We start from the raw sequence: 57,671 nt of genomic DNA on the forward strand, positions 1-57,671 counted from the left end.
TGGATAATTTTCAATACCCGTTAAATTCCAAATATCATTAATACCATCGTTATTGGGCGTAAACGAGTTTGCTACCGTTAATTCTGATAAGCCTACTGTAATTTTAGCTTCCATTTTAACACTTTCGCAATCACCAATACGCTGAGTAACAAAGTAACTTTTACTGCTTCTGGCATCAACTTTAAAAATGCCATTAACCGAAACATCGACAGGAAATAAGGCCTCCTTATTTTCATAAAGGGCATAGCTGGTGGCTGATGTTAATCCATTTATCCGAAGTATTGCTTCTCCGGGGGAGCAAAGTTTGACCGGCGTAACTGCCGGCACTTCTATTTGACTGGTCAGGTTATCAACCACAAATTCCGAAATCAATGGCTGGCAATTTATAGCATCAGTAACTTCCAGTTTATAATTACCTTTGGATAAATCATTTATATCTAAACTATTGCCAACCTGTACACCTGCACTATTGGTCCATTTATAGTTGAAAGGTGCAAGGCCACCACTAATTTGCATTCCGGTAATGCCTCCCTGTCTTTGATTACAATGATCATGTGCGATATGGACATTGCTATTTACAAAAGCAAGTTCAGCCTGCCTGTTAACCCTGTAACTAATCAGGTATTTTTCGCAACCATTATCGTCTATTCCGTAAACTTTATAATTGCCTGCATCTAAGTTTTCCAGTACTGCCGTATTTCCACCAACCGTTCTGCCTGATTCGTCTTCCCATCTATAGCTTATTGGCGGGTGAGCAGCATTCGTCATTGTAACCATGATTTTGCCATTGTTTAATCCGCAGGAAGCATCGGTAATCGTTTTTGTCAGACCACCCCTAACGTCAATTAAATTTGGCTGTGCAACCAAGGTAAGATCATAAGTTTTGGTACATGATGGATTTGAAGCTGTTAACTGGTAACTGCCGGAAGGCATTCCTTCTAAATTTAGCTGATTACCCACGATTTGACCATCACTATTTTTCCATGTATAGGAACTGGCTCCCGAGATTAGCAAACCTTTGATACTTCCATTATTACCCACACATGTAGGATTGAAAATTTGTTTCTGGCTATCATCAATGGTAATGGCATTGGCGTCCGGAATGGTAATAACCGGTGTAATCACCGGTCCGCAGCCAGATTGATCTGTAACTTCTAAGGTATAATTTCCGGGTGGCTGATTGACCAGATCCATAATGCTTGCCACCTGCAGGTTGTTGCCATTTTTCCATTTATAGCTTAAAGTGCCACTGCCGGTTGCTACAACTCCGGTAATACGACCAGAATTTGTACCACAATTAGCTGCGGTTATAGATAAGGAAAGCAGGCTAACATTGGGTCCGGAAGTGGTTGTTAATGTGATCGGCCCATAAGTTTCGGTACAACTATTATCGGCTGTAGAAATGGTTAACGTATATTTACCGGGTACAGCATTGGTTAAATTTAAGGTGGTAGCCACTTCGGTGCCCAATTCGTTTTTCCAACTATAAACTGCAGGCAATGATGTATTATTTACCACTTGTAAACCGCTGATGCTGCCACCGGTACCACAGGCAGGATTTACGATCCGAATATTTGCGGCATTTGCTGTCAATCCCTTTTTAATTTCAAACCATGGTGTTACTTCACTACAATCTCCGTTACTTGCTTTTAACCGATAAGTACCAACTGGCACATTTACAAGGTCTTTTTGCCTGCCCACTACATTGCCGTTAACATCTAACCACTCTACATGAGCAGCACTTAATGGCAACACACCTGTTATAGAACCCTTATTAGAACAGGTATGAGTAATCTTAATGCCTGCAACATCCACCTTTGTTCGGGTAAATTCTGATGTGGTGCCATTTAAAGTTGCAGAAGCAATTACAGATCTTAAAATATTGCCACTATAGCTCCAGTTGCCATTTGCATCAGTTGTGGTACTGGCAAAATAGGTTTCAGGAGAACATGTTCCGCACAGGTCGCTGTAAAAAAGCTCTATCGCTGAGTTTGGGGTAGCCGTACCAGAAACAGCATTTGCGGTGAAATTGTTAATATTTACCACTGGAACCGTACGAGTGTTATTGGTAAATATCATTGGATATGCACCAACTGTACAGAAAAAGCTATTCTTATTAACTGAAACAGTAGAAAATGGCCAAACATTTACCGGCTTGCAATAGCCTATGTAGTTTGCGTCTGCAGGGTCTTGCCCACCAATAACTACACCATCCGAATAGTAAACAAAAACACCTGTTGAAGCTCGCAATCGTTTAGTTAAGCTCTTGTCAATACCAATAAAATTTCTTTTGATATTTACAGGCATTCCATTATTTAAAAGGTTGATTGCATATCCTTCACTGGAAATGACATTATCTTCTATATCGATTGTATTTTTACCATTAGGGCTAACTGTTACCACGCTAAAACCTGATGACAATGGCGTTGCAATATCTCCTTTAAAATTTGTACCAATTTTATTATTTCTAATCTTTATCGTTGCCGGGGTAGAATATAATTGATCATTATTGGAACTGTAATTACTCTGCGAGAAATTGATACCTTTTGCAAATACATTTCCCTCTGCAGGACTAGCTCCACCAATATCTACCAGTCCATATATGTAATACATGGACTGAGCTCCAGAAAAAGACATGGGCAATGTTACCCCATCAGATTCAAAACCAATAATATTGGCCTGTACTGTTAAATTTTCAGAATAATACTGAATTTGTCCACCATTTAAATGCACATTAACCCCCAACTCATGTGTAAAGCCACAAATCACATTTCCTTTTCCAGCTGCGCCAATTTTTATATTTTTTGCCTGCCGTAAACATATTCCTTGCCGTTGCTCCCATCTTCCCGGCGCGGTAGTTGGCAGTAAATTTATGATGTAAATGCCATAAATACCTACATCATTAACATTGATCAAGGTTAATCCGTAGTAGGTGGTCAAATAAGAAAACGACATTTTTATCTGCACTTTAGCTGTACTTACACCAAAAAAATTCCCAATTTGTGTCGATCCGTCAATATCCAGATTTGAAGAGACATCAGGCAATTGGCTTAACAAAGTGATGGTTCTCCCGCTTTCACTTTGATCAGCCAGGTTGAAATGAATAAAGTCTTTATCGGCAATACCGTTTGCCGCTGCTTTAACTAAGGCCTCTCTTAAAGTTCCCGAACCGGCATCTGCATTTGAAGTTACCGTAAAAACTTCTGCATGCGTCTTTAACGAAGTAGAAAGCGTAATTAAAAAAAAAGCGAGAATAAATTTAAACGTTAATCTAATCATGGATTAACAAATCTAATAAGATTATTTTACTTTGATAATACCTCATAAGCAAATCTCAAAATCGTGCCAAATACCACGAACAGAAAAAATATCCTTACAAATTTATTTCCTTTTAATAAGGCCAGTTTGGTTCCAAAAAAAGCGCCACAGAGATTAAAAACGGCCATGGGTATGGCATATTGAAATAAAATATTACCGGTGAAACTGAAGTAAAGAATTGCCGCCAAATTGGTTGCCATGTTCACGATTTTGGCATGCGCACTGGCACCAATAAAATCGAAGCCGAGCACGGCAACGAAAATTAATATGAGAAAAGCACCCGTGCCGGGGCCGATTAAACCATCATAAAAGCCAATAACCAAACAAAAAACGGCCGACATTAAAACCTGTTTTTTTACGGAATGATTCTTTTCCTGATGGATCCCGAATTGTTTGTTAAAATAAGTATAAATGGCTACAAAAACCAATACCACCAGAATAATGGGCTTAATTACCGAATTATCGATTCTGCTCACCATAAAAGCGCCCAGAAAAGCGGAAACAAATGCGGTGCCGGCACAGGCAATGAGCACCTTGAAATTAAATTTAACGCGTCTGGAATATTTAAATGCAGCTAAACTTGTTCCCGCAATCGATGGTATTTTGGTTGTTCCTAAAAGTGTGGCAACGGGGTAATGAGGCAAAATAAGTAAAGTGGCTGGGGTTTGCAATAAACCACCGCCACCTACAATTGCATCTATAAATCCGGCAGCAAAAGCCGCCAGACAAAGTAAAATCAGTTCTGTTGGCATTTTACTCTTGTCAACATATCAACCACTTTACCTCTTCTATTCTCCATTTTACATCTTACATTCTTTCCGGAGAAGTAATGCCCAGAATCAGCATACCGGCATAAATAATATCGGCCGTTTTTTTACAAAGATTTAAGCGGAATTGTTTCACCTCACCATCTTCCGTTTTTACTATTGGAGGAACCTCATGGTAAAACTTATTGAACAGCTTGGCCAGTTCATATAAATAGTTGGCTAAACTTGCCGGACTGAAAGCCTTGGCCGCAATTTCTATCTCTGCTGGGTATTTGGCCAATTGCAGGATCATTTCCAATTCTACATCGCTAATCCCGCCAAACTCCAAACTCCCAACGCCAAACTTGTATTCAGATTTACTTAACAATGATTTAATCCTGGCGTGAGTATACTGAATAAACGGGCCGGTATTCCCTTGAAAATCGATACTCTCTGCCGGGTTGAACAATAAACGTTTTTTAGGTTCTACCTTTAACAAGAAATATTTTAAAGCCCCCAGGCCAATGTTTTTATACAGTTCTTCTTTATCTTCCTGAGGAAAATCGTTGGTTTTACCCAATTCTTCCGTTTTTTCGCGTGCGGTGCTGACCATACTTTCAATCAGTTCATCGGCATCTACCACGGTTCCTTCACGGCTTTTCATCTTTCCGTTAGGTAAATCAACCATGCCGTACGATAGGTGGTATAAACCTTTCGCCCAGCTCTTGCCCAGTTTCTCTAAAATGAGAAACAAAACCTTAAAATGGTAATCCTGCTCATTACCTACCACGTAAATCGACTCATCCATATTGAAATCGTCATGTTTCATTTCGGCAGTACCCAAATCCTGTGTAATGTAAACCGAGGTACCATCGGCGCGCAATACCAGTTTCTGATCCAAACCATCAGCAGTCAGATCAATCCATACCGAACCGTCTTCTTTTTTAAAGAAAACACCTTTGGCCAAACCTTCATCAACCGTGCCTTTTCCTAATAGGTAGGTATTGCTTTCGTAATAAAACTTATCAAAATCTACCCCCAGGTTTTTATAGGTAATATTGAAACCCGCATATACCCACTCGTTCATTTTTTTCCAAAGCGAAACCACTTCTTCATCACCCTGCTCCCACTTTAAAAGCATTTGTTGCGCTTCTTTAATCAATGGAGCATTTTTCTTGGCTTCATCTTCTGTCTGCCCTGCTGCCTTTAAAGCTTCAATCTCTTTTTTATATTCCTGATCAAATATGACGTAATATTTTCCAACCAAATGGTCGCCCTTCTCGCCTGTACTTTCAGGCGTTTCGCCATTACCCCATTTTTGCCAGGCCAGCATCGATTTGCAGATGTGAATACCGCGATCGTTTACCAGGTTTACTTTTACCACATCGTAGCCATAAGCTTTAAGCAATTCAGAAACCGAATAACCCAGTAAGTTATTACGTACATGCCCCAAATGAAGCGGTTTGTTGGTATTTGGCGATGAGTATTCAACCATTACCTTTTTTCCGTTTGATGGGAAAATACCGAAATCAGGTGCTAAAACCTCTTCGTTAAATTGTTTTAAGAAATAACTTTCGGCAATACTGAGGTTCAAAAAGCCTTTAACAACATTAAATTTGGTGATATCTTCTACATGGGCCACTAAATATTCTCCTATTTCAGTAGCTGTTTGTTCAGGCGATTTTTTTGAAATTTTAGTGATTGGAAAAACCACAATTGTAGCCTGACCTTCAAATTCTTTACGCGTTTCCTGTATATTGATTACACTTTCGGCTATTTCTTCTTTATAAAGCTCCAAAATAGCTTTCTGCGTCTCGGTAATAATAAAATTCATGGCGTAAAAATATGTAAAAAAGGTGGAAGGTGAAAGGTTTAAGCTGGAAGGTTTTTGAGCTTTTACACGTTTGGAAAGGTGCTATAGTGCAGGTCGGCACTGATAGTCCTTCTTTTCGCTATAGTCCCGATTGAAGGAATCGGGAGCTGCCGCTGCAATAAGGTTTAAAGATGTTGGTCACTACATATTAAAGTTGGAAATCTGAATCAGCGGCCTGGCAATTCTTCGTACCTCGGGCTTTCCGACCTCTGACTTTTAAAAAATTCTGATAGCTTTGTAACAATAAATTTATTTATGAGCGAGCAGAATCTAAATTTTAAAGTGAATGTAAACACCGAAATCGGCAGGTTGCGCAAATTGTTGATCCATAGCCCTGATAGTGGATTGGGCAAAGTGGTGCCTTCTAAAGCACAAGACTGGCTTTTCGAAGATATTGTACATTTAGATACCATCCGCAGGGGCGAGTATGATTATTACATCAAACTGTTGATGTATTTTTTAGATCCGGATAAGATAAAGGGCAAACTGGCCGAAATTGATTCTGAAGCGGCCAACCGAAATTTCTATAAGCCCAATCACCCCGATTTTCACAATTCAACCGCAGTAATTGAAATACAGAATTTATTGAGCGAAATGCTGGAGGATGAATCCATCCGGAAAAAACTGGTAGCTGCAGTTTGTGCTATTGAAGGCTGTACCTATAAAGTGCAAATTGCACTAACTAAAACGCCTGCTAAAGAACTTGCAGAGATTTTTATTTCGGGAACCCTGGCTGATGATACCATGATTTTTGCGCCAATTCCCAACCTGATTTTTACCCGTGATGTGGGTACCACCATCAATAACCACATTCTGTTGAATAAACCGGCCAAAAAAGCCCGCGTACGCGAAACGCTTTTAATGCGCTACATTTTTTTTAACCATCCTTTATTTGAAAACTACCGCAACAACATCCTCGAAATTCCGGATGTAACGATGCATTTTTTACGCCCGGGAGATGAGCCTGCTTTCAGTACCACGCTTGAAGGTGGAGATGTGATGATGGTAAGCCCAAATCATGTCTTAATCGGTTGTAGCGAACGTACATCAGAACATGGTGCGAATGAGGCTGTTAAACTTTTGTTTGAGCAGAATGTGGTGGAAAAAGTAACCGTGGTAAAAATACCGAGCAAGCGCGATTACATGCATCTTGATACTGTTTTTACACAGGTAAAACGCAATACCTGGGTCATTTTAAACTCAATTGCGCACTCGCCGAAATACAATCCTTACGAACCGATCAACTTCTTAAAGGAACCCGAAAAACTCGAAGCAACCACAGCCATCCAGTTTACCAAAGCAAACCCACAAGAACCGAAGCATTTTGAGCATGTGGAAGCTTTGCTGAACGATATCAGTCAGAATGATTTAAAAAGTACAGAACCAACCAAAATTATTTACAGCGGGAACAATACTTTCCCTTACGATTCGAGAGAACAATGGACCGATTCGTGCAATTTGTTAGCCATTAAAGAAGGTGTAGTTTTAGGTTACGACAGGAACGATAAAACGGTTGAAGCCTTTAAAGCAGCCGGTTTTAATGTGGTTGATGTGAAAGATTTAATTCAGGATCTGGAAAGCGGCAAGGTAAATACCGAAACCATAACCGATACATTGATTTTAATGCCATCAGCAGAACTTTCGCGTGCACGTGGTGGTTTCCACTGTATGAGTTTGCCGATTTTAAGAGACAATTTATAGATATCACGTCATGCTGAATTTATTTCAGCATCTAATCAGAAAGATCCTGAAATGAATTAAGGATGAAAAATGGAGAAAGAAAAATGCAAACTACCAGCCATATCCTCATGATCCGCCCGGTTGATTTTAAATTCAACGAGCAAACCGCCGCGAACAACAAATTTCAGGTAGCATCCGAAACACAGGATGTGCAGGCGCAGGCCTTAAAAGAGTTTGATGGTTTTGTTGAATTGCTGAGACAAAACGACGTTGATGTTACCGTAGTTGATGATAGCCTGCAACCGGAAACACCCGACTCTATTTTTCCGAACAACTGGGTATCTTTTCACGAAGATGGTTCGGTTTACCTCTACCCTATGTTTTCTGAAAACCGCCGTTTAGAACGCAGGAAGGAAATACTCGAAGAATTGAAAACACGTTTTGAGCTAAACCATGTAAGCGACCTGAGTTTTTATGAAATGCAGCACGCTTTTTTAGAAGGTACAGGTAGTATGGTGCTGGATCGAGCCAATAAAATTGCCTATGCCTGCTTAAGTGTACGTACAGATGAAGAGGTTTTAAACAACTTTTGCATACTTACCGGATATGAACCTGTTGTTTTTCAGGCGGTAGATAGCGATAATTTCCCGATTTACCACACCAACGTGATGATGTGTATCGGTGATCGTTTTGCCGTAATTTGCCTTGATTCGATCCGCAATGCTGAAGAGCGTCTGCGGGTGAGCATCAGTTTAAAAGGTAGTGGGAAGGAAATTATCGAAATCAGTTTAGCGCAGATGAATAAATTTGCCGGGAATATGTTACAGGTTTCCAATACTGCAGGCGAAAGTTTGCTGGTCATGTCTGAGCAGGCTTATTTATCCTTAGACCCTGAACAAGTTAAAGCACTGAAACAGTACAGCCGCATTATTTATGCCCCACTTTATACCATTGAGAAAAACGGTGGTGGCAGCGCAAGATGTATGCTGGCAGAAATACATTTGCCGGTTAAGTAAACACCGCCCGTCATTTTCAACTGTAGCGCAGTCCTGAACTTTGGAAAAAATATTTAGTAATGTCGTTTCCGCACAAACACGTTATTTTTTTGCCACGGAAGCTCAGAACACACGGAATACCAACCGAAGAGAATACGCCTTGCTATCAAATTATTCCAATTAGTTTTATTACTTTCGCGGAAAATTTAAATACCCATGTCATTACTACAAGAATTGCAAACCCGTTCAGGAAATAAATGTGAATTGTGTACCACTGAAAACAGCTTATCGGTTTACGAGGTACCGCCAACCAGTAATGCCAATGGCGATAATAGCATTTTAGTTTGTAAAACCTGTTTAGACCAGATTGAAAAAAATGAACAGCTTGATGCCGGTCACTGGAAGATTTTAACGGAAACCATGTGGTCTGAATTTGCCCCTGTTCAGGTAGTGGCCTGGCGCATGTTAAGCCGCCTGAGAAATGAAGGTTGGGCTGCAGATAGTCTGGATATTTTATACCTGGACGATGAAACTTTAGAATGGGCCAAAAAAACCGGCGACCATGAACAGGAAGGTACAGTAGAATTTCATCAGGATAGTAATGGAGCCCGTTTATTTGAAGGTGATACCGTGGTTTTAATTAAAACACTTGATGTTAAAGGTTCAACACTGAGTGCTAAACTGGGTACCGTAGTCAAAAATATCCGTTTGGTACACGATAATACCGAACAGATTGAGGGTAAAGTGGAAGGCCAAACCATTGTGATTTTAACAAAATATCTAAGAAAGGGATAATTTTAAGTCCCTTGTAGATGTGTCTTGCAAAAGCATGTCTAAGCTTGCGCGCGTTTCAAACGCGTGCCTGAATCACCTAACGATGATATCGTTGTAAACCATATTCTATGCCTTGGTTCGCGTCTGTAGATCATGATATTTTTGCCACGGAAGCTCAGAACACACGGAAAACTTTCACATCAAAGCACCTCGCTATAAAATCTTCAATAGCAGCAACTGCTTTTTGTCTCTAAGCTTGCGCGCGTTTCAAACGCGTGCCTGAATCACTAGGCTTGCGCGCGTTTCAAACGCGTGCCTGAATCACCTAACGATGATATCGTTGTAAACCATATTCTATGCCTTGGTTCGCGTCTATGGATCATGATATTTTTGCCACGGAAGCTCAGAACACACGGAAAACTTTCACATCAAAGCACCTCGCGGTAAAACCCGAAATAGCTGTACGATCCCTGCCACCTAAACCTGATCGGAGCGGACACGAGTGCAACGAGTAAAGTGGAGAGCGGGGCCAACCCGAAGCTATAATAACAGGAACCTGCTTTCCTAAACGAGAAGCAAAATTATACCGATTACTCGACTGAATGACAAGCGGGTAAACAAAAAGAATTTTCGCTTCGTTTCAAAAAACATTTGATATTGAAATTTTGTATTTAATCCAAGCGTTTACGCACAGTAAAAATATTTTTAATACCGTTTAATTCTCGATTTAAAATTACATTTTTGCAAAAATTATTTAAAATAAATGCAGAGTTACTCCGAATTTCTCGATCTAAGCGTTGGCTTTCCGCAGGAAGGCTTTGATGTGATAGATGATGAATTATATTTTCAGGATTTAAACCTGATGGAAATGATCGAAACTTATGGCACTCCCCTACGTTTCACCTACTTACCCATGGTAAGTAAGAAAATTCAACAGGCGAAGATTCTTTTCCAGACTGCCATTTTAAAGAACAACTATCGCGGCGATTATAAGTATTGTTATTGTACAAAAAGCTCGCATTTCAGACACATTGTTGAAGAAGCCCTGAAAAACAATATCCACCTCGAAACTTCTTCTGCGTTCGATATGCCGATGGTTGATGCACTGGAGAAAAAAGGTGCCTTAACTAAAGATACCACCATTATCTGCAACGGATTTAAAACTTACCAGTACAAACAGTATATTATTGATATGCTGCACGATGGTTACACCAATATTATTCCGGTTTTAGACAATAAAGAGGAATTTAACCTTTTTGATGACGAGGTGGATATCGATACTCCTTGTAATCTGGGTATCCGCATAGCAGCTGAAGAGCAACCTGATTCGCAGTTTTATACTTCACGCTTAGGCGTACGTATGGAAGATGTAATCGATTTTTACAATAACAAAATTGTACACAATCCTAACTTCCGTGTAAAGCTATTACACTTCTTTATCAATTCTGGTATTACCGATTCGCCTTATTACTGGAACGAATTGGAAAAATATGTGACTCTTTACTGCAAATTTAAAAAAATCAACCCTGATCTGGATACGCTTGATATCGGCGGCGGTATGCCATTCAAAGATTCGTTGGTTTTTGATTTCGATTACGAATATATGGTAAACGAAATTGTAAAAAGGATTAAAGAAATCTGTGCCATCCACGAAGTAATGGAGCCAGATATTATTACCGAATTTGGTAAATATACCGTTGCAGAGGCTTCAGGTATCTTATATAAAGTTTTAGGCCGCAAACAGCAAAATGACCGCGAACGCTGGTTAATGCTGGATGGTTCTTTTATTACCAACTTACCTGACGTTTGGGCTTTAAACCAAAAATATATCCTGCTGCCTATTAACAACTGGGATGCAGAATACGAACGCGTTAACTTAGGTGGTATTACCTGTGATGGACAGGATTATTACAACCAGGAAGCGCACATGAACAGTGTATTTATGCCTAAAACCCGTAAAGTACAGTATCTGGGCTTCTTCCATACCGGAGCGTACCAGGAAGTGCTAAGCGGATATGGCGGTATACACCATTGCCTGTTACCAAGTCCGAAACATGTGCTGATCCGCAGAAACCGCGATGAAAGTTTCAACTTTGAAGTTTTTGGTGAAGAGCAGAACAGCAAGCAGGTGTTGAAGATTCTGGGTTACTAATTCAGTTTTCAGTTGGAAGTTTACAGTTTGGAGAAGCAAAACATAAACTTTCCAAAATAAGCGAGAACAAAGAACAGAATTTCTTATTTTTAGCATATATAAATACCTTAGTTGAATAAGCTAAGGTATTTTTTTGCCTTAAACCTTTTACCCCACATCCTAAACCTTTAAAAATGCAATTTGGTAAAGTAGACGATCCTTCAATTATAGATTATACCCTTCCGGCTGATGCTCCGGAAACGGCGGCAATTTTAGCTGCAAATAAACCTAAACAATCTTTTAAGGCCTACGTAGGTTGTGCAAAATGGAACAAGGCTGATTTAAAGGGATTTTACCCAAAGGGAACAAAAGACGAGCTTACTTATTATGCTACTCAATTTAATTCCATTGAGCTTAACGCTACCTTTTATGGTATGCCAACCAGCGAACAGGTAATCACCTGGACACAAAAAACACCTGCAGATTTTAAGTTTTTTCCGAAACTGACCAATACCATCAGTCACTTTAAAAGATTAATCAACGTTAAAGAGCCTGTAGCGCAATATTGTGATGCGATTAGTAATTTCGAAGATAAACTGGGCATGGCTTTTCTTCAATTGCATGATAACTTCAAGCCAAAGGATTTCGAAAGGTTAAAAATTGTCATCAACGAATTTCCAAAGGTAATTCCATTGGGTGTTGAAGTGAGAAATACGGAATGGTTTACCAATCCGGCAATCTTAAACGAATTTGCCAAACTTTTCGAAGATAATGGGATAACCAATATCCTTGTTGATACTTCGGGCCGAAGAGACATGCTGCACATGCGGTTAACTACACCAACAGCATTTATACGTTTTGTGGGTGCCAATGATGATGAAATTGATAAAAAACGTTTGGATGACTGGATTGAAAGAATTGTAGCCTGGAAAGAGCAGGGTTTAGAAAACTTATACTTTTTCGTACATCAGAATGTTGAACTTTCCTCTCCGTTATTCTCCGCTTATTTTACAGAAAAACTGAACAAAGCGGTAGGGACAGATTTAAAAATTCCGGTAATGGCCAACCAGGCACTGCCTAATTCTCCCAGCTTGTTTTAACATGGAGTAAATGAATTACCAGCATATACTCCCATCAAAAGAGTTGTCAGACTATGTCAGGTAGCTGCGTAAGCTTTATGAATCATTTTATATGCTTGAGGATGACATTAATCTCCTCATGAGCATGAGCCATGCCATTAGCACAAATGAGTTTGCTTTTGTGGGTAACGATTTAGAAAAACTCTTACCAGGAAAACCATTAAGCCTGGAGGAATACCTGAAAGAAATATAACAATTAACCTGTCAGATATCAAAAACTGACAGGTTAAGTCATTTTTTCCGCTGCTGTTTTAACAAAATCTTCTGCAGATAATACATTCAGTTGTAAGCACCATCCACAACAACCTTCCGCTGTCGAACCGTTCGCAGTCTCCAGATTTTTCTTCGATTACCCCACGGCCCTATCCACAAAAAAAAATGATACGGTCCCCTCAATACCTTAAACATAAATTAAGTGTGCATGTGTAACTAAAAAATATTCCTTCTGCTATAATTATGAACAGAAAACTGTAAATTGTTAATCGAAAACTGTTAACTGAAAACTGTTTATATGTTAAAAACGATAGATTTAAACCAGGTTATGGTTCTCGATATTGAAACCGTTCCACAATACCCTTCTTATCAGGATGTACCACCTCACCTTCAGGAACTCTGGGAACAAAAAACGCATTACCAACGCAATGGCGACCAAAGTGCTGAAGACTTTTATGATCGTGCAGGTATAATGGCAGAATTTGGTAAAATTATCTGTATCAGCCTCGGCATTTTTTATACAGACGAAAAAACGAATAAATTGCGTATCAAATCCTTTTCGGGGCATGATGAACACGAAATACTTTTGCAATTTGCAGCGCTGCTTAATAAACAAACGCCCAACCTGATGTTCTGTGCTCATAACGGAAAAGAATTTGACTTTCCTTACCTGTGCCGCAGACTTTTGGTCAATCGAATAGAAATTCCTTCACCATTAGAATTATCAGGCAAAAAACCTTGGGAAATTAATCATATCGATACCATGGAACTCTGGAAATTTGGTGATTACAAACATTTCACCTCGCTTAACCTCCTTGCTGCCATTCTGGATATTCCTACTCCAAAAGATGATATCAACGGCAGTCAGGTAAAACAGGTATACTATGAAGAAAAAAATCTGCCCCGGATTGTAACCTATTGCCAGAAAGATGTAATTACTACGGCACAGGTACTGTTAAAATTTAAAGGGATGGATATAATTCCGGAAGAAAATATTACCATTGTAACCTAATGGCAGAATTAAAAATAAACATTCCGGAATACGATAAAGAAAAGGGTGCTGTATCTATCTGGGAGGATGGTTTTGTAATTAAAAGCAAAGTTATAAATGATCAGATTATGATTTCAGCGAACCAGGCCGGCTTAATTTCTTTGGCAAAACAGCTGCTTTTTCTGGCACAAATCGAAACTCCCCCCGGTTGCCATTATCATTTAGATGATCATAATAGTTTAGAATCCGGTTCAAAAGAAATTGTAATCAGTAAAATTTAATGCTAAACGTTGAAAATTTAAATATCGATTTTTATAACCAGGAAGACAAAAGCTGGTTCAGTGCCGTAAAAAAAATCAGCTTTAAGGTTAAAAAAGGTACTGTTTTGGGTATAGTAGGCGAATCGGGCTCTGGCAAATCGGTTACGTCATTTTCTATTATGCGTTTACACAATGAAAGCCTTGCCAAAATCACCGGTGACATTGATTTTGAAGACACTAGTCTGCTTAGTTTAAATTCCAACGAAATCAGGCAGATCAGAGGGAATCAGATTTCGATGATTTTTCAGGAACCCATGACTTCCCTTAACCCTGTTTTTACCTGCGGCGATCAGGTGGCTGAAGCCATTATCCTGCACCAAAAGGTAAGTAAGGCCGAAGCTAAAAAGCAAACCATTGCCTTGTTTAATGAAGTGCAACTTCCGCGGCCCGAAAAGATATTTGACAGTTATCCGCACCAGATTTCAGGCGGACAGAAACAGCGGGTAATGATTGCCATGGCTTTGAGCTGCAACCCTAAACTCCTCATTGCCGACGAACCTACAACGGCGTTGGATGTAACCGTTCAAAAAACCATCCTGCAATTACTCCTTAAGCTTAAAACAGAGCGAAACATGGCCATGATCTTTATTTCGCACGATTTAGGTGTGGTAAACGAAATTGCCGATCATGTTGCCGTGATGTATAAGGGCGAAATTGTAGAACAGGGTTTGGCAAAATCGGTATTCGAAAATCCACAGCATCCTTATACAAAAGGTTTATTGGCCTGCAGACCGTCACCAAACATGCAATTGAAAAAATTACCGGTTGTAGCTGATTTTTTAAACCACCAAACCGGAGATTCACCTGCTTATTTAATGTCTGTCAACCAGTTAACAGTAACTGAAATTGCACAGAGAAGGCAAAAATTATACGGGCAAAAACCATTGCTTCAAATTAAAGATTTATGTACCTGGTATCCTATCCGTAATGGATTATTTGCTAAAACTACCGATTACGTTAAAGCGGTAGACGGAATCAACTTTGAGGTTTTTCCTGGCGAAACCCTTGGTTTAGTAGGTGAATCGGGTTGCGGAAAAACCACCCTGGGCCGTACCATCCTTCGATTAATTCAGCCTACATCTGGCAATATCATATTCGATGGTCAGGATATGACGCACCTGAATAAAAATGAGCTCAGAAAGCTCAGAAAAGATATCCAGATTATTTTTCAGGATCCCTATGCTTCGCTAAATCCTAAGTTAAGTATTGGCCAATCCATATTGGAACCCCTGAAGGTACATCGGCTTTATCAAAACGATGCCGAACGCAAACAAAAAGTATTAGAACTTTTAGATAAAGTTGGTTTAAAAGCTGAGCATTTTAACCGCTATCCACATGAATTTAGTGGAGGGCAGCGGCAGCGTGTGGTTATTGCGCGGGCTTTGGCATTACAGCCTAAATTTATCATCTGCGATGAATCGGTATCCGCGCTTGATGTATCGGTACAGGCACAGGTACTCAACCTCATCAGATCCTTACAGGAAGAGTTTGGCCTCACTTATATTTTCATTTCGCATGATCTGGCGGTAATCAAGCATATTTCTGACCGGATTTTGGTGATGAATAAAGGTAAAATTGAAGAAGAAGGCTTCCCTGAAGTATTATTTCATTCGCCCAAAGCCGCTTACACCCAAAAACTTATCGCCGCCATTCCCGGCCAACAATAAATTATGCAAAGAATCTTTTCCGTTATTGTTTTACTGTTTTTTTATGTAACCACCTACGCGCAGAAGGTAGAAATAATCCAGTCAGGCCCTGTTTTTAAGCAAGCACCTTTTGAAGCCTGCCATGCTTCCACACTGGTTGATCTCGGAAACGGAAAAATAATGGCCGCCTGGTTTGGGGGTAAACACGAAGGAAGCAAAGATGTGGTTATCTGGTCGGCGGTAAAAAATGGCACCAACTGGAGCCAACCTGTCGAAATTGCCAACGGCATACAAAACGATACCAGCCGGTTAGCCTGCTGGAATCCTGTGCTTTTTAAAGCAAAAAACGGCGTTTTATTTTTACATTACAAAGTGGGTTTAAATCCGCGCACCTGGTGGGCCGAATATAAAACATCTGTTAACAATGGTAAAAGCTGGTCTGAAGCTAAAAAATTACCGGAAGATTTTCTGGGCCCTATTAAAAACAAACCTGTTCAATTGGCAAACGGAACTGTTCTCTATCCATCAAGCACCGAAAGCCCGGATGAAAAAACGTGGCATATCCACATCGAAAAATCGGATGCAAACGGTAAAAACTGGAGAAAAATAGAGATCAACTGCGATACCTTCGGCGTTATCCAGCCATCCATCCTCGTGTATCCCAATAATAAATTACAATTGCTTTGCAGAAGCCGCCAAAACGTAATTGTAGAAAGCTGGTCTGTGGATAACGGCAAAACCTGGTCAAAACTAAAACCTACCCAACTGCCCAACCCCAATTCGGGCAGCGATGCGGTAACCTTAAAAGACGGCCGGCAATTGCTTGTTTACAACCCTTTAACTGCAGGTAAAAACTGGTGGGAAGGCCGCTCGGTATTAAAACTGGCCATATCAACCGATGGTGAAAACTGGAGAGACGTTTACACCCTCGAAAACCATTTAAAAGGTGAATATAGTTACCCGGCCATCATTCAGGACCGAAAAGGGAACATTCATTTAAGCTATACCGCCGAACGAAAGAAGATTACTTATGCCGAGATAAGATTAGTAGACCGGCTCTGAAATGGAAAGGCTAGCTGAAAAGCGTTTAACCTGAAATGGGTTAATGTTTATGGCCGATAATTAGTAGTTATTTTAGCTAAGCCCCCGGCTATCGACTATAAATGATAAGCCTCAAAATCGCCGGCAGTTCAGCGACCAATAACCGGCTACACATGCGCTACCCAACTTCCCAATATCCATTTTCCATCGCCCGTCTTACATATTTTCTGTATCTTCGGTAAATTCAGTTTAGCGTATGGCAAAGAAAAAATCGGCAAATATTAAATTGGTTCTGAATCAATTGGTTAGTGATATTTTTGAAAAAAACAACAATCAGTTGCTTAATTACAAACAGGTTTCGGCCAAATTGAACCTGAACGATCAGGAATCAAGAGAGACGATTTTAGAGATATTGAAGGAAGGAAAAAACGACGGTATTTTCTTAGAGCCCCAAAAAGGAAAATTTAAACTCAAAGAACTGCAGAACTTTATTATTGGTACGGTAGATATGACAGCCGATGGTTCGGCATATATTGTTCCTGAAGATGAGTTTGAAAAAGATATTTTCGTAGCTCCCCGCAAGCTTAAAAACGCCCTGCATGGCGATACTGTAAAAGCTTATGTTTTTGCCAAAAAGCGTGGCCGTAAAAATGATGGTGAGGTAGTTGAAATCATTAAAAGAGCGAAATCAGACTTTACAGGTGTAATTGAAATATCAGATCGCTTTGCTTTCGTTATTGCCGACGATAAAAAAATGATGCATGATATTTTTGTGCCGTTAGCCGATACGCATGGTGCAAAAAGTGGACAACGGGTATTGGTCACGTTATCTGATTGGCCTGAAAGTGCCAAGAACCCAATAGGTGTGGTGAAACATGTGCTGGGCAACCAAGGTGAAAACAACACCGAAATGAATGCCATTCTGGCTCAATACGGATTCCCGCTCGAATTTCCTCCACAGGTAGAAAAAGAAGCGAATGCCATTCCGGAAGAAATTCCTGCTGCTGAAATCGCTAAACGCAAAGATTTCAGACAGGTGTTAACCTTTACCATTGATCCGGCAGATGCAAAAGATTTTGATGATGCCATCTCTTACCGGAAATTACCTAACGGAAACCATGAAATCGGAATTCACATTGCAGATGTTTCACATTATGTGATTCAGGGAAGTGAACTCGATAAAGAAGCGTATAGCCGCGCTACTTCGGTATACCTGGTTGATCGCGTAATCCCGATGCTGCCGGAGCGTTTAAGTAATGGTGTATGCTCGCTTCGTTCACACGAAGATAAATTGTGCTTTGCGGCTGTATTTGAGCTTGATGAGCAGGCAAACATTCAAAATGAATGGTATGGCCGTACCATAATCCACTCCGACCGCAGATTTACCTATGAAGAAGCCCAGGAAGTGATTGAAAGTAAATCCGGCGATTATGCAAACGAAATACAAAAACTGAATGAGTTGGCCTATATCCTGCGTGAACGTAAGTTTAAAAATGGTGCCATCAGTTTCGAAAGTACGGAAGTTAAGTTTAAACTCGATGAAGCAGGCAAACCCATAGGCGTTTATGTAAAAGAACGTAAAGATGCCCATAAGCTGATTGAAGATTACATGCTTTTAGCCAATCGTAAAGTAGCTGAATTTATTGCTAAAAAAAGCAAGGGTAAACAAAAATTAACCTTTGTTTACCGGGTACATGATTCGCCAAATATGGAAACCCTCGAAACTTTTGCCAACTTTGCTTCCCGTTTTGGTTATAAAATCAATACCAAATCTGATAAGGAAATCGCCAGATCGCTCAACCATTTAATGAACGATGTAGAAGGCAAAAAAGAGCAGAACATTTTAACCTCACTGGCCATTCGCTCTATGTCCAAAGCCATTTATACCACCAAAAAAACCAGTCATTATGGTCTGGCTTTTGATTATTATACCCACTTTACTTCACCCATCCGCCGTTATCCTGATGTGATGGCGCACCGTTTACTTCAAACCTATCTTGACGGCGGCAAATCTGCCGATATGGAATTTTATGAAGTGGCTTCTGCACATTCTTCAGCGATGGAAAAACGGGCTGCAGATGCTGAAAGGGCTTCAGTTAAATACAAACAGGCAGAATATTTAGAAAACAATATCGGTACAGAATACAAAGGCATTATTTCGGGGGTTACCGAGTGGGGCATGTACGTAGAAATTGAAGAGAATAAATGCGAAGGTATGATCCGGTTAAGGGATATATCTGATGATTTTTATGTACTTGACGAGAAAAACTACTGTATTGTTGGTCAAAGAAAGAAGAAAAAGTATCAACTGGGGGATGAAGTAATGATTCGTGTAAAAAAAGTTGACCTTTCTAAACGTCAGATCGATTTTACCCTTATTCCTGATTAAAAAATTAAGACATTTGTGTCCGAAACACAAGGTTGAAACAAACATGCAAACTACAGAACAATTACAGCAGATTTTAGATACCGCAATACAAAATTTAAACTTACCAGGTTACCCGAAGCAACTCTACGATCCAATCCGTTACATTATCAACCTTGGCGGCAAACGTGTAAGGCCCCTACTGGTACTTATGGCAACCGAATTGTTTGGTACCGATGCCAATGAATCTGTCCACGCTGCCATGGCCATTGAAATTTTCCATAATTTCACCCTGGTACATGATGATATTATGGATAATGCGCCGTTGCGCAGGGGCCAGGCTACCGTACATGAAAAATGGAGTACCAATGTGGCTATTTTAAGTGGTGATGTAATGATGGTAGAAGCCAATAAAAACCTGGCTAAAGTAAATCCGGTTTTCCTTAAAGATGCATTGGATACTTTCAATGCTACCGCTCAGGGTGTTTGCGAGGGACAACAGCTGGATATGGAATTTGAAGGACGGAATGATGTAAGTATTGAAGAATATATCAATATGATCCGACTTAAAACAGCTGTATTATTAGGTGGCGCATTAAAATTAGGAGCAATTATTGCCGGTGCATCAGCAAAAGATGCCGACCTGATTGAGCAATTTGGTGAAAACATAGGCATTGCTTTTCAACTGCAGGATGACATTTTGGATGTTTATGCTGATCCTGAAAAGTTTGGCAAACTGGTTGGCGGTGATATTATTGCCAATAAAAAAACTTTCTTGCTGCTAAAAGCTTTTGAACTCGCTGAAGGCGATCACAAAGCTATTTTAAATACCTGGACTACTGCTAAAGCGTTTAATGCACAAGAAAAGGTAGAAACCGTCAGGACAGTTTACGATACACTCGATATACAGCAAATTGCAAAAGAACACATGAACCATTACCGCGATAAAGCTTTGTCCTTATTTGCACAGATCAATGTGAGCAATGAAAGAAAAGCAAGCCTGTTGACACTTACCCACCAGTTAATGGCCAGGGAATATTAAGGTATTCGTTGATACCGTTTTTCACTGTTAGCCAAATGGCCGCCCGTTCGAGTAGGCCTGACAGTATGGTAGGAGAAATCTATCTACAAGGCTTAATTTATGCTGAGTGTCAACACCTCTCTCTACTTTGCGCTAGGCGCTGATTGCCTTGGAATAGTCTTCTGAACTAACGGCCAATGACCAACTAATACCAATGCCCAATCAACCCCGGTAACCAGTATAACAAAAAAGGTCCTGATTTGCATCAGAACCTTCTTTATATTTTATTTTGTACTAATTATTCTGCAGCGGCAGCTTCTTCAGTAGCTTCGTCTTTTTTAGCTGCCTTTTTTGCAGGCGCTTTTTTAGCAGGTGCAGCTTCAGCTACAACTTCATTTTCTGCAGTTGCTTTTTTAGCAGCTGGCTTAGCGATTGCTGCTTCGATCTCCGCATCAGTGATAGGAAGAATAGAAACATATGATTTATTATCTTGTTTCTTTTTGAAAACAACAGTACCATCAACTAAAGCAAATAAAGTATGGTCTTTACCAATACCCACGCCTTTATCAGGATGGTGTTTTGTACCACGTTGACGTACTAAAATGTTTCCTGCGATAGCTAACTGACCACCGAAAACTTTAATACCTAAACGCTTACTATGCGATTCGCGTCCGTTTTTCGAACTACCGGCTCCTTTTTTGTGTGCCATGATTTTATATTTTGTAACCCGCTAAAAGCGGATTATTGGGTTAACAATTAATTATAACGTGATATCAGAGATCTGAATCTTAGTGAAAAACTGGCGGTGACCATTTTTCTTTTTGTAACCTTTTCTACGTTTTTTGTGGAAAACGATTACTTTATCACCTTTTAAATGAGATACGATCTTAGCTGAAACTTTAGCACCTTGAACTGCAGGAGCACCTACAGTAATTGCACCACCGTTATCAACCAACAATACATTATCAAATTCAATACTAGCGCCTTCATCTCCTTGTAATCTGTGTACAAAAAGGTGCTGGTCTTTAGCAACTTTAAATTGCTGCCCTGCTATATTTACTATTGCGTACATTGTTTAAATATTAGTTTTTTTAATTTTTATTTAACGAGGTGCAAATATAGAACAAATTCAATTAACACACAAATAGATATCGAAAATATTTTTAGTTAAAACATTCTCCTCATCTTCGCCCCACCTTCCTGATCTGTTTACCCGCCCCGTTATCGTTTTTTAAAGCGTCAAGATATGCATTGTAGTTCCTTTCCCGCATCCTGCACACGCCCTGTTTACACACACAATAGCAATGAAAGGCCTCCGGATTTTCAGCGATGCTTATCATCTATAATGGGAACACTCTCGTTTGTAAAGTTCCAGGGTGCACAAGCTTTGTTTCTAAACCCGATTAAGCGGAATAGCCCACAGCGCAGCGAGGACTATAAGCGAAAGCGGGGCCGCAAGCCGCCAAGAAACACCGAACGCTCATTTCCAAATATTATTTCTGTCGGTTCCAACTCCACTCAAATGACATATCAAAAATGTAGGTGTCTATTCATCCCGGCGAATAAATACGTACCCTCTCCTCCCCAATTTTCCATCTTCCATTTTTACATCTTCCATTTTCCATCTTCCATTTTTACATCTTCCATTTTCCATCATCCGTCTTCCATTTTATTCCTCCTCCCGTTAAAAAATGTTAAAACATTTTTCTAATTACGAATAATTCGTAGATTTACGAAAATTAAATAGATAACTAAATAACCCTATCATGAAACGAATTTTTACTTCTTGCCTGGCTACAGTCATTTTACTATCAGCAAAGGCTCAGGAACCAGACAAAGCGTTGGCCCGGGTGCGCTACACTTTTACACACGTAATGGATACTACACAAAGGGATAAGCCCAGGGTGGAAAATATGCTATTGGTAACCGGCAAAAATGCATCGGTGTTTACCAGTTACGATAAACTGAACCAGGCAAAGAACATGCAAATGCAAATAATGGAGCAAATGAAGAACCAGACAGGTAATAACAACGTTAAAATTGAAGTAAAAAGTGAAACGAAAGCTCCCCTTACCCAGGAAGACTATTTCTTTTTTGCAAATGAGCATAAAATGATTACGAAAGAACGCGTGTTTAACAATTACCTGATTGAAGAATCCGCTCCAACCATTAAATGGAAGATATTAAAAGATACAATGGTTTTTTCAGGAATTTCCTGCCAAAAAGCAACCACACATTTTAAAGGCCGTAACTGGATAGCCTGGTTTGCTACTGAGATTCCGCTTCAAAGCGGTCCTTGGAAATTAAATGGACTGCCTGGTTTAATTATCGAAGCTTATGATGATAAAAAGGAAGTGAAATTTGAATTTGCCGGATTGGAAAATGTTAAGGAGTCGGGTGCCGTAACCAATGCCGATGGAGAGGTGAAAATAGCCGCACCAAGCGGAGGCGTGAGTTCAGTAAAGATTATGGGCATGGATATCAGCACAAGCTATCTGGGGCCTGAAATTAAGCTACCTGCCGATGCCATAAAAACCACCAGAAAAGAACTTGATAAACTTAAAGCTGCCCGTGATCAGGATCCGCAAGGATTTATGCAGGCCCAAATGGCGGCGAATGGTATGCAAGGCTCGTTCAAAATGAACCAGGTACCACGCCCTGCCGGCACAACCATCAATAAAGCTGAAATCAACAATCCGATAGAAATTGAAGATAAAAAATGAGAAAATTCATTTTAAGCTGCTGGTTTGTGCTTGCAGCTTTTGCTGTATTCGCACAACAGCCAGTTAAAGGATTGGTAAAAGATGCCAGTGGCAAAGGTATTGAATCGGTTAATATAACCTTAAAAGATGCAGAGGGCAACATCATCAATTTTACACGGACCAATAAAAATGGTGCCTTTACCATGGAACTCAAAAATAACGCGGTTGCAGGTTACAAAATTGAAGCTTCGAGCATTGGCTTCAAAAAGCAGGTTACCACGGTAACAGACGTTACTAAAAATTACGAAGTGATTTTACAACCCAGCGAAACCTCGCTGGAAACGGTAACCGTTAAAAACCGACCATCGTTAACCTCCAGGGGCGATACTTTAAATTACCGCACTGCCGACTTTGCCGATAAGCAAGACAGAAGTATCGGCGATGTATTGAAAAAAATGCCCGGTGTTGAAGTGGCCGAGGATGGAAAGATCAGCTACAACGGGAAATCGATATCTAACCTTTATGTGGATGGCGACAACCTGCTGGATGATAAATACAATATAGGCACCAAAAGTATTCCGCACGGGGCTGTTGACAAGATACAGGTGATTCAAAACGATCAACCTGTTAAAATGATGCGCAAAAATAATATGAGTGATGACGTTGCCTTAAACCTGGTGATCAAAGATGAAGCTAAGCTCAAAGTGATGGGCGATGCCACTGTTGGTGCGGGTGTACCCAATCGATTTGATGAAAACCTAACCGCCATGTTGTTTAATAAAAAACTAAAGTTTATTAACAATATTAAAGGAAACAATATTGGCATTGACCCAGGTGCCGATCTCATTGCACATAATTTTTCTGATTATGCAAAAAAACTGGATAATGATAAACCAAACGGACTGCTATCTACGGGCGCTGCCGGAGTACCATCCCTACCACAAAGCAGATATCTGTTTAACAAAGCTGGCTTAGTTAACCTCAACAACCTATACAAGTTCAATCCCGACCTTCAGTTGAGGGCCAATATCTCCTATTTATACGACCAAAGACGTCAGGAATACAATAAATTTTCGGAGACTTACCTTCCTGGTCAAACCATACAATATGCCGAAACGCAAAACAATGCCATTAACCCACAAAAACTTAGGGCGCAATTCAACCTGAACGGCAACGCTGAACAATACTACCTGAACAACAATCTGGTATTGGAATATACGCCTTTCAAAACCACATCAGATTTTGTAATTAACAACGTAGCAGCCAACCAGATCCTCAAACAGGAAACTTTTGATCTATCAAACGAATTTAATTACCGAAAAAAGTTAAAATCGGAGAACGTAATTAACCTTTACTCCTACTTAAACCGAACTACTCAACCCGAAACGCTAAATATTACCCCCGGTCTAAATCCAGATGTTCTGAATAATGGGAACGCTTATCTTGGTTTAACACAACATATTAAACTGCCCACCTGGTACACCAATAATTACGTATCGTTCGCTCTTGTAAAAAACAACTTTGTACAAACCTACAAAGCAGGCTTCAACGTGCAACAACAACAGCTTAAGTCAGGATTATACCGCACACAAAACAACGAGCAGATGGAGCCTGTTACAGGCAATACGGCAAATGCCCTCGACTGGTTTAAAACCAAACTTTATACTGAAGCCACTTACGAGTACACGAATGATAAGTTAAAGGCTGGTTTAAGCTTACCACTGAGCTATAACCACATCAACTACAGCGATGCACTTAATCAATTGGACAACAGCTTGAATAAACTATTTTTAAACCCCGCGTTTAATCTAAAATATCAAACCAGTATCGAAAATTATGTGACGGCAAACTATAGCTTCAGAAATGATCTGGGAAATATTAGTGATGTGTACCGGGGTACTATTTTAAAAAACTACCGCTCATTATTCTCAAACGATGCACCAATTACTGAATCCAAAACACATAATATAGGGGCCGGTTTCAACTTTAGAAAAGCCATGCAAATGTTGTTTGCCAACTTAACAGCCAATTATAGCGATACGGAGTTGAACACCATTTCAGCTTTCAACCTGAGCAACAACATTCAACAGAAAATTGTATTGCCGCTAAATAACCATATCCGTAATTTCTCCCTCGCAGCAAACGCCAGTAAATACCTATTTACCTTAAAAAGCACCGTAAATGCCGGCATCATTTATTCTCAAAGCAGATACAGTCAGCTGCAAAACAATGCACTCTTACCATTCAGCACGCAAACCATGGCTTACAAAGTTGGCATTGAAGCTAAACTGAGCAAATTCATCAACTGGTCTTACGCTGCCAATATTGCCATTACTGATAATAAAGCTATGGTAGCCGACGGGATAAAAACGAATTTTAAACAATTGAGGCAGCAGTCTGCCTTAGCGATTACCACACTTAAAAATCTGTATGTAAACTTATCTGCTGAACACCTTTTTACCCGCCAATCATCACAACCTGATTTGAAATACCTTTTTGCCGATGCAAACCTGCGTTACAAATGGTTAAAGATGAAAACTGATTTTGAATTTGGAGTTACAAACCTGACTAATATTAAAAGGTTTGATGCCATTTACCTTTCGGCCAACTCCTTAACTACCGGAACTTATAACATCCCCGGGCGGGTAGCCATGTTAAGGGCTACGTTTAATTTTTAGAATTTGATCAGCGGGAAGTGCTGTAACGCATGATCTCCCGCTGATTTTAGATGATCAACGCAGATCGTTGTTTTAAGAACTTTTCTGATCTGCAAAATCCGTTTGATCTGCGAAGGAAATATATCTCAGCTAATGCTTTGTATTGATCTCGATAAACTGCCCTTTTTGATCCATTTTCATATCCATAATCATATTGGGGTTCAATTCACCAATCGCTTCTTTACTCACCTTATTTCCGTTCAGATAATAACCTATACTGCTAACTGATGATTCATTTGCCGTTGGTTTATCTTTTAATGCATCACTGTTTTCTTTCGTATTGACGCTTGATTTTATCACAAAAATGGCGGTAACTTTTTTTCCTTTGGTATCAGGTATGTTTCTGAAGCCACCATTTGCCTGTTCAGCAAGCATAATCTGCTCAATTCTCTCATTAGCCGGAACGGAATCTGTAAAATTGAATTGTTTAACCAAAATTCTTTTTTCTGAACTGCCATCTGCTTTAAAATGAAATTTAAAGTTGTCAACCTTTTCTTGAATCGCAGCCATAGCATTGTGCTGTACCGAATCCCCACTGTTATTGCTCTGTTTCAGGACATAGGTAAATGCGGTAGTATCTGCTTTATGCACCATCGCTGGTGCAGCCTTTCTTGTTTCACTAATTTTTGATTTTATTCCGGTTTTCACAACAGTTTCAGCTTCCTGATGCGGTACCGCGTCAACCACCATTCGGGTTAATGGCGTTAAACTATTTTGCACAGCCTTTTTATCAATGGTAAAGGCAAGCGTAATACACAGCAAAAATGGTAAAGCAAGCATATAGCGTGTTAAATTTACGTTTGAAGAACGTTTTGCATTCATCATCATGATCCTTTTCTTAAGATCAGACAAGCTGAAATTATTCACGATGGCAACTGATGCCTGTAAACTGCCCACATCCAGCAAACTGTACTGATAAGCCTTTTTATCTATTCCTTTCTTTAAAATACGGGCATCGGTAATAAACTCAATATTTTCGCGTACAGCCTTTTTCATCAGCCAGACGCCAGGGTTAAACCAATAAAAAACCACACAAATTTCAGCCAGAATAATATCAAGCGTATGCCATTGCTCTACATGTACTTGCTCGTGGGCCAGTATATTTGGCAGATCCTCCTGCTTGTGCAAGCCTGGATTGATATAAATGGTTTGCCAGAAACTAAAAGGACTTACTGCATCTGCCAAGATCCTTACCGGATACTGATTTAACTGATCGGGCGAAGAATTTTGATGCATGCGGTACAAAGAAATAAACTGTATAAGTAAACGTAATGCCATAAGCACTACACCAACGTAAAAAAACGCCGCAAGCACTTGCCACAATAATGGAACGCCATCCTGTTTCACCAGCTCTCTTACCTGTTGTTTTAGTGCGGGAACAAAGGCTGGCACAGATTTATGGCCAGCTAAAAAATCGGTCAGGTTAATAAAAGGATAAACAGAAGAAAAAATAATTCCAAATAAAAGAAACATCCTGTTGATGGAATAAAAAGTTAGCCTCCGCAACACCAGGTAATAGGTAGCCGAAAATAAAATCAGCACCAGGTTAATTTTTAACAAAATGAGAAAGAAATGTGGCATAGCCTCTACTTTTCAGGGTGCTCAATTAAATTGATAATCTCTTTCAGTTCATCGGCACTGATCTTTTTATCTTTGGCGAAAAAGGCAACCAGTTCCTTATACGAGCTTTTAAAATAATTATTGACAAAACCACTCATAAAGCGCTTTTTATACTCAACTTCTTTCACCTTTGCACTATAACGGTTGGCATTCGCGAAACGCTCGCTTACCAGGTATCCTTTACGTTCCAGGTTTTTAATAGTAGATGCTAAAGTGGTATATGGTGGTTTAGGCTCAGGCAGTACATCCATAAAATCTTTGATAAAGCCTTTCCCTAACTGCCAAACCGCCAGCATCGCTTCTTCTTCCTGCAATGTTAATTTTTCCATATTTACGAATATATCGTAAATATACGAAAACATCCTAAATATCAAAGACCTTAATCTACTTAGATCAAGGTCTTTGATGATAATAATGAATGAAAAATTTATCTTTTCTTCTTCGATTGAGACTTCTGACTCAGGATTTCTGACTATAAACTAAGACTACTTAGCGCTTCGTTTTTCGGCCTGTAAAAGCGTTTGATCTATGACTTTACGCATTTGCACAGCCGCATCCAATAATTTTGGATTACCATCAAAATCGCCGTAAATCACTACATGTTTCGTTTTTTCCTTGTATTTGAACAGAATATCATAGCGTGGTACTGCCATTGATTTATCACTTTTCTTACCAATGGTATCCGGAAAATTCCAAAGTCCGATTTCGTTAGCCTTACTATGCATGTAAAGAATATCATCGTTCTTTAAAAAGATTTTTTTCTTAATGACCGAATCTGCCCCGTTTACATACTGATATTCGCCAGTAGCCGAGTTATAGTGATTTTCTAAGGTATCTTTAATCCCCCATTTATACTCCATCGATACGAAATCCTTTTTCCGGAACGGTGCATTCTGAATAATTGGCTTGTAATAGATGTAACAGTAAATGATCATCGGAACGATAATGGTAATGGCTAAAAATATTTTTTTTCCTCTGCTTGACACTTTTTTATTAATTATTGATGATTGAATTCTTTATTGAGCGTGTTGTTTAATTTAAATTAGCGACTCCTGTTGACTTAAGACTCTGGACTTATGACTCAAGATTCCTTACTCTTTTAGTTCCCCTTCCCACTTGCTTACCACGGCGGTTGCAATACTGTTTCCCACCACGTTAGTTGCCGAACGGCCCATATCCAGTAAGGGATCAATGCCGATTAAAAGCGCCAGGCCTGCTTCCGGGATGTTAAAGCTGGCAATTGTGCCTGCAATAACGACCAAAGATGCCCTGGGTACGCCCGCAATGCCTTTACTGGTTAACATCAAAATTAAAAGCATCGAAATTTGTTGCTCAAAACTTAAATGAATGCCGTAAGCCTGTGCAATAAATAACGAAGCAAAGGTCATATACATCATCGATCCATCTAAATTGAATGAATAACCTAATGGCAGCACAAAACTTACAATTTTATCCTTACAGCCGAAACGTTCTAACAACATCATTGTTTTGGGATAGGCTGCTTCGCTGCTGGCTGTACTAAAAGCCAAAAGTGCAGGCTCTTTCATATCGTTTACCAAACGGAAAATACGTTTTTTCAGGATCAGGAATCCAAGAAAGATCAACAATCCCCATAAAATGATTAAACCAAAGTAAAATTCACCAATAAAAATGGCATAAGTATTCAGCACGCTTAAACCCTGCTTGGCAATGATAGCTGTCATGGCGCCAAAAACAGCAAGCGGCGCAAAGTTCATAACATAACCTGTCATCTTTAAGATCACGTGCGCAATGGCATCAAAAGCTTTGATTACAATCTGCCCCATATCACCAATAGCTGCTGTTGCTACGCCAAAAAACAAAGAGAATACTACAATCTGTAAAATTTCATTGGTAGCCATTGATTCGGCAATACTTTTTGGGAATACATGCGCGATAAAGTCTTTGACACTCATAGCCGCCTTTTGTATTCCTGTATCAACCAGATGATCGGGCAGCGATAATTTCATGTGCTTACCGGGTTCAAACAGGTTCACTAAAATCATTCCTAACACAAGCGACATTAACGACATCGTTAAAAACCAACCTAATGTTTTACCCCCGATTCGGCCAACAGCTCTGATATCACCTACTTTTGCAACACCCACAACCAGCGTAGTAAATACAAGTGGTGCGACAATCATTTTAATCAGACGTAGAAAAATATCGCTCAATAAGGTAAAAAACTCTAGTTTTTTCTCCCTTATGGTCTCATTTTCTTTTTTGATTTTAGCGGCAGCTTTTTTATCTGCTTTAAGCTGGGCATAAACCGCACTTGTGGTATCAGTTGATTTTGCAATGTTTACTTCTATACTTTTAACTTTTGCATCGGCATTGAGGATGTTCTGGTTGTAAACATTGATAGCATTTATGTTTAAAAAATATCCCAATGCAATCCCTGCAATCAGCGCTATAAAAATAAAAAGCGTGAGTCTGTTTTTCTTCATGAATAAAAAAGTTTGTGGCAACTTAATTTGGTAAAACTACGATATTTACAGCTTGTAACCAATTTTGATATCAGGAGCCTTCAAAAATAAATTATTTTGAAATTTCCTTGTAACAAAAAATGTGTATCAACATCTAAAACGCAACGACAACCCCCTAAATGGAACAAAAAGACAAGTTATTCAAGCAGATCTTCGATTCGAATTCCAAAAAAATATTCCATTTATGTTATGGTTATACCGGCGATACCGACGCTGCAAATGATCTTTTACAGGAAACTTTTTTAAAGGTCTGGCAAAATCTGGACAAGTTCCGTAACAAATCTTTGATTTCAACGTGGATTTACCGTATCGCAGTAAATACCTGTTTAACTTACCTGAGATCGGAAAAGAGACAGGCGAAAGATGAATTAACGGACAACATTATTGAAAATAAAGTAGAAGAATTTTCGGAGAAAAATGAACAGATAGCCTTGCTTTATAAGTGTATTTCTAAACTTGAGGAGAATGACCGTTTAATTATTACTATGGTACTGGACGAGCTTCCATATCATGAAATTGCTGACATTTCGGGTATCAGTGAAGGCAATTTGAGGGTAAAAATTCATCGTATTAAACAAAAATTAACAGAATTATATAGCCAGTATGCAAGCGTTTGATCAAATACAGGAGTTGTGGCAAAAACATGAGGTAGAAGTTAAGCTTTCTGCTGATGAGATGTTGCAACAAGCGAAGAAAGAAGTAAATGGATTAAAGCTGAAATCGGCCTTAAATATTGGAGGTATGCTGCTGTCATTCTTAGCCATCGCTGCCCTATGGATATTTTTCCATTTCGAGTCTTGGACCACACACGTAGGCATCAGCATTACCATTATCGCCATCGGTGTATATACTATCATCCTATACCGCGATTACCGTTTAATTTCTAAAAATGATTTCACCGCCCATCCAAATGAATTTTTAAACAATTTAAAAACATACCAGCTCAACCGTTACAAGCTATACAATTCGCTCTATTGGTTTTATGCTATTGCCCTTTCTTTGGGTTTGATATTTTATTTTGTAGAAATACTGGCGTACTTTAACACGATACAGAAAGTAATTGCCATAGGTTTAACAGCACTTTGGATTATTTTCTGCTCAACCATTCTACGCAAAGCCGTCATAAAAAGGGAAAAAGAACGGATTGCTTTGCTGATCGAGAAATTTGAGCGCATTAGCGGACAGATTTCTACCCCTGAATAATTTTAGGCACGGTTTTTTCGTTGTAAATTTTGACACACTAAACCCTGATGATTTGATTAGCCTGGATGGCAAAAAAGAATCAGGCTGTGATACCGTTGAAAAAATTATGGCATTGAAAAAACTCATCATACCGATATTATTATTACTGTTCCTGCCCTTCTCATTTGCTTTTAAACAGGATTTTACCCAGCCTGTACAATTGAACTGGGAAACTTATTTTAAAGGCAAAGCTGATGAACGTTCGCCATTTATTGCATTAACCGCGATGACATGGGAATATAGTTACAACAGTACCGTGTATCGAAACCGTGTGGTGATCAAGCTTAAAAATGAAGTGCGCATTGATAAAAACCGTTCCTGGGTAAAGTGGAACAGAATCAAAGATCCTGAAGTTAGGGCCAGCTTACTGCACCACGAACAAGGCCATGTAAACATTCAGTACATTCTGCTTTCTGAAGCCGAAAGGGTGCTTAAAAACCGTAATTATTCGGTTAGCAACTATAAAGCCCAAATAGCCGAACTGGCTAACCAGATCAGCAGTTACTTTGATACCATGCAGCGTAATTACGATGAAGAAACCGAGCATGGCAGCAACCACAAGATGCAGGCCCGATGGGATCAGATTATTGCGGATAAAATGGAGGAATCTAGAACGGCCACATTGGCTTTACAGCAATAATTTGGGTATAAATATAATGGCTCCAACGGCTAAAGCCAAAAATGCAGCAACCAAAACCGCAGCAGCAGCCAGATCTTTTACGATTTTAATTTTAGGATGAAAATCCGGCGAAACCACATCGGCAAGCTTTTCGACAGCAGAATTAAAAATTTCGGCAACAATAACGGCCGAGATAACCCCTAAGATGGCAATCCATTCTAAAGCAGAAAGTTTGAGGTAAAAAGATAGACCAATAGCGATAACTGCTGCAACGAGATGAACCCGCCCGTTATGATCGAGCATAAAAAACAGTTTTAAGCCCTGAAAAGCATATTTAAAACTTTTAATACGATCTATAATAGAAAAATTTTGGTTGTTCATTATTTTTGAAATTCGTCATCCTGAATTTATTCAGGATCTCTCAGTATAAATAGATGCAGAAATAATTTACCAATAATAGCCTTTAATAAGAAAAATCATCATCGCGAGGGCACGATGCAATTTTAATGCGTACGCTAGTAGCGATCGTTTTAAGATTGCTTCCCCGAAAGGTTGGTATAGCTGTAGGCTGAAAAAGCCTTCTCACAAGGACAATGACTCCTAGCCCTTAAATTTACTAAATCATCTGTCAATCCTATTGATTTTTATATAATAAATTATCTCTCAGGATAACATCGAGCGCGAAAAGCCTTCATCTCGACCGCAGTAAAGCAAAGTGCCTGCCCATACAGGCGAGAAGAGATCTTTGTAACAACTTATTGAAATCAAATTTAAAAGATTTCTCCATTTCGCTACCGATGAAAAATGGGTAAGCTTCAGTCGAAATGACGATTAACTGGTTAGAATTTGTCGCCATGCCATACACATCACGCTATGCACCATCCACCTTTATACCTTCCACCTTCTACCCTACTTCACCTCGCTTGTAGAAAAACTGTTTCCACTCAATTTATATTGATAGGTTTTGGTAATCGTTTCAGTACTATCCTTTACGGGAAACGAACGAAAAAGATCACCGTTTTTGATGAAAAATTTATCGTTACCGGCATAACCTTTCTTTTGACTGACATTTAAGGCAGGAAAACTGATTTTATTAAAATTACCGCCTGCATATTCAAAGACATTAAGATCAGAAACATTTTTTTTGCTCAACAGCTGTACGTATAATTCCGGATTTCCATCATTATCTAAATCCATATTCCAGGCATCGGTAATAATGCCTTTGCGGTCAATAGCTGCAGACCGGTAATGATTGTGGATCGAATCAGACATTAAAATCTGATATCCACCTATCGAATCCACTCCCTTCCCCCAACTTACTATTTCAAAATTTAATCCGGGTTTTACTTCAATATCCTTATAAAAACGGAAGGGGTTTTTCTGTACTGTCAGGGTTTCAGTTCTAATTTCTTTTGGTTTCTCCTGGCTGCATGCCAAACAAAACAGCATCCCTGTAATACACAAGAGATGCTGTAATGTATATTGTTGTAATTTCATCTTAGTTTGGGATATTTTGGTTGTCCCAAATTAAGGATTTTAGCCTATCCATGCAATTGTTTTTATTTCTTCGCTTCTGCCTTAACATCAGGCGCACCGTTATTTAAAACCGTTTCGGTAGTTACACTTCTTCTACCGCTTGGGGCAATAACAATGGTCTTCAAAATCCTCTTCTCACCTTTCGGAACCGTAATTTTTACAGGACCGGTGTATAAAAAAGCATTTTCTGAAGGACGTGATAAATCGATAGAATAATAGATTTTACCACCTGTAACCGGTGCTTTTAAATCAATAGTGAACTCACCTCCCGTTAAAGGTTTTTCGCTCAGGCCAATTGGAGTTGGTACCCAGAAGTTAATTCCCATTTTATCCAGGCGGGCCAGATGCACCGGTAAACGCTCTTCGCTAAAGTTTTTCAAATCTTTGCGTTCAACTGGCGACCAGGCAATTTCTGCCAAAGCCAAAAGACGTGGAAAAGCATGATTTTCGGCTTTCGCAGTAGTTTTAATATACTCTGTCCACATATTGGCCTGTACACCTTTTATATATTTTCGCTGATCGGCAGTTAATATTTTCGGGATCGGATCGTAAGCATATATTTTCTGATATGGAGCAAAACCGCCAATGGTAACCGGCTCATCCGGAGAATTGGACTGTTTATGATCGATATACAAACCCATTGAACCAGGCGTCATAATTACATCATGATTTTGTTGCGCCGCAGCAATACCGCCATCTTCACCCCTCCAGCTCATTACCGTAGCATTTGGCGCTAAACCACCTTCCAAAATCTCGTCCCAGCCAATAATGGAACGACCTTTGGCGTTTACGTGTTTCTCTATGGTCTGGATAAAATAACTTTGCAGTTCATGCTCATCCTTTAAGCCTTTTTCTTTCATTAAAGCCTGGCAAAACGGAGATTCTTTCCAGTAGGTTTTTGGTGCTTCGTCCCCACCGATATGGATATATTTTGAAGGAAAAATAGCGATCACCTCGTCCAAAATATTGTTCAGCATGGTAAAGGTATTGGCCGATGGCACAAAAATATCATCAAAAACACCCCAGGTTTGCTGTACCTGTTTGCCTTTTCTGCTACCGGCCCACGGTGTCTTATCGCTGATAAAGGTATCGCGATCAGGAAAACAGCTTAATTCAGGATATGAAGCAATAGCAGCAGACGCATGGCCTGGCATCTCGATTTCAGGAATTACCGTAATGTATTTTTCCGCGGCATACCTCACAATTTCTTTAGCTTCTTCCTGAGTGTAAAAACCTTTTACCGGTATAAGGTAATTTCCGTTGCCCGGATAATTGCCAATGATGGTACCATTACGCGATGAACCGATTTCGGTAAGTTTAGGATATTTTTTTATTTCCAATCTCCAGCCCTGATCATCAGTTAAATGCCAGTGGAAAGTATTGATTTTATAATAAGCCAGCTGATCGATATACTTTTTGATAAAAGAAACCGGGAAGAAATGACGGCTGACGTCAAGCATTGTTCCCCGGTAAGCAAAACGTGGATAGTCACTAATATTAACAGCGGGAATAGTAATTTTACCGGCAACTTTATCCGGCATCATTTGCATGGCTGATTGAACGGCATAAAATAACCCGGCCCCTTTTCCTGTCAAAACAATCTGTTTAGGTGTGACTTTAATGGTGTAACCTTCGGCTGGTAACTGATCCGCGCCAACAGATGTTAAAATAATGGCTTTTTGGTTAGGTTGGGGAATTTTGGTTTCCCGTAAAGCAAAGCCTGCCTTGTTTACCACAAAAGCATTTAATAAATCAGCCATCTTTGCTCCATCAATGCTTTGATTGACCAAAACTGTTGTTTTATCCAATTCAAAATTACCACTTGCCCTTGTAATGGCTACCGGTGCAGGTATGATGCCCAAATTAGGGTCGCGCTGCGCAAATGCGCTTGAACTGATTAATACTCCAATAAAAATCGATAATGCCTTGTTCATTTTTTGTATTGATTTTATAGCTTAAACTCATTGTTTGAACCAAGATAGAGATTATAGATAAATTACAAATCCCACATTCTTGTTACAATTCAGGTCAACCGTTTGACTATATAATAAAACGCCTATAAATTTATACGGTATTTGTTAAAACGTTTTTATAATGCTTCTGATAAACTGTATAATGGAAGCTTAGTTTTTTTGGAAATCAGGTGAAAAAACGCTTAGGTTACAATAGTCCCGCCATCCGTTCCGTCCCGATGAAACCAGTGAAACAAACCAGGATATTATAAAAACGAAAAACAGTGCTTAAGTATGGGGCTGCAACTACTGAGGGGATTAGGTGGCAAGACCAGTGGAACTAATTGGGTAAAAAGGTGCGTAAGCACCATAGGCACTACGCTGATAGAACCTTAATAGCTGCAAAAACTTGTGTATTTAAACCTGATTGAAATGAAAAGCCCGCAGCGAGGACTTGCAATGGAAAGCAGGACGGACAATGAAAAGCGCTACTGCAGTTGCTTTCCAAAAAAATGGAGGTTTTATAAAACAACATTTGCTTTAATAAATCTCCCGACTCCGTTGCACTTTGCTCGAGATAACGATTGGCATGAGCGAGGTGCCGATATTAACAAAAAAGAGAAACCAAAACTGATTTCTCTCTTTCAAAATATTTTAAAATTACGCTTAAGCTTCTACGGGATGCTCTTTAGCGGCCAGATACCGCTCCGCATCAAGTGCGGCCATACATCCAGAACCGGCAGCAGTTACGGCTTGCCTGTAATACATATCCTGTACATCACCACAGGCAAAAACTCCTTCAATATTGGTTAAGGTAGAACCTGGTTTAGTCAGTAAATAACCAGTTTCATCCATATCCATCTGTCCTTTAAAGATATCGGTATTCGGTTTATGACCAATAGCCACGAAGAAACCTTCAACAGCGATATCAGACTCTACACCTGTTTTATTATTGATTACTTTTACCGCGGTCACATTTTTGCCATTACCCAAAATTTCCTGGGTTTCGGTATTGTAATGAACGACGATGTTTGGAGTAGCTAAAACACGACTCACCATGGCTTTTGAGGCTCTAAACTCATCCCTACGCACCAATAAATGCACCGTTTTACAAAGTTTGGCTAAGTAAGTTGCCTCTTCAGCAGCCGTATCACCGGCACCTACAATGGCCACATCCTGCCCCTTAAAGAAGAAACCATCACAAACGGCACAGGCAGAAACACCAAAGCCATTGTATTGTTGTTCACTAGGCAAACCCAACCATTTTGCAGTTGCGCCGGTTGCAATGATTACGGTATCAGCCGTAATGGTTTTAATTTCATCAACCACCACTTTATGAGGGGTTGAAGAAAAATCTACCGAGCTAACGTAACCAAAACGAATATCAGTTCCAAAACGTTCGGCTTGCTTACGGAAATCTTCCATCATTTCCGGCCCCATAATTCCTTGCGGGTAGCCAGGGAAATTCTCTACATCTGTAGTCTGCGTAAGCTGTCCGCCAGCTTGCATGCCGGTATACATGATAGGTTTTAAATCAGCTCTGGCAGCATAAATTGCAGCAGTATAACCTGCCGGACCAGAACCTATAATTAAACACTGAACGTGCTCATTTTCTTGTGACATTATATAATAAGTTTGAAATTCATTAATCGTAGCGCAAATTTAATGCTTTAAATAATGGTTAACAAGCGCACATTGTCAACATAGTTTACTTATTAACAGTAGAAGATGTGGAGCAAAGCACATCGCTTTTGGCGGAAAGCGGATTACGTTTATTACAGGCAATAAATTTAGATGGCAATAATCTCATCGTGTCAGATATTTACATCTGACACCAATCGAAAGTCTGTCAGATAATAACATATGGTGGCACTTATGTCTGAATTATCCCAACATTAAATTTTTTGGTAATCGGCGATTGGTTGGCTGCCTCGATTCCCATCGAAATAACTTTTCTGGTTTCGAGCGGATCGATAATCCCATCAACCCAAAGCCGCGATGCAGCATAATAAGGGGTAGTTTGGCTATCATATTTATCGGTAATTTCTTTCAACAGCTCGGCTTGTTTTTCTGGTGTAATCACTTCGCCCTTAGCTTTTAGAGATGCTTCCTGAATTTGCAACAGGGTTTTAGCCGCCTGTGAGCCACCCATTACCGCAATTTTGGCGGTAGGCCAGGCATAAATTAAACGCGGATCGTAAGCTTTACCACACATGGCATAATTACCGGCACCATAAGAATTGCCTAACACAATTGTAAATTTAGGCACCACCGAATTGGCAACAGCATTAACCATTTTGGCCCCGTCTTTAATAATGCCGCCATGTTCAGAACGGCTGCCCACCATAAAACCGGTTACATCCTGCAGAAAAACCAAAGGAATTTTTTTCTGGTTGCAATTCATGATGAACCGGCTTGCCTTATCGGCACTATCCGAATAAATTACCCCGCCGAACTGCATCTCCCCTCTTTTTGATTTGACCACTTTACGCTGATTGGCCACAATACCTACCGCCCAGCCATCAACACGACCTAAGCCACAAACAATACTCTGTCCATAACCTTTTTTATATTCTTCAAATTCCGATCCATCAACCAAACGGTTAATGATATCCATCATTTCGTAAGGTTTATCCCGGTTTTCGGGGAAAATGCCGTACAGCTCCGCTTCTTTTTCTTTTGGTTTAACAGGGGCAATACGATCGAAACCTGCATTTTCAGGTGCGCCAAGCATACTCATGAGATTTTTGATGCTATCTAAACAGGCCTGATCGTTAGGATGTTTATAGTCGGTAACACCCGAAATTTCGCAGTGTGTAGTTGCACCTCCTAAAGTTTCATTATCCACCTCTTCTCCTATGGCCGATTTCACCAGATAAGACCCTGCTAGAAATACCGAACCTGTTTTATCTACAATCATGGCTTCATCGCTCATAATAGGTAGATAGGCACCCCCAGCCACACAAGCGCCCATAATGGCAGAAATCTGTACAATCCCTGCTGAAGACATGATGGCGTTGTTGCGGAACATCCTGCCGAAATGCTCTTTATCAGGGAAAATTTCATCTTGCATAGGCAGATAAACACCTGCACTATCAACCAGATAAATTACCGGTAAGCGGTTTTCCATGGCAATTTCTTGCGCACGAAGATTCTTCTTAGCTGTCATCGGAAACCAGGCACCTGCTTTTACGGTTGCATCGTTAGCCACAATCATACATTGCCGGCCACTTACATAACCAATGCCACACACCACCCCGGCCGACGGACATCCACCCTGTTCGGCGTACATGCCATCAGCGGTAAAGGCGCCAACTTCTAAAAAATTAGAATCTTTATCAATTAAATATTCAATCCGCTCACGGGCCAGCAGCTTACCTTTTTCTTTTTGTTTTGCAGCGTTTTTCTCACCACCACCCAGGTATACTTTTTTAAGCCGGGTTTTCAGTTCGTAAACCAGCTGTTTGTTTACATCCTCGTTTTTATTGAATTCGATATTCATGTAGGCAATTTAGATTTAATTTCAGAAAAACAGTACTGACCAAAATGGTTTCTGGTCTACCACCTGTTTTAACCGCGAAAGATGCTAAGTTTTTAACCACAAAGTTCGCAGAGGTAAAAGCACAGCCGACAAAAATTCGGGTTTAGCATCTCCGTGTTTCCGTGTTCCTGTAGCTTTCTAACTAATTAATGGCAGAAAATTAATACCTTTCTGTATCCATCTTTCTAAAACTCCGTGAACTCTGTAGTAAATTGTCTTATTTATTCCTGATAAACCACGCCATTAATCTTTATTTTTTGATATTTGTCTGCCCAGCCTTTACCTTTTATATATTTTACCAATGTGGGGTGGCCTTTTAAATTTGGGTGGTAAATCGGATCAAACGAAAAAGTGATTTCCTGATCTGATTTTTGAACTACCGTTACTTCGTTATCATTTTCATTCTTTTCTCCGGAAGTGAAAAATTTATCGCCTTTCTTTGCAGAAAAATCAGCTCTGGTGTATATTATTGAAGGATTATCCGGATAACCTTCAATCAGTCTGTTATGCTCATCTATCCTCAGGTACATGGTGCTGCTTGCATCACCCCCAACCAAAGAGTAGAACTTATAAAAAAGCTTGTTATCAATCCGAACGGTGTCCTTAATTTCGGTGTGGGACTGAGCATTTATATACCATAAGTTACCAATCTGCATGGGTAAAAATGAGTCGGTTGCCGAATGCTGATCTTTGCTGGCTTGACAAGACAGGATAAACAGACTAACTAAAATATAGCCAATGGATTTTTTGTTTCTGATCATGAGCGAATCTGTTTTTTATTTAAACGTTAAATATAAACAATACGCTTCATTGTAAACAATTAACCCACAAAATGATATAAGAAAACAACCTCTCCACTAAAAGCCGGCTTTTTCTGAACTTCAATTTCCATTTCGATAGCCATATTAACTTTGGTTACACCACGAAGATTGATAATAGAGGCCAGTTTAGCTTTTAACCTTACCTTGCTGTTTACGGTCACGGCCTGTGCAAACCTCAAATTTTCTATACCATAATTGATCTCCATTTTTAGGTTTTGAATATCAACAATTTCTTTCCATAAATAAGGGATTAACGAAAGCGTTAAATAACCGTGAGCGATGGTTGCCTCAAAAGGACCTTCATTTTGTGCCCTTTCTTCATCCACATGAATCCACTGATGATCTAATGTAGCATCGGCAAATTTGTTAATCTGTTCTTGCGTAATGGTATGCCACGAAGAAACGCCTAATTCTTTGCCCAGGTATTGTTCAAATTCTGCGTGTGAGGTAATGATGTGCATTTTTTAATATATTTTTAAAGCGCCAGGCGTTTCCGGATGGCGGGTTATTAATTATATGTTGGGATTGTATTCTTTGAACCCTGGTGAGGGCCCATGATCTTATTGTCAAGGTAAATATATTCAAGCTATCAAACCAGGAACTATTGACTATCAGCCATCAAACTATCAACCATAAATATTTTGAAATAATTAACTCAGATTCCGCTCTCTAAACCACACCTCGTCTGGAATAGCAGAAAAATCATCCATTTTATTAATTAACACTTCAGCATCTGCTTCATTGAATACCAAATCGCGATTGGCCGGTTTCAAAAATTTACTTTGCACCATCATGTCCATTTGGGCGAATAAGGGATCATAAAAACCATCAACATTTAATACTCCGATTGGTTTATGGTGCAGACCGAGCTGTAACCAGGTTAATACTTCGAAAAATTCCTCCAATGTACCAAAGCCACCAGGTAATATTACAAAACCATCACTCAAATCGGCCATTTTCTGTTTTCTTTGATGCATATTTTCGGTAACAAGCATTTCAGTTAAACCCTGGTGACCAACTTCCTTATCCATTAAAAATTGAGGAATTACACCTGTAACCAAACCACCCAATTCCAGTACATCATTGGCCAGCACGCCCATCACACCAACGCTTCCACCCCCATAAACCAGTCTGATCTGCTGCTTTACAAGTGTTTCTGCCAATTGCTTTACCGCATTACGAAGCACTGGATCGCCATTAAAGTTTGAGCCGCAGTACACACAAACCGAATTGAGCTTATTCATTGAATTAAAAATTTACCGAAGTTAAGATTTTATCGGCTTTTCGTAAATTTTAATTCTACACAAAACAATTACAGGACTTATTACGCATAAAATAAGCGAGGTTTAATCGTAATTATTTCGCTTCCAAGAACCACCAACTTCGTTAAATAAAACTGATAGAACGGAAAGCCCGGAGTGAAGCATGAGCGGGGACCTGGAGGGATAGCAGGACAATAAAATAAAATTCTGTCTTTGCTTTTCAAAATAATATAAACCAGGTTAGCCACCTGAGGACGATTAAGTATTTATTAGCATAAAAAAAGGAGCGGCATTACACCACTCCTGCTAACCAAATATAAGAGAGAAAAAATGAATTAGAAAGTATAACGGATGGTACCTCCGTAAGTTCTTGGATCGCCAAGTACCCCGGCATACAAACCAGCGTTACCCGCCGCAGCCTGTAACTGCTCGTAATAATTTTTATTTGCGATATTTCTGCTCCAAACAAATAAAGAAAACTTATCTGATTTGAATCCCAACCTGGCATTAAATAAGGCATAACCTTTAACAACCAGTACACTTGATGGGGTAGGATTTGAAGAGTATTCTGAACGGTAGCTTGCATCACCGGCAATGAAATAACGCCCCGCTCTGGTAGCCAGATTACCGGGTGTACTCAGTTCTGAACCACCTGAGACATTCCATTTTGAAATGCCTGGTAACCTACCGCCTGATGCATCTTTGAAGGCAACCTGGGTAGCCACGCCATTTATAAGTTCAGTATGCCCAGTTTCTTCTAACGGAAGCGGCGCATTTGTAAATTTCACGTATTTACCGTCAAGATAGGCTAAGGCAGCATTTAAAGTTAAAAAGCGCTCCACCTGATAAGTACCATCTATTTCCAAACCTTGTACCCTTACCTTTTCAGCGTTTGATAAATAACCTCTATTTACACCGAGCTGTGGCGATTGCACATTGGTCTGGTAATCTTTAATATCCGTATGAAATAAGCTTATATTTAAAATCGCACCTTTAACTGGCTTTGTTTTGGCACCCAGCTCATAATGCTGAACGTACTCCGGTTTAACAACCGCTACCGATAAATCGGCTGCTCCCGTTGAAGTAGTGGGCAAGCCACCTACGTTAACACCCACCGGTTTGTAAGCGGTAGAAAAGGTTCCGTAAACGTTTAAATTATGGTTAGGACGATAAGAAACGGTAAAGTTACCTGATAAATTGTTGTTATCTACCGTTGTGGTGAACTGCTGATTGGCATATACAGCTGCTTTAAGTGCTAATAATGTCGCATCAGTGGTTTGTAAACCGCCATAAGTTACCCGGTCATAATCAACATCTTTTTTATCATAGGTATACCTTAAACCAGGTAATACGTGCAGATTTTTTAAAACTTCCCAATCCACCTGTGCAAAAACCGCCGCACTTAATGATTTAATGATAGAGTTGGTTTTAATCCCAAAACCATCCAACAAACCAGGTGTGGAGTATAAAGCCTGACTTCCGGTATTACTGGTTTGTACAAAACGCCATTGATCTTTACCTACTTCTTCTGTTTGTGCCAAACCTTTTAAATTCTGACCCAGAAAATAAACCCCCACTACCCCACTTAATTTTTCATTGATATTTCCAGCATATCTCGCTTCCTGCGAATATTGATCGTGGCGCGAATTGCCCTGCGATTTGGTCAACGCTGCCACCTCAGAAAAATCCCTGTCGTTGGTAGGGTCCCAATTCCAAAATCTCCAGGCTGTAGTTGAAGTTAGTGTTCCATTCCCGATTTTATAATCAACATTTAATGAAATCCCTCCTATTGATTGATTATGTCTCCAAGGCGTATTGGTGTTGATTTCTCTCGAAAAAGGATCGATTTTAGGTTGTTGGTAGCCTAAATCGGAAATAATTCTGGCATACTGCCGGTACGCGCTTCTCTCGGTTGTGGTAACACCGGCAATTACCAATGGGTAACCTGCCGGATGCTGAATACTTACGTCGCCGCTTAACAACACCTGCAATTTTTCTGAAGGGGTATAGTATAACTGACTTTTTAAGCCCAGGTTATTCTGTCCGCTATACCTGCGTTCTTCTCTGGTATTCCAGATCGTACCATCGCGCTGTGTACCTGAAATTGAAATTTTGGCTGCGAGATCTTTTGCCAGTGCCCCGGAAACTGATGTTTTGGCCTGAATAAAATTATAATTCCCTACGCTTAATTCTATTTTTGCGCTGGGTGTTAAAGTGGGTTTGCTTGTGGTGATGTTAAATGCACCAGCCGTGGTATTTTTACCAAATAAGGTACCCTGCGGGCCACGTAAAATTTCGATCTGATCGATATCAAGAAAATCGGTAGAGGTAGCAGCCGGACGTGCATGATAAACACCATCTACATAAAAACCCACTCCCGGATCAATACCATCATTGGTTAAACCAAAAGTAGAACCTAAGCCCCTGATATTTAGCGTTGTGTTTCTGGCATTCGAGGCATACAACTGTACTGAAGGTACCAACTCTTTTAAACGGTTAACATTAAAAGCACCTGCATTTTCTGCAGCCCGGCCACCGATAACGGTAATTGGAATTGGCACATCCTGTAAAACCTCCGAACGCCTTCTCGATGTGACCACGATTTCATCTAACAGGGCATTTTCTACCAAAATTAATTCTATTGGCGTATCCTGAAGTTTTAGTATCTGAAAATCCTGTGGTTTATAACCTACAGAGCTTACCTGAAGATAAAAAGGTGTTTCCTGGTTTACATTAATACTAAAGGCACCATTTTCATCGGCTACAACGACCTGGTTGGTTCCCCTTACCTTTATGGTTGCATTGGGAATTGTTGTACCATTGGTTGTTTTAATTACGCCAGTTACCGGACTCTGGGCAAAAGCGAATCCTACTGAAAGAAAAAATGAAAATAAAAAAAGTAAAGTTTTGTTCATGATCATGTGGATAGTTAATTCAAATGTTGTTGATTATTGACTCGGTTGCAAGTATGTGACGATTATTCAAATGGCTACAACAGCAATACAAACGCGTTTTTTGATTTATTTCTATATTTAACATACAAACCCTATAGATTTAGTCGACAAATATATTAAAAAAAATCAACCGCCAAATTTTATTTTGTGATTTTTATAAATAAGTGCAAACTTCGCCGCTTTAAAAACCTGCGTAGTTTGAATTAAAAACGGGGCTATCATAAACTGACGCCCCGTTCTATCACTTTAAACATCCGGATATTAAGCTTTACCCTATGCCGTAAACCTTACACCCTAAAGCCCAACTAACCCTATCTGGTATAGTTCGGCGCTTCTTTGGTAATGGTGATATCATGTGGATGACTCTCTCGCATACCTGCAGCGGTAATCTGTACAAATTGCGCTTCTTGCAAGGCTTCAATATTGGCTGCTCCACAATAGCCCATACTTGCACGTAAACCGCCAATGTACTGATACATTACTTCAGCAAGAGTACCTTTAAATGGTACACGACCAACAATACCTTCGGGAACCAGTTTTTTAATATCATCTTCTACATCCTGGAAATAACGGTCTTTAGATCCTTGTTCCATTGCTTCAATTGACCCCATTCCACGGTATGATTTAAATTTACGTCCTTCGTAAATAATGGTTTCACCTGGCGATTCTTCTACTCCTGCAAATAAAGAACCTGCCATCACGGTGCTTGCACCTGAAGCAATTGCTTTTGCAATATCACCCGTATGTTTGATACCACCATCGGCAATAACGGGTACTCCTGTACCTTTCAGGGCTTTGGCACATTCGTAAACCGCATACAACTGAGGAACACCGACGCCAGCAATAATTCTGGTGGTGCAGATAGAACCCGGGCCAATACCTACCTTAACGGCATCTGCACCGGCATCTGCCAAAAACTTCGCAGCTGCACCCGTGGCGATATTACCCACAATAACCTGTAAATCAGGATATTTTGCCTTAACTTCTTTTAATTTATCGACTACCCCTTTAGTGTGCCCGTGAGCAGTATCAATGGTAATTACATCAACACCAGCATGCACTAAGGCGTCAACGCGTTGCAAAGTATCGGCAGTGACCCCTACTGCAGCACCTACCCTTAAACGGCCATGTTCATCTTTACAGGCTACCGGATAATTTTTAACTTTTGAAATATCTTTAAAGGTAATTAAGCCACTCAAGTAACCATCTTTGCTCACAACAGGAAGTTTCTCAATTTTATGGTTCTGCAGAATTTCTTCTGCCTGAACCAAAGTAGTTCCTTCCGGAGCAATGATTAAATTTTCTTTGGTCATTACTTCAGAAATTGGGCGTTTCATATCCTTTTGGAAACGTAAATCCCGGTTTGTGATAATACCAACCAGTTTATTATCGCTACTTACAACCGGAATACCACCTATTTTATGCTCTTTCATAATTTTGAAAGCATCAGCAACTACGGCTGATTCCAATAAGGTTACCGGATCTTTGATCATACCACTTTCTGAACGCTTAACCTTACGTACTTCGGCAGCCTGTCTGTCTATCGTCATGTTTTTATGTAACATGCCTATACCACCATTCTGCGCAATGGCAATGGCCAGTTCGGCTTCGGTTACGGTATCCATTGCAGCAGAAATCAATGGAACATTAAGTTTGATTTTTTTTGTTAGAAAAGTGGCAGTATTTACTTCACGTGGCAGAATTTCAGAGTATGCAGGTACCAATAGTACATCATCATACGTTAAACCTGTGGCAATAAACTTTGTGGAATCGAGTTGCATAGCAAATAAATTAGGATTTATTATTTGCCAGGCAAAGATACGAAAATTGAGTGAAATTAAAAGGGTTAAATTGAAAATGCTTAAATATTGACTTCGCCTGACAATTAAACTTAACCGATTTAACTTATAACGATTCCATATGTATCCTCAAAACAACCATATTGAATAGTTAAACCTTATAAAAAAATTTACCAGGCTGATAAGCAAAAAGCTATTTTGACCAAAACTTTATAATAAACAATGATTACTGAAAACCAATATTTTGATGGCAAAGTTAAATCCTTAGGCTATGAAACCGCAGAAGGGAAATCAACTGTCGGGGTCATCAATCCGGGAGAATATGCTTTTGGCACTGCTCAAAAAGAAACGATGCATGTTATAGAGGGCGAATTGGAAGTACTTTTACCAGATGCTACCGAATTGATCAGCATCACTGCAGGAAACTTTTTCGAAGTGCCAGCCCATGCTTCCTTTAAATTAAAAGCGGTTGTGCAAACCGCTTATCTGTGCCAGTATAGATAGATTGACTTTAGGTTCGTCCGAGTTTAATTTATTTCATAAAAACAGTATGGATAACACTATGATTTATGATTTTAAAGAATTGACAGGTTGCGATGAATCGTCATTCCCACTGGATCGGATGGGAATCTTAATGTTATTACGTTAAGATTCCCGACTGCGCAGAAATGACGATTACGCTTATGAACTGGCACGATAGCGAAACGATGCTTTAATCGATATGATGAATAGCGGGAGGGAAATATGCCTTACTTCTTCCCGATCACTACTTCTGTAAAATTTTCTGTAGTCAGGTATTTATTGGCCAATACCAATAACTCTTCGGCAGTGATGGTCCTTACCTTTTCGATATATTTGGTGTAATAACCATAATCCAGTCCCGCAAAATAGATGTTCTTAAATTTATCTGCATGCGAAAAAACATTCTCCAAACTACCTAACATCGATCCCAGCATGTAGTTCCTAACCAGATCCAGCTCTTCTGCTCCTACAGGTTCGTTTTTAAGCAGCTCGATTTCTTTGTAAATTTCTGTCAGCGCAGCCGAACATACATCAGCACCAACCTCTGTAGCAATAAAAAGATAACCGGCCTGCTGCAGCGAAGAAATACCAGAACCTATTCCGTAGGTATACCCTTTATCTTCGCGGATGTTGTTCATTAAACGCGAACCAAAATATCCTCCTAAAATTGTATTCAGGATCTGAAGTCCGGAAAAATCCTCATGTTTACGGTTAATCGCCAATTGGCCAATACGGATAGCTGATTGTAAGGCATCTGGTTTTTCCGTATACACCACCTTTTTTTCAGTCGCCTTAAAACTGAAACTATTCTTTACCGCTTCACTTTTTTCCCAATTGCGGCCAAAAAAATCATTTAACAGATCAAATCCCGCATCATCAAACTTACCTGATATCACTATAGTGCAATTATTCGGAGCATAAGCAGCCTTGAAATAATCAAGCAGATCTTCGCGCTTTAAGGCATCATAATGTTCGGCTTTGATATTTACGCCGTAAGCAGTATCGCCAAACAAAGCATGGGCAAATTCCTTTCTCGACAGGATATCATTTTTCTTCAGGTTAACCTGTAGCTTTTGCTTCTGGTTCTGAACATAAATATCAAGTTCATACTGTGGAAACTGACTTTCTGATAAAACATCTTTCACAATAGGTAGTACCGATTGCAAATGTTTATTGAGCGTGTACAACGTTACCGAAGATTGATCCTGCACATATTCTGTTTGAAAAAATGCACCATAGAAATCAATTTGTTCAGCTATTTCTTTTGCTGATCGTTGATTGGTTCCATTGTTTATCAATGCGCTTACCGCGATAGCCTGCAATGGTTTTTCGAGATTCCAGTTTACATTATCAAAAATAAATTCGATTCGTACCAAATCCTGTTCTCCGGAATAAATGGTGTAAACAGGTACACCATTATCCAATATTTTTTTTTCCGGTTGGATAAAATTTATAATAGATACCTGCTTAAAATCAGGTGCCTGTTGTCTGTTAAGCATTTTCTTCGGTTAAGTAATATAAAGTAGATGATGAATTAGGATTAAAAGTTTCGTTGGATATTCTTTTGATATCTTCTGCCGCTACTTTTAAAAACGCTTCGGTTTCACGGTTCAATATGGCTGCATCGCCCAACAGCTCATAGTAGGCCAGGTTCATGGCTTTATCCAGCAGGTTCATCTCAGAAAAAACAAGTACAGATTCTACCTTATTTTTCACTTTTGTTAATTCAGTTTCAGAAACCAGTTCGGTTTTTAATTTTTCAAGTTCGTCCCAAATTGCTTTTTCTGCTGCCTCAATGGTTACACCTTCCACCAATTTACCCTCAATAATAAACAAACCCGGATCCAAACTGCTCGAAATGTAGGCATTGATATCGCTAAAAAGTTGTTGTTCTTTTAACAGGCTATTGTAAAGCCGTGAAGACTGCCCGCGTGATAAAATGTCAGACAGTAAATCAAAGGCATAATAATCCTCACTTAACCGTCCGGGCATTTTAAAAGCCATGTAAATTGCATTTAAGGGAACTTTAGCCTTAACTGTTTCTTTTCTAGGTTCGGTTTGTGGATCCTCCTGAATTAAATTGCGGTTGTATTTCTCACCTGCAGGGATCGGTTCGAACCATTTTTCGGCCAGTTTTTTTACATCAGCTGTTTTCACATTTCCACCAACAACCAAAATTGCATTTTGTGGCGTATAATGTTTCTTAAAAAATGATTTCACATCATCCATCGTTGCGTTTTCGATGTGCGAGAGTTCTTTCCCTATGGTTGCCCAACGGTAAGCATGTTTTTTATAAGCCAAAGGACGTAATTTTAACCAAACATCACCATAAGGCTGATTAAGATAACGCTGTTTAAATTCCTCACTTACCACATTCCGCTGGGTATCCAGGCTCTTTTCGGAAAATGCCAGGCTCAGCATCCGATCGCTCTCCAGCCAAAAGGCCGTTTCGATATTCTCTGCCGGCAACGTAATGTAGTAATTGGTAATGTCATTACTCGTAAAAGCGTTATTTTCTCCTCCTACCCGTTGCAAAGGCTCATCGTAACTTGGAATATTTACCGACCCTCCGAACATAAGATGTTCGAATAAATGTGCGAAACCCGTTTTTTCAGGATCTTCATCACGCGCACCTACATCATATAAAATATTTAAAACTGCCATAGGGGTTGTAGCATCTTCATGCACCAAAACTTTTAACCCATTGGCCAGTGTAAAACGATTAAAATCTACCATAAGTGACAAAGATAATCGAATTGTTGAATTGCTAAATTGTTTAATCAATTTAATCCGGTGAACTGATTATTATTTATTTTTTATCTTTTAAAAAAGGTCGCAAAACTAATTTGTAATTTTTTTATTACCTGTAATTATATAATTTTATAAAAAATTTAAACCAAAAAAATATGCTCACCTATGCTGTAATATCACTAGTTTTAGTAGCAACAAGTCTTTTTTTACTCAATTTTAGACGAGAAAGTAACTGGCGTAAAAACAATAATGATACATTTAGTTTTATTATCTCGCTAATTTCCACTTTTACCGGATTATTTATTGCCCTGGCAGTAAATACTTTTTTAGATAATATCGACAAAAAGAACAACTTGATTAAGCTGCTGAATACAACTAATTTAGCGATAGAAAACTGCCAGATGAAAACAAAGGGAATGTATTTAAATACATCGAATTCTGGATTGAACTTAACTGAAACCTTAAAGAAAACACCTGTAGAACTGCCTAAGTTATATCCACAACTGACAACCAATAGTTTGGTTAATGACTACTTTACACCAAATGCTTTTCAGGCTTATATTGTCTGTATAGATAACATGGAAACCTTTGTCAAAAACCTTAACAATACCGAACAGAATAACAATGGAACGAAAATTGAGATTCTTAACCGGTATTTGAAGTATTTAGAATTTGCTAAAAGCATTAACAATTTAGAGATTGAAAGACTTGGTGGAAACATCACAGAAGAGCAGGAAACCAGTTCTTTAAAGAAAATAGTTGACCAATTTACTACATCGAAATAATATGAAAAATATAATTATAATCTGTTTATTATCCTTATGCTTGGCAGCCTGCAATACAGCCACAAAAAAAGAAGAAAAAATTGACTTTACTAAATCTTATGAAACTGCGGCCCTTGCACTTACCGATGCCCAGTTAAATTATGATGCTGCAGTAGCAAGTAAGGATACTGTAAGAATAGCTGCTGCAAAAATCCAGTTAGAAACTGCCAAAACAAATTATTTAAACAGTAAAACCTATTATACTGCAAATGGAGGCATCGTAAAAGCAGAAGATGATCAACTGCTTGCCAAAGCCAATACTTCTTTAGGTAAACCAGCTAAAGATACGACCACTGTGGCCGCTGCAGCCGAGAAATTTATAGATAGTACCAAAGTTAATGCTGATAAAAAAGCGAAACAGGTTATAGGCGCAATCGCAACCGGTGAGAACAAGGTTAAACAGGTTTCAGATGCAGTTGCTGCTGGTCAAAACACCGTTAGAAATAATGTTGTAAAGGCCAATGAAAGCTTAAAAAAAGTTAATGATAGCACCAAAAAACGTTTAGAAGAAATCAAAAAGCAGGGAAATGATCTGCTAAACCTATTTAAACGCAAGGCTGATACCACCAAAAATAATTAACCCTGCACTGTTTTTTTATAAAACTGTGATTATAGTGATACTTATTTGGAGTATTTTTGCTTCATGAATACAGCCGATTTACTGCAACGGGCGCTACATTTTGATTTTTTAACGCAAGAGGAAGGTGTACACTTATATCATCACGCCGATACTGCATCTTTAATGTTTGTAGCCAATGAGCTAAGAAAAATCCAAGTGCCCAGCGGCAAAGTAACCTGGCAGATCGACCGTAATGTAAACACCACCAATGTTTGTATTGCAAACTGTAAATTTTGCAATTTCTTCCGCAGGCCTGGCCACGAGGAAAGTTACATTACCGACATTGAGACCTATAAGGTTAAAATTGAAGAAACTTTCCGCTTAGGGGGAGATCAGCTATTATTGCAGGGTGGTCACCATCCTGATCTGGGCCTGGCTTTTTACGCCGATCTATTCAAAAAGTTAAAAGAATTATATCCTGATTTAAAACTTCATGCCTTAGGGCCGCCGGAAATTGCCCACGTAGCCAAGCTGGAAGGCCTAACGCACACGGAAGTATTAAAAACGCTGAAAGAAGCCGGAATGGACTCTTTACCAGGTGCTGGTGCCGAAATATTAAATGACCGTGTTAGGCGTTTAATTTCTAAGGGTAAATGTGGCGGACAAGAGTGGCTTGACGTAATGCGTGCCTGTCACCAGTTGGATATTACCACCTCTGCCACCATGATGTTCGGCCATGTGGAAACCATTGAGGAGCGTTTTGAACATTTGGTATGGATCCGTCAGGTGCAGAGCGAAAAACCAGCCGATGCAAATGGATTTTTAGCCTTTATTCCATGGCCGTTCCAGGACGATGGTACTTTATTAAAACGGCTCCGGGGAATCAGTAATAACGTAACTGCTGATGAATACATCCGGATGATTGCTCTAAGCCGCATCATGTTACCAAACATCAAAAACATCCAGGCCAGTTGGTTAACCGTTGGTAAAACGACTGCCCAGTTGTGCCTGCATGCCGGAGCAAATGATTTTGGATCGATCATGATTGAAGAAAACGTCGTATCAGCAGCCGGTGCACCACACCGTTTTACAGCCAGGGGTATCCAACAATCCATCAGAGCTGCTGGCTTTGAGCCACAGTTACGCGGACAAAAATACAATTACAGGGATTTGCCAGAACATTTGGAAGAGCAGGTAATTACTTATTAAAAAACGCAAAGGGTAAGATGGAGAATGGACGATGGAAAAGATAAATGCCTGTTATTGATAATTAATAGCAACCTGAATTTCGATAATTATTTGTTAAAAATAGTACTTCAACGCCGATTGATTTCGCTCTATTTGTCATGCTGAATTTATTTTACAAGTAGATATGATGTTTTCAATTGCCTTGTAGCAACTTCGTGGTCAGCATCTTTTTAGCATGAAAGACCCTGAAATGAATTCAGGGTGGCGACTCTGGATTGAAAATATCCTACAGGAGCCATTTAAAACCGGATCTTTAATCGAACTCAGGTTAGTAACAGATTACTTGGAGTAAATTTCTAATTCCATAATCTTGTAAGAATGCCAGATAGTTCCCTTTTTCCCGATCTTAAAATCTTATAATCCTAAAAATCCTGACAAAAAAGAGGGAAGTAAAACCAAAGTTCTACCTCCCCCTACCTTAAACGAAACATTACCTAATGAATAATGTCAGTATTCTGGATGATTATGATAACTTTTTACCCGGCTGTAAAAACAGGTTGGCAATGGTTACCACACTAGCCTTATCTAAAGGCTCATCAAAGCTTTCTACAGCAGCTGCTTTGGTGATACCTGAGAAACCACCAATCCCAACAATATTTGCACCTGCTTGTACAGTTAAATCTTCACCGGCATAAACAGCATCAACGGCTGCTACACCTGAATCGTTTGCCTGTCCGGAAGCACCAAGACTTACCCAAGGTTTATAAACGGCAGAACCTGCAGCAGTACGCATTTGACGGATATGCGAAGCGTGACGTGCTTCAACCGAGTGGATCTGAAGTGCAGTTTGTAATACACCAGGAGCAGCCATTAAATTGCCGGCCTGGCCCTTGTATGCCCTAACGCCCGTATCTTCAAAACCCTGTGCTACAGCCAAGAAGGTATTATAATCAGTATATACTGTAGCAAATGCACCACCTGCTCTAAAATCGGTATCCGCATAGGCAATCGGTGTACGTGCCGAACTTCCCAAAGCGCCTACCAATAAATCTACGTGTGCTTTTTCGTGATCACGAATGGTAGTAATTGCTGTTTTAGCTGCTGCTGTTGGGTAAGTGAAAGTAACATCAGTACCTAACAACGCATGATTGTAAAAATGATATTCTAAATATTCCAATGCCAAAGCGAAGTTAAGTACATCCGCAACGCCTGATGGTAAAGTCGATTGTCCGTATGCTTTTTGAAACATAGAACCCAAAGCCAGTGGCATAGCAGCCAGAGAGATTTTTTTGCCGATATTGAAAAAGCTTTTCATGGCAGCTCTTCTCGGGTTTAAACGCTCATAAACCTCAGCATCAACTTTTTCAATTTCTTCTAATATATTTACGATATTCATGATTTCTAGTTTAAAGTTTTAAAGATTGATTACATTAATTTTGGTTTTGATGTATTTAGAAGCCACAGCCAAAACCTTATCCGGTGTTAAGGCTGCATCTAATCCACCTGCATTATTGGCACCCAATGAGGCAAGGCTGTTAAGATCTGCAAATGATCCATTTGAGATGATATCACGTACATAGGCCGCGTGGCGGGCTTCAACTGAAACAATTTTACCTGCCAACAATAAAAAAGTGCCGTTTTTAAGTCTTGATCCTGCACCATTGTACGCAGCAACACCTAAATCTTCAAAAGCCATCGCGGTGGCTAAAACGCTTGCTTCACTGGTAAAATCAATTGATGAAAAATCTACTTCTAAACTTCCAATTGCAGCGGTTCCTAAAGCAGCTTTAAAAAACTCTCTGTGCGCGATCTCATGAAACTGAATATCCTGGAAATACGCTTTTTTTGCAGCAGCATTTGTTCCTGTAAATTGAGTATTGCTGTTCGCAACCTTAATGTAAAATGCCGCCTCCAATTGCTCTAGAGCATAAGCATAATTTAATACCCCGAAATCATCTTTAAAATCAAGTGTTGCACCATTCATTGTTGGGTTACCGTAGTTGCGGTCTTTACTACAGCCAGCAGCTACCAAAGCCATACCTGCAGCACCTGCACCTGCATACTGAAGAAAAGATCTTCTGCCCACAGTTTTGTCAAACAAACTTTTCTCCTGAAGCTCGCTTTTTGTTTCTAGTTCATTGTTTTTCATAGTTATCTATGTTTTAGTGGTTTTGAATACGTTTGATGATACATACGTGACAATTTGATTACTGGTTTTTTCAATTTGCATTTTTTTTTGTAAGACCATTTTAATACATTCACCAACCTATAGCTATGACTACATTAAAGGCCATTATTGTTGATGATGAGGAGTTTGCACGATCTTCATTGTTTTTTTTGTTGCAGCAGAACTGTACACAGGTAGAGATTACCGGTATTGCAAGATCTGTGGCAGAGGCGAAAGATATTTTGGCCCATCATCCTATTGACCTGATCTTTTTGGATATTGCCATGCCCGGAGGAAATGGCTTTGAATTGATTCCTGATGCACAAAAACACCATGCCGCCGTCATATTTACAACAGCCTACGATCAATATGCGCTGAAAGCGATAAAGGCTAATGCACTGGATTACCTTTTAAAACCGATTGATATTGATGAACTTAAAACAGCGGTAGATAAGGTTTCGCAACACATCAGATTATTTAAAAGCCAGAACGAAAATGATGAAAGAATCAATAACCTGGCTTCCAGCTTAAGTTCGAGATCAGAGATTAAGAAACTTACCCTTCCTTACGGGCAGGGTTTCAAAATGATTGATATTGATGATATCATTTACATTGAAGCTGATAGTAATTATTCTATTGTACACCTAAACAATCACGAAAAAATTACCGTTTCTAAAGTCTTAAGGGAATTTGAAGAACTCTTGCCAACTGATCAGTTTGTCAGAATCCACAAATCAAACATCATTAACCTTAACCATTTAAAAGAATATAATTCTAAAAACGGTTTACAGGTTTTCCTGAAAAATGGCGAAAGCATCAATATTTCAAGAAGAAGGGCAAGCGATTTTTTTGAAAAAATAAAGTTATTTACTAAAGCCAGCAGTGATCATTAATCAGCAGATAAGAGTGCAAGCATTAGCGCAAAACGCTGTTCTGAAGCGCAGTTTCAGCCATACCCTTATGGCCTTTTTATTTTTGCTGCTGGGTTTTGGTGCGCCTCAAAAACTTTTTTCGCAAACCACTTACCTCCCCCATTATAATACTAAAAACGGGCTTGCCAGCAATAACTGTTATTACATTTTACAGGATAAAAAAGGTTTTATATGGATCGCAACCGATAATGGACTGAGCCGTTTTGACGGTACAAACTTCCAAAATTTCACCATTGAAGATGGCCTGCCCGATACCCAGATCCTTCAGATGAAAGAAGATGCGGCGGGCCGGCTGTGGTTTTTTGCACTAAACGGTCAGCTGAGCTATTTAAAAGAAGGCAAATTTTACAACCAGAGCAACGACGAACTGTTAAAAAAGCTCAACTTCAATACCGTAATTGTTTCCTTTTTAATCGATAAATCAGGTCGGATCTGGCTCGGAACAAATTCCAACCTGATTGTATGCTGGGATGGAAAAAAAATCAAAAAATATATTTCGCCAAATCAAAAAGATAAATTCATCAATGCCTTTATCCATGAAGATGAGCGAGGTAATATATTTGCATACAGCGATTTAAGTGTACAGCAGTTTAATGGAAAAACTTTTTCCATGATCAGATCAAAGGTGCAGCCACTCTCTTATATGACTGCTGCAAATAGCAGCCACAGATCCTTATTTTACCTCGATAGTGAAGGGTTAAAACAATACAGGCATGGAAGCATTAATGATCTTATTCGCATTCCGCAAAACCTGATCAAAAACATGTCGGGATATTTTTATTACGATGTTACCGCGAAAGCGGTTTGGTTATCTAACGCTAATGGAGCCTTTGCACTTGATAAAAGTGGAAAAACAGTACAATATCTCCAGGATATTCCGGTTAACCAGGTCATTAAAGATAATAACCAGAATATGTGGTTTGCCACCAATCAGGGCATATACATGCTGCCCAATGCGAATAACCGTTTATCAATTATTGATGCGGAATCCGGCCTGAGCAGCAATGTAATTAAAAGCATCACCAAAGACGGGAAAAACAGACTATGGCTGGGTACTGATGATGCGGTTATTGACGTACTGACTATCAATAATTTTCAGGTTGAAGAAATTGGATTGGATGATTTTAAAAAGTACAAAACCATTAAACAGATTACTTTCAACCCAAAAGACCAATCTATATATTTCGCATCCGATTATGGAATGGGTGTTTTCAATAATATCTACAACGGCAATGATGATGTAAGTTATTTAAGGGAGTCTAATAACTCAATGTTTGTCATTAAACACTTCAGCGTAAGCGAAAATAACAATCATCTTGCCTTAGCCCTATCCTCGGGTGTTGTTTTCTTATCAGACAGAAGAAAGAAATTCGAATTTAACGCGGCAAAATACCGCGAAAAAGAAGATTTTTTTAAAGACCGATCTTATCATGTTTTTTATGATCGCGATGGCAATTTGTGGTTTTCAAATGTTAACGGACTTTCTCAATTTTCGAAAGGTAAACTGGTTAAACACTATGAAAATCATCCCCTGCTGACCAAAAGGATAAACGATATTCAACAGCTTGCTGATGGCACATTGATTCTGGCTACTGATGGCTATGGCTTAATATTTTATAAGAATAATCAGATTACCCGGCAGATCACCCAAAAAGATGGCTTGACCAATAATATCTGCACCAAAATATTCATCAAAAACAATGAGATATGGGTACTCACCAATAAAGGCGTCAACAAGATAGCCAATTATCCGAACGAACTTAACGTAGCCAATTTCGATTACGGAAAAGACCTTTTAAGTGACGATATCAACAGTTTATATATTGATGACAGCACGGCTTATTTTGCGACAAACAAAGGCCTGATTTTGTTTAAATACAACAATAAAAACATTGTTAAAAACCTGCCGAAGGTGTATGTTACTTCTATTATTAAAGATAACGAACGTTTACCTGTTGACCAGGATAATTTTACTTTCGAAACGGGTAACAATACTATACTTTTTACCTTTAGTGCGGTAGATTTTACCACCAGTGATATTACCTACCGTTACCGCTTAAATGAAAATTCAGCCTGGATAGAAACCCGTACCAGGCGTTTGGATTTTTCTTCACTCCAATCAGGCGATTATGTGTTTGAAGTAAGTGCAAAAAGCCAAAATGGTATTTGGGGTGAACCGGCAAAAATTGCCTTTACCATTAAAAAGCACTTTTGGCAAAGCCTATGGTTTTTGTCCATTTTAATCTTACTTGTGGCTTATATTTTTTACAAGGTAGCTGCTTATATCACCCGCAAGCAAAAAGATAAGGAGCAAGCGCAACTGTTGTTAAAAAACAAAGTATTGATGTTAGAACAACAAGCGCTGCAGGCCATGATGAATCCCCATTTTGTGTTTAATGTGATGAACTCCATCCAACATTATATTAACACGCAAAATACGGCTTCGGCTAATAAAGTTTTAACGGGATTTGCCAGATTGATCAGAAAAAACCTGGAAATCTGTACCAAAAGTTATATCTCATTGGAAGAAGAATTAGAATACCTAAACCTCTACCTGAAATTGGAAAAGAACCGTTTTGGCGATAAATTAGACTATATTTTTAATGTGGATGATGATATCGACAGAGAAGAAACATTTATCCCATCTATGTTGTTGCAGCCCTATGTTGAAAATGCCATATGGCATGGCATTATGCCAAAAGAGACTGGCGGTAAAATCCTGATTAACATTAAATTAATGGATGAATTCTATCTTAACATCGAAATTATTGACGATGGGATTGGAATAGACAATTCTTTGAAAGATAAAAAAGAAACACATATTAGTAAGGGCATGCAATTGACCAAAGAAAGGTTACATCTTTTAGGTCAGATTGGAGCAAAACCTATACACTTAGAGGTAAGACAAAACACGACAAACGGTACAACCGTATCTATTTCCATACCGTTAAACAGATAATTTACCGTTTACTCAATTATTAATACCACTTACTAAATAGAATCTTGGTCGAACCCGATTTAGCCTTAAACTTGTGTTAGAAATAAACGATAGTGTTTATCAAAGACGTTCTTATAGAATTGATATAGATATTTAATAACCTAACCTAAAACTATATCTTAATTCAGGTTTCATTTGTGTGTTGAAAGCGGTCTTGTTTTTTAAAAGCGAGACCGCTTTTTTTATGCCAAAAATTTTATTTTTGTAT

46 protein-coding genes (1 of these 46 cut by a window edge) are annotated in these 57,671 nt (G+C 39.3%); 23 read left to right on the top strand and 23 right to left on the bottom strand.

Going from position 1 to position 57,671, the window contains the following annotated elements; genetic code table 11:
* The 3 genes in view from ACK1I8_RS10030 to argS are tightly spaced (at most 55 nt apart) and all read right to left on the bottom strand, a layout consistent with a single transcriptional unit that may run on beyond the window.
* Positions 1 to 3,279 carry the 5' portion of a gliding motility-associated C-terminal domain-containing protein gene (locus tag ACK1I8_RS10030; RefSeq protein ID WP_412469189.1) on the bottom strand. Its footprint begins 180 nt before the window's first position, so only the first 3,279 of its 3,459 coding nucleotides appear in the window; it begins with the start codon at positions 3,277 to 3,279; the stop codon falls past the left edge of the window.
* A 26-nt stretch (positions 3,280 to 3,305) separates the two neighbouring features.
* Positions 3,306 to 4,070, bottom strand: a complete 765-nt coding sequence (locus ACK1I8_RS10035; RefSeq protein WP_412469190.1) for a sulfite exporter TauE/SafE family protein — start codon at positions 4,068 to 4,070, stop codon at positions 3,306 to 3,308.
* 55 nt (positions 4,071 to 4,125) lie between these two features.
* Positions 4,126 to 5,898 carry an arginine--tRNA ligase gene (gene argS / locus ACK1I8_RS10040; protein ID WP_412469191.1) on the bottom strand — a complete coding sequence of 591 codons (1,773 nt, stop codon included), beginning with the start codon at positions 5,896 to 5,898 and terminating at the stop codon, positions 4,126 to 4,128.
* A 294-nt stretch (positions 5,899 to 6,192) separates the two neighbouring features.
* On the opposite strand from argS, the gene ACK1I8_RS10045 reads away from it, so the two are divergent.
* From ACK1I8_RS10045 to ACK1I8_RS10100, 12 genes are all read left to right on the top strand, one after another.
* Entirely contained in the window at positions 6,193 to 7,638 is a 1,446-nt protein-coding gene (locus ACK1I8_RS10045; RefSeq protein WP_412469192.1) for an arginine deiminase family protein, read from the top strand.
* 62 nt (positions 7,639 to 7,700) lie between these two features.
* Positions 7,701 to 8,633, top strand: a complete 933-nt coding sequence (ctlX, locus tag ACK1I8_RS10050) for a citrulline utilization hydrolase CtlX (RefSeq protein WP_412469193.1) — start codon at positions 7,701 to 7,703, stop codon at positions 8,631 to 8,633.
* A gap of 195 nt (positions 8,634 to 8,828) precedes the next feature.
* Positions 8,829 to 9,407: a PhnA domain-containing protein gene (locus tag ACK1I8_RS10055; RefSeq protein WP_412469194.1), complete on the top strand. Its 579-nt coding sequence runs from the start codon at positions 8,829 to 8,831 to the stop codon at positions 9,405 to 9,407.
* A 742-nt stretch (positions 9,408 to 10,149) separates the two neighbouring features.
* On the top strand, positions 10,150 to 11,538 hold the full coding sequence (locus tag ACK1I8_RS10060) for an arginine decarboxylase (protein WP_090496099.1): 1,389 nt from the start codon (positions 10,150 to 10,152) through the stop codon (positions 11,536 to 11,538).
* 173 nt (positions 11,539 to 11,711) lie between these two features.
* The gene (locus ACK1I8_RS10065; RefSeq protein ID WP_412469195.1) at positions 11,712 to 12,617 is read left to right on the top strand and encodes a DUF72 domain-containing protein; all 906 of its coding nucleotides are present in this window, start codon (positions 11,712 to 11,714) and stop codon (positions 12,615 to 12,617) included.
* 91 nt (positions 12,618 to 12,708) lie between these two features.
* Positions 12,709 to 12,849, top strand: coding sequence for a hypothetical protein (locus tag ACK1I8_RS10070; protein WP_412469196.1), 141 nt, complete (start codon positions 12,709 to 12,711; stop codon positions 12,847 to 12,849).
* 318 nt (positions 12,850 to 13,167) lie between these two features.
* Positions 13,168 to 13,881, top strand: a complete 714-nt coding sequence (locus ACK1I8_RS10075; RefSeq protein ID WP_412469197.1) for a 3'-5' exonuclease — start codon at positions 13,168 to 13,170, stop codon at positions 13,879 to 13,881.
* A complete protein-coding gene (locus ACK1I8_RS10080; RefSeq protein ID WP_412469198.1) occupies positions 13,881 to 14,141 on the top strand; it encodes a hypothetical protein in 261 nt (86 codons plus the stop codon). Before ACK1I8_RS10075 ends, ACK1I8_RS10080 begins: the two co-directional genes overlap by 1 nt.
* Positions 14,141 to 15,847 (top strand): ABC transporter ATP-binding protein, encoded by a 1,707-nt coding sequence (locus ACK1I8_RS10085; RefSeq protein WP_412469199.1) that lies wholly within the window; start codon positions 14,141 to 14,143, stop codon positions 15,845 to 15,847. The genes ACK1I8_RS10080 and ACK1I8_RS10085 overlap by 1 nt, the downstream gene beginning before the upstream one ends.
* A gap of 3 nt (positions 15,848 to 15,850) precedes the next feature.
* Positions 15,851 to 16,888: a sialidase family protein gene (locus ACK1I8_RS10090; RefSeq protein ID WP_412469200.1), complete on the top strand. Its 1,038-nt coding sequence runs from the start codon at positions 15,851 to 15,853 to the stop codon at positions 16,886 to 16,888.
* 235 nt (positions 16,889 to 17,123) lie between these two features.
* Entirely contained in the window at positions 17,124 to 19,256 is a 2,133-nt protein-coding gene (gene rnr / locus ACK1I8_RS10095) for a ribonuclease R (protein ID WP_412469201.1), read from the top strand.
* 43 nt (positions 19,257 to 19,299) lie between these two features.
* A complete protein-coding gene (locus tag ACK1I8_RS10100) occupies positions 19,300 to 20,274 on the top strand; it encodes a polyprenyl synthetase family protein (protein ID WP_412469202.1) in 975 nt (324 codons plus the stop codon).
* Positions 20,275 to 20,551: 277 nt separating this feature from the next.
* Here ACK1I8_RS10100 and rpmA read toward each other — a convergent pair whose 3' ends face one another.
* Together rpmA and rplU are read right to left on the bottom strand one after the other, a co-directional pair.
* The gene (rpmA, locus tag ACK1I8_RS10105; protein ID WP_293786653.1) at positions 20,552 to 20,962 is read right to left on the bottom strand and encodes a 50S ribosomal protein L27; all 411 of its coding nucleotides are present in this window, start codon (positions 20,960 to 20,962) and stop codon (positions 20,552 to 20,554) included.
* A 51-nt stretch (positions 20,963 to 21,013) separates the two neighbouring features.
* Positions 21,014 to 21,325: a 50S ribosomal protein L21 gene (rplU, locus tag ACK1I8_RS10110; protein WP_196099264.1), complete on the bottom strand. Its 312-nt coding sequence runs from the start codon at positions 21,323 to 21,325 to the stop codon at positions 21,014 to 21,016.
* Between the two features lie 694 nt (positions 21,326 to 22,019).
* On the opposite strand from rplU, the gene ACK1I8_RS10115 reads away from it, so the two are divergent.
* Complete coding sequence (locus ACK1I8_RS10115; RefSeq protein ID WP_412469203.1) at positions 22,020 to 22,976, top strand: GLPGLI family protein; 957 nt, start codon at positions 22,020 to 22,022, stop codon at positions 22,974 to 22,976.
* Positions 22,973 to 25,633 (top strand): carboxypeptidase regulatory-like domain-containing protein, encoded by a 2,661-nt coding sequence (locus ACK1I8_RS10120; RefSeq protein ID WP_412469204.1) that lies wholly within the window; start codon positions 22,973 to 22,975, stop codon positions 25,631 to 25,633. Before ACK1I8_RS10115 ends, ACK1I8_RS10120 begins: the two co-directional genes overlap by 4 nt.
* 129 nt (positions 25,634 to 25,762) lie before the next feature.
* Here ACK1I8_RS10120 and ACK1I8_RS10125 read toward each other — a convergent pair whose 3' ends face one another.
* The 4 genes from ACK1I8_RS10125 to ACK1I8_RS10140 all read right to left on the bottom strand — a co-directional run bounded on the left by ACK1I8_RS10125 (position 25,763) and on the right by ACK1I8_RS10140 (position 29,757).
* Positions 25,763 to 27,253: a M56 family metallopeptidase gene (locus ACK1I8_RS10125; RefSeq protein ID WP_412469205.1), complete on the bottom strand. Its 1,491-nt coding sequence runs from the start codon at positions 27,251 to 27,253 to the stop codon at positions 25,763 to 25,765.
* A gap of 5 nt (positions 27,254 to 27,258) precedes the next feature.
* On the bottom strand, positions 27,259 to 27,621 hold the full coding sequence (locus tag ACK1I8_RS10130; RefSeq protein ID WP_412469206.1) for a BlaI/MecI/CopY family transcriptional regulator: 363 nt from the start codon (positions 27,619 to 27,621) through the stop codon (positions 27,259 to 27,261).
* 156 nt (positions 27,622 to 27,777) lie between these two features.
* On the bottom strand, positions 27,778 to 28,278 hold the full coding sequence (locus tag ACK1I8_RS10135; protein ID WP_412469207.1) for a hypothetical protein: 501 nt from the start codon (positions 28,276 to 28,278) through the stop codon (positions 27,778 to 27,780).
* 105 nt (positions 28,279 to 28,383) lie between these two features.
* Positions 28,384 to 29,757 carry a dicarboxylate/amino acid:cation symporter gene (locus tag ACK1I8_RS10140; RefSeq protein ID WP_412469208.1) on the bottom strand — a complete coding sequence of 458 codons (1,374 nt, stop codon included), beginning with the start codon at positions 29,755 to 29,757 and terminating at the stop codon, positions 28,384 to 28,386.
* Between the two features lie 158 nt (positions 29,758 to 29,915).
* On the opposite strand from ACK1I8_RS10140, the gene ACK1I8_RS10145 reads away from it, so the two are divergent.
* The 3 genes from ACK1I8_RS10145 to ACK1I8_RS10155 all read left to right on the top strand — a co-directional run bounded on the left by ACK1I8_RS10145 (position 29,916) and on the right by ACK1I8_RS10155 (position 31,678).
* Complete coding sequence (locus tag ACK1I8_RS10145) at positions 29,916 to 30,413, top strand: RNA polymerase sigma factor (RefSeq protein ID WP_412469209.1); 498 nt, start codon at positions 29,916 to 29,918, stop codon at positions 30,411 to 30,413.
* Positions 30,400 to 30,999: a hypothetical protein gene (locus ACK1I8_RS10150; protein WP_412469210.1), complete on the top strand. Its 600-nt coding sequence runs from the start codon at positions 30,400 to 30,402 to the stop codon at positions 30,997 to 30,999. Before ACK1I8_RS10145 ends, ACK1I8_RS10150 begins: the two co-directional genes overlap by 14 nt.
* Before the next feature lie 106 nt (positions 31,000 to 31,105).
* Positions 31,106 to 31,678: a DUF922 domain-containing protein gene (locus ACK1I8_RS10155; RefSeq protein WP_412469211.1), complete on the top strand. Its 573-nt coding sequence runs from the start codon at positions 31,106 to 31,108 to the stop codon at positions 31,676 to 31,678.
* Here the strand turns inward: ACK1I8_RS10155 and ACK1I8_RS10160 are convergent.
* The 10 genes from ACK1I8_RS10160 to guaB all read right to left on the bottom strand — a co-directional run bounded on the left by ACK1I8_RS10160 (position 31,667) and on the right by guaB (position 45,504).
* Positions 31,667 to 32,038: a diacylglycerol kinase family protein gene (locus tag ACK1I8_RS10160; protein ID WP_412469212.1), complete on the bottom strand. Its 372-nt coding sequence runs from the start codon at positions 32,036 to 32,038 to the stop codon at positions 31,667 to 31,669. The two genes, ACK1I8_RS10155 and ACK1I8_RS10160, sit on opposite strands and share 12 nt — an antisense overlap.
* Positions 32,039 to 32,566: 528 nt before the next feature.
* Positions 32,567 to 33,154, bottom strand: coding sequence for a hypothetical protein (locus ACK1I8_RS10165; protein WP_412469213.1), 588 nt, complete (start codon positions 33,152 to 33,154; stop codon positions 32,567 to 32,569).
* 62 nt (positions 33,155 to 33,216) lie between these two features.
* Entirely contained in the window at positions 33,217 to 35,127 is a 1,911-nt protein-coding gene (locus ACK1I8_RS10170; protein WP_412469214.1) for a beta-N-acetylhexosaminidase, read from the bottom strand.
* 684 nt (positions 35,128 to 35,811) lie between these two features.
* Complete coding sequence (gene trxB, locus ACK1I8_RS10175; protein WP_412469215.1) at positions 35,812 to 36,768, bottom strand: thioredoxin-disulfide reductase; 957 nt, start codon at positions 36,766 to 36,768, stop codon at positions 35,812 to 35,814.
* A gap of 250 nt (positions 36,769 to 37,018) precedes the next feature.
* The gene (locus tag ACK1I8_RS10180) at positions 37,019 to 38,647 is read right to left on the bottom strand and encodes an acyl-CoA carboxylase subunit beta (RefSeq protein WP_412469216.1); all 1,629 of its coding nucleotides are present in this window, start codon (positions 38,645 to 38,647) and stop codon (positions 37,019 to 37,021) included.
* A 260-nt stretch (positions 38,648 to 38,907) separates the two neighbouring features.
* Entirely contained in the window at positions 38,908 to 39,447 is a 540-nt protein-coding gene (locus ACK1I8_RS10185) for a hypothetical protein (protein ID WP_412469217.1), read from the bottom strand.
* A gap of 59 nt (positions 39,448 to 39,506) precedes the next feature.
* Complete coding sequence (locus ACK1I8_RS10190; RefSeq protein WP_412469218.1) at positions 39,507 to 39,968, bottom strand: MaoC family dehydratase; 462 nt, start codon at positions 39,966 to 39,968, stop codon at positions 39,507 to 39,509.
* 189 nt (positions 39,969 to 40,157) lie between these two features.
* Positions 40,158 to 40,751: a TIGR00730 family Rossman fold protein gene (locus ACK1I8_RS10195; RefSeq protein WP_412469219.1), complete on the bottom strand. Its 594-nt coding sequence runs from the start codon at positions 40,749 to 40,751 to the stop codon at positions 40,158 to 40,160.
* Positions 40,752 to 41,104: 353 nt separating this feature from the next.
* On the bottom strand, positions 41,105 to 43,684 hold the full coding sequence (locus ACK1I8_RS10200; protein WP_412469220.1) for a TonB-dependent receptor: 2,580 nt from the start codon (positions 43,682 to 43,684) through the stop codon (positions 41,105 to 41,107).
* Positions 43,685 to 44,034: 350 nt separating this feature from the next.
* A complete protein-coding gene (guaB, locus tag ACK1I8_RS10205) occupies positions 44,035 to 45,504 on the bottom strand; it encodes an IMP dehydrogenase (protein ID WP_412469221.1) in 1,470 nt (489 codons plus the stop codon).
* 240 nt (positions 45,505 to 45,744) lie between these two features.
* Between guaB and ACK1I8_RS10210 the strand changes: the two genes are divergently transcribed.
* Positions 45,745 to 46,026, top strand: coding sequence for a pyrimidine/purine nucleoside phosphorylase (locus ACK1I8_RS10210; protein WP_412469222.1), 282 nt, complete (start codon positions 45,745 to 45,747; stop codon positions 46,024 to 46,026).
* Between the two features lie 245 nt (positions 46,027 to 46,271).
* Here the strand turns inward: ACK1I8_RS10210 and ACK1I8_RS10215 are convergent, their stop codons facing one another.
* Positions 46,272 to 47,543, bottom strand: a complete 1,272-nt coding sequence (locus ACK1I8_RS10215; RefSeq protein ID WP_412469223.1) for a M16 family metallopeptidase — start codon at positions 47,541 to 47,543, stop codon at positions 46,272 to 46,274.
* Positions 47,536 to 48,780 carry a M16 family metallopeptidase gene (locus tag ACK1I8_RS10220; RefSeq protein ID WP_412469224.1) on the bottom strand — a complete coding sequence of 415 codons (1,245 nt, stop codon included), beginning with the start codon at positions 48,778 to 48,780 and terminating at the stop codon, positions 47,536 to 47,538. Before ACK1I8_RS10220 ends, ACK1I8_RS10215 begins: the two co-directional genes overlap by 8 nt.
* Before the next feature lie 170 nt (positions 48,781 to 48,950).
* Here ACK1I8_RS10220 and ACK1I8_RS10225 point away from each other — a divergent pair, with 170 nt between their 5' ends.
* The 3 genes from ACK1I8_RS10225 (at position 48,951) to ACK1I8_RS10235 (ending at position 51,387) form a co-directional block, all read left to right on the top strand.
* The gene (locus tag ACK1I8_RS10225; RefSeq protein ID WP_412469225.1) at positions 48,951 to 49,580 is read left to right on the top strand and encodes a hypothetical protein; all 630 of its coding nucleotides are present in this window, start codon (positions 48,951 to 48,953) and stop codon (positions 49,578 to 49,580) included.
* A 1-nt stretch (position 49,581) separates the two neighbouring features.
* The gene (locus tag ACK1I8_RS10230; RefSeq protein WP_412469226.1) at positions 49,582 to 50,199 is read left to right on the top strand and encodes a hypothetical protein; all 618 of its coding nucleotides are present in this window, start codon (positions 49,582 to 49,584) and stop codon (positions 50,197 to 50,199) included.
* Positions 50,200 to 50,262: 63 nt separating this feature from the next.
* Complete coding sequence (locus ACK1I8_RS10235; RefSeq protein ID WP_412469227.1) at positions 50,263 to 51,387, top strand: CofH family radical SAM protein; 1,125 nt, start codon at positions 50,263 to 50,265, stop codon at positions 51,385 to 51,387.
* A 502-nt stretch (positions 51,388 to 51,889) separates the two neighbouring features.
* Here the strand turns inward: ACK1I8_RS10235 and ACK1I8_RS10240 are convergent.
* Together ACK1I8_RS10240 and ACK1I8_RS10245 are read right to left on the bottom strand one after the other, a co-directional pair.
* The gene (locus tag ACK1I8_RS10240) at positions 51,890 to 52,762 is read right to left on the bottom strand and encodes a ferritin-like domain-containing protein (protein ID WP_412469228.1); all 873 of its coding nucleotides are present in this window, start codon (positions 52,760 to 52,762) and stop codon (positions 51,890 to 51,892) included.
* Positions 52,763 to 52,780: 18 nt separating this feature from the next.
* Entirely contained in the window at positions 52,781 to 53,515 is a 735-nt protein-coding gene (locus tag ACK1I8_RS10245) for a ferritin-like domain-containing protein (RefSeq protein WP_412469229.1), read from the bottom strand.
* 125 nt (positions 53,516 to 53,640) lie between these two features.
* Here ACK1I8_RS10245 and ACK1I8_RS10250 point away from each other — a divergent pair, with 125 nt between their 5' ends.
* Together ACK1I8_RS10250 and ACK1I8_RS10255 are read left to right on the top strand one after the other, a co-directional pair.
* The gene (locus tag ACK1I8_RS10250; RefSeq protein WP_412469230.1) at positions 53,641 to 54,426 is read left to right on the top strand and encodes a LytR/AlgR family response regulator transcription factor; all 786 of its coding nucleotides are present in this window, start codon (positions 53,641 to 53,643) and stop codon (positions 54,424 to 54,426) included.
* 67 nt (positions 54,427 to 54,493) lie between these two features.
* Positions 54,494 to 57,424 (top strand): two-component regulator propeller domain-containing protein, encoded by a 2,931-nt coding sequence (locus ACK1I8_RS10255; RefSeq protein WP_412469231.1) that lies wholly within the window; start codon positions 54,494 to 54,496, stop codon positions 57,422 to 57,424.
* Positions 57,425 to 57,671 lie beyond the last annotated feature (247 nt).

Origin of the sequence: Pedobacter sp. KLB.chiD, assembly GCF_047040275.1 — a bacterium.
In the GTDB taxonomy this organism is placed as follows: Bacteria; Bacteroidota; Bacteroidia; order Sphingobacteriales; family Sphingobacteriaceae; genus Pedobacter.

Bases quoted from the DNA above. Each gene is read 5' to 3' on its own strand.
- ACK1I8_RS10035 (WP_412469190.1), bottom strand. From the start codon at position 4,070: ATGCCAACAGAACTGATTTTACTTTGTCTGGCGGCTTTTGCTGCCGGA.
- ACK1I8_RS10195 (WP_412469219.1), bottom strand. From the start codon at position 40,751: ATGAATAAGCTCAATTCGGTTTGTGTGTACTGCGGCTCAAACTTTAAT.
- ACK1I8_RS10075 (WP_412469197.1), top strand. From the start codon at position 13,168: ATGTTAAAAACGATAGATTTAAACCAGGTTATGGTTCTCGATATTGAA.
- ACK1I8_RS10150 (WP_412469210.1), top strand. From the start codon at position 30,400: ATGCAAGCGTTTGATCAAATACAGGAGTTGTGGCAAAAACATGAGGTA.
- ACK1I8_RS10070 (WP_412469196.1), top strand. From the start codon at position 12,709: ATGCTTGAGGATGACATTAATCTCCTCATGAGCATGAGCCATGCCATT.
- ACK1I8_RS10090 (WP_412469200.1), top strand. From the start codon at position 15,851: ATGCAAAGAATCTTTTCCGTTATTGTTTTACTGTTTTTTTATGTAACC.
- ACK1I8_RS10085 (WP_412469199.1), top strand. From the start codon at position 14,141: ATGCTAAACGTTGAAAATTTAAATATCGATTTTTATAACCAGGAAGAC.
- ACK1I8_RS10170 (WP_412469214.1), bottom strand. From the start codon at position 35,127: ATGAACAAGGCATTATCGATTTTTATTGGAGTATTAATCAGTTCAAGC.
- ACK1I8_RS10230 (WP_412469226.1), top strand. From the start codon at position 49,582: ATGAAAAATATAATTATAATCTGTTTATTATCCTTATGCTTGGCAGCC.
- rpmA (WP_293786653.1), bottom strand. From the start codon at position 20,962: ATGGCACACAAAAAAGGAGCCGGTAGTTCGAAAAACGGACGCGAATCG.
- ACK1I8_RS10185 (WP_412469217.1), bottom strand. From the start codon at position 39,447: ATGATCAGAAACAAAAAATCCATTGGCTATATTTTAGTTAGTCTGTTT.
- ACK1I8_RS10190 (WP_412469218.1), bottom strand. From the start codon at position 39,968: ATGCACATCATTACCTCACACGCAGAATTTGAACAATACCTGGGCAAA.
- ACK1I8_RS10125 (WP_412469205.1), bottom strand. From the start codon at position 27,253: ATGCCACATTTCTTTCTCATTTTGTTAAAAATTAACCTGGTGCTGATT.
- ACK1I8_RS10255 (WP_412469231.1), top strand. From the start codon at position 54,494: ATGGCCTTTTTATTTTTGCTGCTGGGTTTTGGTGCGCCTCAAAAACTT.
- ACK1I8_RS10115 (WP_412469203.1), top strand. From the start codon at position 22,020: ATGAAACGAATTTTTACTTCTTGCCTGGCTACAGTCATTTTACTATCA.
- ACK1I8_RS10210 (WP_412469222.1), top strand. From the start codon at position 45,745: ATGATTACTGAAAACCAATATTTTGATGGCAAAGTTAAATCCTTAGGC.
- ACK1I8_RS10145 (WP_412469209.1), top strand. From the start codon at position 29,916: ATGGAACAAAAAGACAAGTTATTCAAGCAGATCTTCGATTCGAATTCC.
- argS (WP_412469191.1), bottom strand. From the start codon at position 5,898: ATGAATTTTATTATTACCGAGACGCAGAAAGCTATTTTGGAGCTTTAT.
- ACK1I8_RS10240 (WP_412469228.1), bottom strand. From the start codon at position 52,762: ATGAATATCGTAAATATATTAGAAGAAATTGAAAAAGTTGATGCTGAG.
- ACK1I8_RS10225 (WP_412469225.1), top strand. From the start codon at position 48,951: ATGCTCACCTATGCTGTAATATCACTAGTTTTAGTAGCAACAAGTCTT.
- ACK1I8_RS10055 (WP_412469194.1), top strand. From the start codon at position 8,829: ATGTCATTACTACAAGAATTGCAAACCCGTTCAGGAAATAAATGTGAA.
- rnr (WP_412469201.1), top strand. From the start codon at position 17,124: ATGGCAAAGAAAAAATCGGCAAATATTAAATTGGTTCTGAATCAATTG.
- ACK1I8_RS10060 (WP_090496099.1), top strand. From the start codon at position 10,150: ATGCAGAGTTACTCCGAATTTCTCGATCTAAGCGTTGGCTTTCCGCAG.
- ACK1I8_RS10220 (WP_412469224.1), bottom strand. From the start codon at position 48,780: ATGGTAGATTTTAATCGTTTTACACTGGCCAATGGGTTAAAAGTTTTG.
- ACK1I8_RS10235 (WP_412469227.1), top strand. From the start codon at position 50,263: ATGAATACAGCCGATTTACTGCAACGGGCGCTACATTTTGATTTTTTA.
- ACK1I8_RS10245 (WP_412469229.1), bottom strand. From the start codon at position 53,515: ATGAAAAACAATGAACTAGAAACAAAAAGCGAGCTTCAGGAGAAAAGT.
- ACK1I8_RS10080 (WP_412469198.1), top strand. From the start codon at position 13,881: ATGGCAGAATTAAAAATAAACATTCCGGAATACGATAAAGAAAAGGGT.
- ACK1I8_RS10180 (WP_412469216.1), bottom strand. From the start codon at position 38,647: ATGAATATCGAATTCAATAAAAACGAGGATGTAAACAAACAGCTGGTT.
- ACK1I8_RS10155 (WP_412469211.1), top strand. From the start codon at position 31,106: ATGGCATTGAAAAAACTCATCATACCGATATTATTATTACTGTTCCTG.
- ACK1I8_RS10100 (WP_412469202.1), top strand. From the start codon at position 19,300: ATGCAAACTACAGAACAATTACAGCAGATTTTAGATACCGCAATACAA.
- ACK1I8_RS10065 (WP_412469195.1), top strand. From the start codon at position 11,712: ATGCAATTTGGTAAAGTAGACGATCCTTCAATTATAGATTATACCCTT.
- ACK1I8_RS10140 (WP_412469208.1), bottom strand. From the start codon at position 29,757: ATGAAGAAAAACAGACTCACGCTTTTTATTTTTATAGCGCTGATTGCA.
- ACK1I8_RS10200 (WP_412469220.1), bottom strand. From the start codon at position 43,684: ATGAACAAAACTTTACTTTTTTTATTTTCATTTTTTCTTTCAGTAGGA.
- ACK1I8_RS10160 (WP_412469212.1), bottom strand. From the start codon at position 32,038: ATGAACAACCAAAATTTTTCTATTATAGATCGTATTAAAAGTTTTAAA.
- ACK1I8_RS10250 (WP_412469230.1), top strand. From the start codon at position 53,641: ATGACTACATTAAAGGCCATTATTGTTGATGATGAGGAGTTTGCACGA.
- ACK1I8_RS10165 (WP_412469213.1), bottom strand. From the start codon at position 33,154: ATGAAATTACAACAATATACATTACAGCATCTCTTGTGTATTACAGGG.
- ACK1I8_RS10130 (WP_412469206.1), bottom strand. From the start codon at position 27,621: ATGGAAAAATTAACATTGCAGGAAGAAGAAGCGATGCTGGCGGTTTGG.
- trxB (WP_412469215.1), bottom strand. From the start codon at position 36,768: ATGTCACAAGAAAATGAGCACGTTCAGTGTTTAATTATAGGTTCTGGT.
- ctlX (WP_412469193.1), top strand. From the start codon at position 7,701: ATGAAAAATGGAGAAAGAAAAATGCAAACTACCAGCCATATCCTCATG.
- guaB (WP_412469221.1), bottom strand. From the start codon at position 45,504: ATGCAACTCGATTCCACAAAGTTTATTGCCACAGGTTTAACGTATGAT.
- rplU (WP_196099264.1), bottom strand. From the start codon at position 21,325: ATGTACGCAATAGTAAATATAGCAGGGCAGCAATTTAAAGTTGCTAAA.
- ACK1I8_RS10215 (WP_412469223.1), bottom strand. From the start codon at position 47,543: ATGCTTAACAGACAACAGGCACCTGATTTTAAGCAGGTATCTATTATA.
- ACK1I8_RS10120 (WP_412469204.1), top strand. From the start codon at position 22,973: ATGAGAAAATTCATTTTAAGCTGCTGGTTTGTGCTTGCAGCTTTTGCT.
- ACK1I8_RS10045 (WP_412469192.1), top strand. From the start codon at position 6,193: ATGAGCGAGCAGAATCTAAATTTTAAAGTGAATGTAAACACCGAAATC.